Genomic DNA, 57,300 nt, shown 5'->3' on the forward strand with positions numbered 1-57,300 from the left:
GCCTTGGATTTGCGCCGCGTTCGACAAGCCGTCTTATGAAGTCCAACCGTCCGAACATGACCGCAAAGGACAAGGCGGTTTCACCGGCGTTGTTCATTTGGTCGATGGGGCAGGAGGTCGACAACAAGTGGTCTGCGATGTCGAGCTCGCCTTTGTAAAGTGCGCCCATCAGCGCAGTGTTGCCGTTCTTGTCGCCAGCACAGGCATTCGCCCCCCGGTCGAGCAGGTACTGAAGTGCGACAGGCTGGTCGTCATAAGCGGCGAGGATGACGGCGGTGTATCCCGCCGAGGTCTGCGCATCGATGGGATAGCCGGCATCGAGAAGCGCAGCAAGGATATCCGTGCGCCCGGCCCTTGCCGCGTCAAACCACTCAGCGTCGTAGGTGTGGGCGTCGACCATTCGCGAGGTGGTCACGGCAGGCCCATCGCCGCGGATGGCCAGACGCAGCCTCGGGGACATTACCCATGCGCCGATGAGAACGATGACGACCACGAGAGGCGCCCAGCGCGAGGGCGAAAACAGAGAAGAGGGCTTTTTCATGGTGAAAGACACCGGAGATGACTCCGGTGTCTTCGCTTTCCTTGTTTAGTCTTGAAGCGCATCGGACATCGTTTTGACCTTGGCAAGGTCGCCATGAACAGCCTTGGTCAGTCGTTCGCCGTAGTCGTGGTCGGCCCGGTAGAAGTAAGACAGCATGCGATAGAGGTTGTCTTGCGTGCGGACGTGCACCAAATCGCTGCTCAGTGCTCTGACGAGCTCCGACTTGTCTTGCGCCGTCAGCGACCGGTAGTACTCGCCGGCCTGGAAGAAGTTGCGGGGCTTGGACGTCGCCTGCTGCTGGGTGGTGCCGTTCAGAGGCATGCGTACGCTCTTGGCGGCCGGGTCCTCGGCGATTTCGTGGATGCCGGAAGGTTCATAATTCGTCTCTCCCTTGCGACCGCTCGCGTTCATCGCCCCGTCCTGGTCTTCGTTGTGGACGTCGACAACTGGACGGTTGATGGGCAGGGAGTTGTAGTTGGCGCCAATGCGGTACATCTGCGTGTCGGCGTAAGCAAACAGGCGGCCCTGCAGCATGCGGTCTTCGGACGGTTCGATGCCCGGCACGAGACGGGAGGGCGCAAACGCCGATTCTTCGGTCGACTCGAAGTAGTTGTCCGGCACGCGGTTAAGGGTCATGGTACCGACTTTGCGTTCCGGTACCCCGGTCCAGACCTTGGTGTCGTCCAGCGCATCAAAGTCGAACTTCGAAGCCACTTCCTCAGGCGTGAGCACCTGGACGTACAGGTCCCACTTCGGCGCGTCGCCGCGCTTGATGGCGCCGTAGAGGTCGTTCGTCATCAGGTTCCAGTCCTTGCCGATGCTCGGACCGATTTCGTTGGGGTGGAAGCCGTGGATGCCCTGAAGGCTCTTCCAATGGAATTTGACGTAGTGGACCTCCCCTGCGGCGTTGACGAACTTGAAGGCGTGTACGCCGAAACCGTCCATGTGACGGTACGAGTCCGGCATGCCTTCGACCGTGTACAGGTGCGTCAGCATGTTCGTCGCTTCGGGCGTGTGCGCGAAGAAGTCAAAAGCCAGTTCCTGGTCCTGGACACCGGTTTCCGCGCTCGGCTTGTTGGCGTGGACGAAGTCGGGAAACTTGATGGCGTCGCGGATGAAGAAAATGGGCCAGTTGATGCCGACCATGTCCCAGTTGCCGTCTTTCGTGTAGAACTTGATGGCGAATCCGCGCGGGTCACGTGCCTGCTCGGGCGAGCCGCGATAGCCCATGACGGTCGAAAAGCGCACAAAGACCGGGGTTGACGTGCCAGGGTTGAATACCTTGGCGCGCGTGAGATCCGACACGTCTCCCGTCGGCGTAAATGTGCCGAATGCGCCGGTCCCGCGCGCGTGGACGACACGCTCGGGAATCCGCTCGCGGTCGAAACGCTGGAGCTTCTCGACCAGATGCGCGTCCTGGAGCAAGACCGGCCCGGCCGGGCCTGCGGTTTGCGAATTTTGGTTGTCACCGACCGGAGCACCGCCATCGGTGGTCAGGTGAGTTTCCTGGGCGACTGCTGCGCCGACGAATGTCGTGGCCAGCGCAAACGCAAGCCGACCCATCACTTTCTTCTTCAAATGTCTCTTCCTGGCAAACGCACCCTGCTGGTGCCCGCGCGAATGGTGCGGGCGTCCGCAAAAACACGCCAATCGTTCCTCGCTATGGTCTCGATAGCGAAAACGAATGCATCGCTTCGCACGTCTTTTGACATCTGGAGATTCGCCAGGTGACGCGTCTGGTCGGTGTCGGAAGACATGCAGCGGTCAGGGCGGGTTGGGTCCTTCGGTCCACCGTCGCCCTACGCACTCTCTTTCCACGAGGGACGCGAGATCACACAGTGCGACGCCGTAACGACCATCCGGCGTCGACGCAACAGGGCCCAGCAGGTGTACGAGCGTCTTGACCTGGTCTTCAAGGTCGCTCAGGCCAAGGCCGCACTCCTGGATGTCCATCAATAGAAGGTGCGCGCGAAAACGCAGCTCGTCGATGTCGCCCTCAATGGCCGCCTCACTCATTGCAACAGCGTTGAGGAGGAGGTGCGATTGGACGGTGGAAGAGTGCTGGGGTGGGGTCGACACGCCATGTGGGTTCATGATGGGGCTCGCGCGAGGTGGAGAGGGCAGCCGGGAACCGGTGTCTTGAAAAGCGCAGACCGTTCCTCGCTTTTTAAGGGGTCAGAATTCCGCCCACTCAGAAGCAACTCGTCGCCCCAGTTCAACCTGGGCCGGGGCTGGCGTTTTCTTTTCCGGGGGAGATGCAGTGTTGTCGCCCAGCCGGAAGAACTGGACGCGCCGGAGGAGCTCGGAAGCCAGGTCTGAAGCGGTCTTGCTTGCAGCGCTTGCTTCTTCGACCAGGGTCGCGTTTTGTTGGGTCACTTCGTCGAGTGCAACGACGGCATTGTTGACCTGGCCGATGCCGACAGATTGCTCGCTGGAAGCAGCAGCGATGGTGCTGATGACGTCGTTGACGCTCTGGGCGTCACGGGCAATGGCGCCCAGCGCGTCGGCGGTTCTGGCAACGAGCGTGCTGCCGGCACCGACCTTGTCGAGCGTGTCACCGATGAGGGCCTTGATGTCCTTGGCTGCGGCTGCACTTCGTCCGGCGAGCGCGCGAACTTCACTTGCCACGACCGCAAACCCTCGTCCCTGGTCGCCAGCGCGGGCTGCCTCGACGGCCGCATTGAGAGCGAGCAGGTTGGTCTGGAACGCGATTTCGTCGATTAGGACAATGATTTCGCCGATGCGTTCGCTCGCCCCGGAGATTTCCAACATGGCGTTTGATGCTTCAGACGATACCGATTGGCCGTGTGTGGAACTGTCGAGGACGCGCCGGGCCATCTTGCTCGCTTCATTCGCACCGTTTGCGTTTTGTTCGACCGTCGCCGACAGTTCCTCCATGGATGCTGCCGTCTCCTCCAGCGAGCTCGCCTGTTCCTGGGTGCGCTGGGAAAGGTCGTCGATGCCCCGCGCAATCTCGGTCGCTGTGCCGCCGAGCTCGACGGCGATATCGCGAATGGACGCCACAGTGCTGCTCAACTGGTCATCCATCCCGGACAGGGCGCGAAGGGTGTCGGCGAGCTCATCGGTCCCATCCACGGGGACCTTATTGTTGAGTTGCCCGCCGTGGATGGACATGGCGAGGCCACGCGCCTTCTCAAGCGGCCGGATGACTGCACGCGTCAGGAGAAATCCCACAACGGCGAGGAGGAGAAAGCTCACCGCGACAATGGCGGTGCACGCCTCCTCTGTCTTCGAATAATGCCGGGTAGCGTCGTCGAAGGAGGCTTTCGCCTGCTCTTCGTTCATCCGCACCAGCGCATCGATTGAATTGGCCGCCTTGCCGACAGCATCGATTGTCCGGGCGATGTGCATGGATCGGGCTTGTTCGACCTTGCCCTCATCGAGAAGGGTCGCTTCGTCGAGCGCCAGGGCAAAAGCGGTTTTCCTCTGTGCGATATAAAGGTCCGAAAGCATCTGCTCACCCCGGGAACTGACGCGGGCGGGATAGTAGTTCGCCCACGATGCTGCCTCGGTGGCGGCAGCAGCCTTTACCTGGCTGGAAAATCCTCGCCGCGTCGTGTCGATGAGTCCCCGGTCGAGCAACAGGCCCGTGTCCAGCAGGGGCTGTCGCGCGTTGACGATGGCCGTTACGGCCAGCAGGTTGTCGTTGTAAATCGATTGGGCGGACCCGAACGTGCTCCTGACCCCAAGCAGGCCAGAGATGCCCACGGCGACCGTCGCAATCATGGTGATAACCATGGTCGCGACAATCCTCATTCGTACGGTCAAGCGCATGCGGCCCCCTCTGGGCGTCCTGGTTTGGTGGAAAGAAAAACAGTCATGGGACTCTGTCGCATGATGGAAATGCGGTAGCGACTGGCCCCGAATATGGCTTCGTCGCCAATGGAAGGAAGGCGCCCGGCGTCATAACCCGTCCCGTCACCGGCAAGCCGCCGGGACGGGAAGCATCAGCGGGCGATCTTGCCGCGCGGGTTAGCTCCGGACGAATGCCAGCAAGTCGGCATTGAACCGGTCAGGCTGTGTCTGGGCAAGGCCGTGCGGGGCACCCGCGTAGACTTTCAGAGTCCCGTTCTTGACAAGCTTGACCGCCAGCTTTGCCGCATCGCTGATGGGCACAATCTGGTCGTCGTCTCCATGAATGAAAAGAACCGGTACATCGATTTTCTTCAGGTCCTCGGTGAAGTCGACTTCCGAAAATTCCCGGATGCAGTCGTATTGTCCCTTGAGGCCGCCTTGCATGCCCATGAGCCAGAACGACTCACGCAAACCTTCGGAAACTTTGGCGCCTGGGCGGTTGAAACCGTAAAACGGCATCGTCAGGTCCTTGTAAAACTGCGAACGGTCTTCCCAGACACCCTTGCGGATCCCGTCAAACACGGACTTGTCGAGGCCACCCGGATTGGCGGGCGTCTTGAGCATCAGGGGCGGCACCGCACCGACAAGGACGACCTTCTTGACACGGCTCGTGCCATGACGACCAATGTAGTGGGCAACCTCACCGCCACCGGTCGAATGGCCCGCCAGGATGACATCGTGCAAATCCAGCGTCTCGATGAGCGTGGCCAGATCGTCGGCGTACTGGTCCATGGTGTTGCCGTCGAACGTCTGCGTCGAACGGCCATGGCTGCGACGGTCATGAGCAATGGCGCGGTAGCCGTTTTGTGCCATGAACATCAGCTGCTGGTCCCAGGCGTCTGCCGACAACGGCCACCCATGGGAAAAGACCACGGGTTGACCCTTGCCCCAGTCCTTGAAGAAAATCTGCGCGCCGTCGGCCGCAGGGACAGACGTGCGAACCGGGCCCCCCGCTGGCCTGACGGGAAGGTGAGGAGTAGGGTGCGGCGGCGACGCGGCACTGACAACGGAGGCAACCACCATCGCGGCGGTCGCAGTGGCTGCGCCTTTGATGATGCGCCGACGTTGCGGCTGGATCGGGGCCGCAGGCTGCTCTGGTTCTTTCATGATGGGCGCCTTCACTGCTGTTTGGCTGGATGCCTGGATCGGAATGGTCCACCTGGCAGCGGAGATGTCCGGCCGTCTGCAAGCACGGCCGGGCATGTCAGTGGCAGACGGGACTTTTAGTTCGTCGCGTTCGCCGCATCTTCAATGAGGCTGGCCACCTGCTTGGGGTGGGAAACCATGACAACGTGTGAGGCGCCGTTGACCACGACGGTCTTTTTGGACTTGGCGCGCTCAGCGAGCCAGGCGAGCGCGGCAGGCGGAATGTTCCTGTCGGCGCTGCCATAGATGTGCCAAGACGGGATATGCGTCCACGCAGGCGTCGTCTCCGCCTCATTGAGGGCCGCATCGGTGATGGGACGCTGGCCAGCAGCCATCGCCGCAGCGTCTTTCAGCGGGACGTCAGCTGCAAACTGTGCGGGGAACTTGTCTTGCTGGATATAGAGATCGTTTCCGCCCGTAACGAGCGGTACGGGAGGAGCCAGTGTGGGCCCAAGCGTGCTGCCGGGAAACTTGCCCGACAGGCCGGCAGCAGTTTCGCCTTCGGCTGCGGCAAAGGCCGAAACGAAAACGAGCGCTTTGACATTGCTCTCGCCCTCGGCCGCTTCACTGATGACCGAGCCACCGTAAGAGTGACCGACCAGAACGACGGGCTTGTGAATGCTGTGGACGATACCGGCAACGTAAGCGGCGTCGGTCTTTACGCTGCGAAGAGGATTTGCCGCTGCAACAACTGTGTAACCGTCAAGGTGCAGCTGGTTGATGACCCCGTTCCAGCTGGAGGAGTCTGCAAAGGCCCCGTGGACCAAAACGATTGTGGGCTTGTCTGCGGCGAAAGCGGAGCCAGCGAGGCCGAGTGCAGCGACGAGTGCGGACTTGATGAGGGCGTGGCGCATGGGAGTGTCCTTTTGGAATGGAAAGAATGGACGCGGTAAATATGTCGACCGTCATCCTGTAGCGCTAGAGACCGGACCTGGCCACCCGAGCTTTCAAGGTATTTACGCCAGCCGTCGCTTTCACGCTTGCCTCCATTCACGTCCCTGTCTTTTTTCGCACGGGGATTTGCCGCAGGTGGCAGCAGGTCGCGGGCTGTGGGTACATCCGTCACTGGCGCTAGGCAGCGATTCGCCGGATCACCGTGCCCCCCCGCATCCGAAGTACATCAACGACGTGCTGCGCGATATCGGGCACCCCATGTTCGACGGCCGCTTCCAGCACGCGCTTTCGCGGCCGTCCCGTTTGAAAAACGGGGTAGCGGGAGATGGGCTGGAAGAGCAAGGCGTCGCGAGCCCGGATGATGGGGACGGTGGACCCGGATTCGATGTGTGAGAGCATGATGTCATCGGGGTGAGCGAAGACGAGGCTCGCCGTACTGACCACCAGGACATCGTGTTCCGTGCCGCGCTGCTGGAACGTCCGAAGAGACCTGTACATGGACTCCCAGGATGCCCAGAAAAATACTTTGGCGTTCATCGTCCGGTACCAGTCTTCCGGCGCAAGCCCAGTCCCGAACAAGGCGGCCTGGAGACGTTCTGGCGGCATCGTCTTTTGGTCCCGCAAGACAATATCGGTGGGATGGCCGGGGAAAATCGACATGGATTCGCTCCGGTGCATCGACTCAAAGCGCGCACGCGCCGTCCCCAGAATGCCGAAATGATCCAGAGCGGCGCTCGCACTCAGGAGGCCTCGGGAAGCGATGCTCGGCCACGCATCCGCGCGCGCGACGTGGTAGAGCTCTGGATGGTGACGGATGAAGTCCTCAGCGCGCATGCGTCTGATCCCCGCTGGAAGCCCGTGGTAAATCCATGACAAAGCCTGTCTGCCAAAAGTTGGCAGCGTCTCCGATTCGCGGGCAATGTTCGCCATGGCCGGGCCGATAAGAGTTATTCACGGCAAGGGCGTTTGACAGACCACTTCGGCGCGCAAGGCCCGGGGATGGCTTGCGGGCGGCCGGCGAAAGGGCTGGAGGCATTGGTGCGTCGAGGGTCCCGGGACGAAGACCGCTTGCCGCGCTTGCCAGCGAATGGGCGCGTCCATGACGGCGACCCGATTGGGAATTACTGTTTTGCCGCGCCAGAACGGCGTTCGTCCTTGACAATGACATGACGACCGCAATGCCATGGTCACTGCGGGCTCGTCGGGTTGGCAGTTTCCCGCTTGGCTGCGGCGTAATCGCTAACGGGCCCAGACCTGGACGCTTGCCCGAGGGCAACAAGCCTCCGCGCAGATGGTCCGGGAAGAAGTCCTGTGCCGAACGGGGCTCCCTCGCGGTGGCGCGCCTGGACGGCCACGGCTTGCACGCCCGCGTCGCAGCGGGCGCGCAGAGTAGGGTCGTCCCGTGAAAGTCGCGCCTGCGGAAGGACGCCTATAATGGGGCTGCGCGCGCCGCACCCTGGTTGCCGCTTCCTGGACACAGCACGATGGATTCAGACACGCTCGAAAACATGCAGCTGTTCCTTCGGGTTGCCGACACGGGCAGCTTCTCTCGCGGGGCGCGGGGGATGGGGCTGTCCCAGTCGACGGCCAGCCGCAACATATCGAGGATGGAAGCACGCCTCGGGGCGCAGCTTCTTCGCCGTACGACCCGGGGCATGAGCCTCACTGAGGCAGGCCAGGAGTATTACGAGGCCATCTTGCGATTGATGGCGGGAATTGATGCTGCGGAGGCCGGGTTCACTGGTGCACTCGCAGGACCGTCCGGGCTGTTGCGCGTCGCACTTTCGGCCGCCCTAGGCCGCGCTTACATTCTCAGACATCTCGATGAATTCCTCGACCTGTATCCTGACGTCGACATTGAGTTCGAGATAGCCGAGCGGCGGGTCGATCTGGTCGCCGAAGGCATCGATGTCGCAATTCGTGTCGGTGCAGTGGTCGACTCGAAGCTCGTGGCCCGTCAGCTCGGCACCACCGGTTGCGTGACGGTCGCCACCCCCGGTTACATCTTCGAATACGGCACTCCCAGACACCCCATGCAGGTCCGGGACATGCCCTGCGTGGTCTTCACGTCCGACGGGGGCGCGCATCCCTGGCGGTTCGAGGGTGCTGAGGAGGATTTTTCCATCCCGGCAAAGGCGGTGCTGCGAACGAACGATGCCGAGCAGATCCGCAGTGCTGTCCTGGGGGGAATTGGCATGGGGCAGGGTCCGGCTTATCTCTACGCTGACGCGCTGGCATCTGGCGAGCTTGTCGAGGTGCTCGGGGAATTTGCAGCCCAGCCAGCGCCCATTACCGCCGTGTCTCCAGCTGGGCGAAAAGCGCCCAGACGTGTTCAGGTGTTCGTGGACTTCGTCGCCGAGAAGTTCGGTGCCAACGCGTGTGGTGCAGCTGGATAGGCGCCTGCCCCTGGTCGCCCCAATGGTTCCATCCACGTTACATGCTCTACAGACACAACGGCACCTGCCTGATGCAGGACATCAAATGATAACGACACGCATGCCACGGATACGGACGGTCAGGGGATATATTTCGTATCTCGTCCAGCTCCGATGGTCCAGAACCATGCACACGTCGCTTGAGTCTTCCCGGCCTGTCTCCACGCCCGCCCGCGCTTGTTTGCTGGCACTTTGCGTCCTGCTCTCGCTCCCGTCGGCGGCGGCTGCACAGTCATCACCCCAGGCGACCGGTGCGGCATCAATGACCACGGCACTTCCTCTTGAAGTGTGCAGCGCCTGTCACGGTAGTCACGGCGGCGGTTCGGAAGCGGTAGGGGCGCCTCGGCTGGCTGGCATGAACCGGGACTACCTCGCTCATGCCTTGACCATGTTCAAAAACAAGACCCGCGTGAGCGACGTGATGCAGCCCGTAGCGCAAGGGCTCTCGGACGACCAGATAAATGGACTCGCAGACTATTTCTCCGGCCAGCGTCCTGCCGTCGCGCCAGTCACACACACCCCCTCAGCGGTCCTGATTTCAGATGGAAAGCGTCTTGCCGAAAATGGTGGTAAAGGCGATGTTCCTGCCTGTTTCAGTTGCCACGGGTCTTCTGGGGGAGGCAACGGGGCGCGCTTTCCGGCGATTGCAGGTCAACCGGTGTCGTTTTCCATCGCGCGGCTGCGCGAGTTTCAAGCACGGGCAAAATCGTCTCCGCCCAAGGCGGGGTCGATGACTGAGGTGGCGTCGAAAATGGACGACGCGCAGATCGAAGCCGCGGCTGCCTACTTTTCTGTGATCAAACCTTGAGGTCCCACTGACTAGCGGGCGGGCGCTCGCGTGCACTGTGACTTCGCGTTACCACCAAAGACACGAACAATGGCCGCGTCTGGCTCCGAGCGTATGCCTGCCTTTGGTGCCATCAGCCGCACAAGCGGAAGCAACGGGTGCGTGCGGCTTCGCTTGCGAAACGGGAGCAGTGAGGGGCGCTGGACGCAAGCCGTGCGGGGTCGCCCTGCTGTGTTCAGTGTCCTCTCTGCCTTCCGGCGACGAGGCAGGGTCTGCGGGAGCCCGACATCAAGCGGCACTCACCGGGCAGGTATCGACGGCGGGCGCCGCCGGGGAAAATGGTATTCATAGCTTAATGCTATCGAAGGATTCGGAAATATGAATTTCCCTTATCTGGATGCCGCGCCTAGAGTTTGCTGCACGCTGCGACTGCCGCAGTTCCCCAAAACAGCCCAGGTTAAGACCCATGAGCAAGCTGACCACCGTGTTTGGCGCCCCTGTCGCCGACGATGACAACACCATGACCGCAGGCCCGCGCGGCCCCGCATTGCTCCAGGATGTGTGGTTCCTTGAGAAGCTGGCGCACTTTGACCGTGAGGTCATCCCCGAGCGCCGCATGCACGCCAAGGGCGCGGGCGCCTTTGGCACGTTCACCGTCACCCACGATATTACCCAGTACACGAAGGCGATGATTTTCTCGGAAGTGGGCAAGAAAACCGAGATGATGGCGCGCTTTTCGACCGTTGCCGGCGAGCGCGGGGCGGCAGACGCCGAACGCGATATCCGAGGCTTTGCACTGAAGTTTTACACCGAGCAGGGCAACTGGGACCTTGTTGGCAACAACACGCCCGTGTTTTTCATCAAGGACCCGTTGAAATTCCCGGACTTGAACCACGCCGTCAAGCGTGACCCCCGCACCGGTCTGCGTTCTGCCGACAACAATTGGGACTACTGGACGCTGCTTCCGGAAGCCTTCCACCAGGTCACCATCGTCATGAGTGACCGGGGGGTGCCCAAGTCCTTCCGTCACATGCATGGCTTCGGTAGCCATACCTACAGCTTCATCAATGCCCAAAACGAGCGCTTCTGGGTCAAGTTCACCTTCAAAACCCAGCAGGGCATCGAAAACCTGACTGACGCCGACGCCGGCCAGGTCGTGGCCCTTGACCGGGAAAGCAACCATCGTGACCTGTACGAGGCCATCGAACGGGGTGAATTTCCGAAGTGGACGTTGTACGTGCAGGTGATGCCGGAGGCCGAAGCGGCAAACACCGCCTACAACCCGTTCGATTTGACCAAGGTGTGGCCACACGGCGACTACCCGCTCATCGAAGTCGGTTTCTTCGAGCTCAACCGCAATCCGGAAAACTTCTTCCAGGACATCGAGCAGGCTGCGTTTGCACCCGCAGTGATTGTCCCTGGCATCGGTTTTTCCCCCGACAAGATGCTGCAGGGCCGACTTTTCTCGTATGGCGACACGCAGCGTTACCGGCTTGGTGTGAACTATGCGCAGATCCCGGTCAATGCACCGAAATGCCCGGTCCACTCGTACCATCGCGACGGTGCGATGCGGGTTGACGGCAATGGCGGCGGCTCGGCGCACTACGCACCCAACTCCAAGGGAACCCTGCAGGCGCAGCCGGACTTCTCCGAGCCGCCGCTGGACCTGGGCAATGCGGTAGCCAAGCGCTGGAACCACCGCGAAGACACGGACTACTTCTCGCAGCCGCGCAAGCTGTTCGAGATGTTCACAGCAGAACAGCGCCAGCGTCTGTTCGACAACACGGCCCGTTCCATCAAGGGAGCATCCCAGCCGGTCGTGCAGCGTCATATCGACAATTGCACGATGTGTCACCCGGAGTACGGTCAGGGTGTCGCTGAGGCAATCGCAAGGCTCGGCTGACCCGAACCCGTGAAAGGAATCGACGGGGCCGCCCTGGCCCCGTCTGCCCAAGTCAAGGCATGGTACCCATGGTCGATTATCTCAAGCACTTTGAACACAGCATCGACGCCCTGAAAAAAGAGCGTCGTTACCGTGTCTTCGCCGATCTGGAGCGTCAGGTCGGACGCTTTCCAAAGGCGATGCTGCATGGCGCCGAAGGCGCCAGGGAGGTGACGGTATGGTGTTCAAACGACTATCTCGGAATGGGCCAGCATCCGGATGTGATTGAGGCGATGCGGCACGCTGCGCTGTCCATGGGCGCCGGTGCTGGCGGTACGCGAAACATCTCGGGAACCCACCACGCCATCGTGGAGCTGGAAAGTGAGCTTGCCGACTTGCACGAAAAGGAGGCGGCCCTCGTATTTACATCTGGCTACGTGTCAAATCTCGCCGCCATTGCAACCCTTGCCCGGCTATTGCCCGACTGCATCATTCTCTCTGACGCGCTCAACCACAACTCCATGATTGAGGGCGTCCGCGCTTCCGGCGCAGACAAACGCGTCTGGCGCCACAATGACCTTGACCATCTCGAGGAATTGCTCATTCGCGCGGGCGACCGGCCGAAGCTTATCGCCTTCGAGAGCATCTATTCGATGGACGGCGATGTTGCGCCCATTGGCGCCATTTGCGACCTCGCGGAAAAGTACGACGCCATGACTTACATCGATGAGGTGCACGCAGTGGGCATGTACGGCGAGCGCGGAGGCGGCATTGCGCAGCAAGAAGGCCTGGCCGACCGCATCGACGTAATCGAGGGAACTCTGGCAAAGGCTTACGGCACGCTTGGTGGCTACATCGCTGGCAAGCAGGTCGTCATCGATGCCGTCCGCTCGCATGCACCGGGTTTTATTTTCACCACCACACTGCCTCCTCCTGTTGCCGCGGCAGCGACTGCATCTGTGCGGCATCTCAAGACATCGCAAACCGAACGGGCAGGGCAGCAGGCAGCCGTCCGTGCAACACGAAGCGCGCTTTTGGAAGCAGGCTTGCCGCTTATGGAGAGCGTCACGCATATCGTGCCGCTGCACGTCGGCGACGCCGACCTGTGCAAGCGGGCGAGCGACATGCTGCTTGACCGGTTTGGCATCTACATTCAGCCCATCAATTACCCAACAGTGCCCCGGGGAACCGAGCGGCTCCGGATTACGCCAACCCCGTTCCATGCCACGGATCTTGTCTACCTTCTCCGGGATGCTCTGGTGGAAGTTTGGCGTGAACTCGGATTGCCTTTTGGAGCCGCGTTCCCCGAGCAGGAACACCGCTCTGTTGCTGCCCTGGCGGGAGGATGAAATGAACAAGCTCCGCAGCTCTGTCCAGCTGGTTGCCGAGTCACGGCAGCGCGGCAAGGTTGGCATCTTGCTCTCAAATCTCGGAACGCCGGACGGAACCGACTACGGGTCGGTCCGACGCTACCTGTCGGAGTTCCTCTCCGACCGAAGGGTCATTGAGCTGCCGAAACTCCTTTGGCAGCCAATCTTGCAGGGCGTGGTGTTGCTGCGGCGCCCCGCTGCGAAGGGCAAGGACTACGAACGCATCTGGAATCGGGAACTCAATGAGAGCCCGCTCAAAACGGTCACTCGCCAACAGGCCGTCAAGCTCGGCGAGTGGGCAACGGACATGTTTGGAGAAGGGAGTGTTGCCGTCGATTGGGGCATGCGTTACGGGAACCCGTCCATCAGTGACGCCGTGTCACGGCTCACCGATGCCGGCTGTGACCGCATCTTGATGTTCCCGCTCTATCCCCAGTACTCGGCAACCACGACGGCCACGGCAAACGACCGGTTCTTCGAAGTGCTGCGAAGCATGCGCAACCAGCCAGCTGCGCGTGTGGTGCCTTCGTATTTCGACGACCCTGCCTATATCCAGGCGCTTGCGCGGTCCGTGAGAAACAAAATCGCGACACTGACCGAGGAGCCAGAAGTGGTTATCGCATCGTTCCACGGAATTCCCCAGCGGAATGTCCGGCTCGGTGACCCGTACTACGAGCAGTGCCAGCTGACCGGCGAGCTCTTGCGGGAAGCACTTGGCTTGCCCGCCACCCGTTTTCGGACCACTTACCAGTCTCGCTTTGGCTATGCCGACTGGCTGCAGCCCTACACCGACGCGACCGTTCGCCAGCTCGCACGTGACGGCATTCGCCGGGTTGCGGTGTTGTCGCCGGGATTTGTCGCCGATTGCATCGAGACCGTTGACGAAATCGGCCGGGAGAACGCCGATTTCTTCCGCGAGGCCGGTGGAGACACCTTTACGGTCATTCCATGTCTGAACGACAGCGACGACGGGATGGCTGTGCTGCAAGACTGTGTGTTGCGTGAAACGAGGGGCTGGCTGTGAGGCGCGCCCTGGTCGACAGTCCCCAACCCGAGACGCTTTCGGGCATGTCGCTTCGGGACTTCGAGTACGTGGTCGCCATTGCCGATTCGGGCAGCTTCATGCGGGCGGCCGAACGCTGTGGGGTGACCCAGCCATCGCTGTCGGTGCAGATACGACGGCTTGAAGGCCGGCTCGGTACCGTCTTGTTCGAACGAACGACACGAAAGGTCATGGTGACCGAGTCTGGCGCGCGGCTTGTCTCTCAGATGCGCAAGGTGTTGGGCGAAGCCCACACACTGCTGGACATGGCGCTGCGACGCGAGCATTCGTTCGGGGGTACGCTCCGCCTCTCTGCCATTGCGACGCTCGGGCCTTATTATTTTCCACAGGTCTTGTTCGACATCCAGCGGAACCATCCGGATGCGGCGCTTATCCTCGGCGAAGGAAAGACGGACGAGTTGCTCGCAGCCCTCACCAGGGGCGATCTGGATGCGGTGCTGGTTTCAGCGCCCGTGTCCGACTCGTCGTTGACCCGTGCGGCGATTTTCGAAGAGCCGTTCCGCCTGGCTTGCCGTGTCGACCATCCCAGTGCCGGGGCCGACGGCAACCTCTGGGCGCGTCTGCATCCGCACGAACGTCTCTTGCTTGAAGAAGGGCACTGCCTCCGGGAACAGGCGCTTGCGGCCTGTGCGGACGTCGCCCCTGAGCGACGTGCTGCGACCAGCCTCGAGACCTTGCGGTACATGGTGGCGGCGGGAGAAGGCTGCACCCTGATGCCCCAGCTGGCGACCACGCCGGTCGATGGCGTCGTCTATCTCCCGCTGCCCCCACAATTTGCGCGCACAATTTTGCTGGTGTGGCGTAAGAGCGACCCGCGCACGGAAGAGTTCAGGGCTCTGGCCAATACCCTGCGTGCCAGCCGACATCCACGGTTGGTCGAAGCAGTCCACTAAGATCCGTGAAAGCGGTTTGCGCGTTGGTCGCAGCATCAAAGCGCGGATGAGCCACCACGCCAGTGCCCGCTCCCGGCACGGGGAAGTGCCAGCGTTCAGCACCTGAACCCGTGCAACACATCTTTCAGGCCAGACATCACCACTGCGTTCTTCCTCAGAACCGCGGGGTCAATGAAAAAAGGGACCTACAGCGAGTAAGGCTTGCGTTCGGGGCTCGCGGTGCCTTCGGCCTCGATGGCTTCAACGAGCGTAAATGCCACGTCCTGGGCAGTGACGTTGGCGGAATCAGGCAACAACTCGTTTGCGCGCAGAAGCTCAATATCTTCGGCACTGAACACAACGACGCGGCCGAGCTCCTGGAGCGAACGGCCCAGACGGTGTACCACTGCCGGGTGTGGTCGAGCAGCGGGGACTGTCGCCCAATCGACTTCGGGCACGGTCGCCCAAAGTTCCGCGAGACCCGGCTGCGCCGGATCTGCTTCTTCATGCCCGGCCGCTCGCGGGATGCTCTGTCCGTCGATGGCTTGAGCATCAACCTCACGCTCGATTGCCAGGAGAGCCTCCATGGCATCCATGAGACGGCCGTACGGCTCAAACGAGCAGGCAAAGTCTTGCCAGGCGAGGAAGAAAACAGGCGCGCCGTCGGCAAGCCCTGAAGCGCGGTGGTGCTGTGCGTGCGCGCTTATCAACAATACCCCGGAGCGGTGACCACGGGCGAGCGGGCGGATGTTTGTCATGTCGGTCTCCGGATTGCATCGATGTCCCAAGGACAAAGTCTGGTGGAAGACCCCTTTGTGACGTGTAGTCTGCTTTCCTGATGTGCATGTTCCGTTGCGTAGCCGCGAACATTCCATCCTTGCCGGCGGTGCATGACTCACCGCGGAGGTGGTTCCCAATCCTCCACGGCGTCCTGCATTCTCGAGATGACGAGAACAAACCGGCGTTGGTCGGGTGCAGGAATGCCTCTAAGCAAGGTTTGCACCACACGCGCCTGAACCCGTTCCAGGCTTCCGGTCAGGTCGGGCGCCGCGCCGGTTCGAAACAGGAGGCGCAAGCGGCCGTTGGAAAAATGATCGCGTTTTTCTATAAGACCGGCGGAAACAAGGTGACGTGTATGCTGGCTGGCCATGACCTCGCTGAAATCAAGGCGACGTCCATATTCCCCTTGCGGCAATCCGGGCTCATCTTCCACAGCTCGAAGGAGCCGCGCCTGACCGATGGTCAGGCCCAAAGCGGCATACTGGCGCGATACGAAAAGATGCAGCTGCGCCGCGAAGTCCGAGAGCCTGTCCAAAGCGTCGTCCTGCAAGTCCTCGCCGCAGGCAGCCCCGTCAGCGGCGGCGTGTACGGATTCGCGCTCGTTCCAGAGGTAGTTTCGAAACACCACGCGCTCCTCAGGGAAGGGCGGATTTTCCAGGCCGCCACCCGGGCCGTTCGGCCCAGATGACAGGTGATCCCGACCGGGCGCCCATCTCGCTTGCTTGCCTGGATGCATCGACATCGAATTCACCCTGGAGCACAGGCAAGGACAGATGCCCGCAGCTCACCACAACGGGGATGCTTGCGCGCTCCCGTGTCCCTGGAAAAGGCGGGCACAAACGTGCCTGCCGCCATCAAACGCGGTAGCGGGGGGCAACTTCCTTGCGGGAGAGATTGGGGCCCATCGCGGCGCGGGCTGACTCAAGTGCGATGAACTGCCCTTCGTCATGGAGCCCGGGGATGGTGATGACTTCACCGCGGTCGTACCCGAGCATGCCGGCGTCGACGAGGTCGACCACTTCCATCACCATCCCCGGCATGATCTCGTCCGGATTTTTGCCCGTCTGTTCCCAGATATCGGTGCGCGTTGCACCGGGCAGCACGGCCTGGATGCGCACGTTCGTCCCTGCAAGCTTCGGTGCGAGACCGAGGGTAACGTTGACCATGTGCGACTTGGTGCCGCTGTAGATGCCGTCCATCATTTCCGGGGCGTAAGCGAGCACCGAAGCGATGTTGATGATGCCCCCCTTGTCGCGGGCAAGGAAGATCTTGGCGGCAGCAGCCGTCAGCAGGGTCGGGGCCGTTGTGTTGATGGCGAGCAGCTGTTCGATGGCGGCCCCGTCATTTTCCAGAATGCTGCCTTCGAGGGAGATGCCGGCATTGTTGACGAGCAGCGTCACTGACGGGTCGTCAGCGAGGATTTTTTCAACAGTCGCGACGCCGTCCCGCTGGCCAAGATCCGCCTTCACGGTCGAGACGGTGCGGCCCGTCGATTCCCTGACAGAGGCAGCCAGCGCATCGAGGCGGTCCAGGCGACGCGCCACCAAAATCAGGTCGTAGCCACGGGCGGCCAGGCGTTCGGCGTACACCTTGCCGATGCCAGACGACGCGCCAGTGACGATTGCAGTGCCGAGGGACTGGGTATTCATGGGGAAGCTCCGGGTGTGGGTTGTAAAAGAATATCGACTCAGTTGCACTACGATAGTGATGTCGATAGCATTATGCAATGGACACCGAGAAACTTTCCTCCACCCGCTGCGCCGTGTCGCGCGCCCTGGCCCTGGTCGGGGATGCCTGGAGTGTGCTTATCCTTCGGGACGCCAGCCTTGGGATGACACAGTTCGATCAGTTCCGCTCCAGCTTGGGCATTGCGCCGAGCATCCTGTCCCGGCGCCTGAAGGCGATGACCCATGCGGGCGTTTTGGAAAAGCGGCAATACAGCGCGCGTCCGCCCCGGGACGAATACGTGCTGACCGACTGTGGTCGCGACTTCATCCCGATCCTCAATTCGTTGGGCGAGTGGGGCATCCGGTACAACGGTCACGGTCTGTCGTGTGGCACGGGCGACGACGGAAGAGGGGCGACGGAGGATGTCTTGGGTCGTTGAAAAACGGGAGGCATCGAGCCCGAATCGCTGAAAGCGCGACGTGGGTGGTGAACGGGCTTCGATCATGTGCTGTCCGGGCACCGCGCGCCGCCCCATCCCGCCCGTTGCCGCAGTGCCAAACCCCGGTTTGGGCCGCCTGCATCTCGGTGTCTTGACCATGCGAGCGAGAGCGTCCGGACAAACCCATGCCACGGCCGATGCACCCGGTCCGAACTGACGACAGGGAATTGCCGGCCTCGACGTCGAGGCCACCTTTCTGGTTCGGTGCACGCGGTCTTCCCTCCGCGGGTCCCCGACCCGGAGTCGGGCCTCGCCTTGGCCTGCATTCGCCAGCAGCCACCTGCACGCACCCGCGACGGCAACAGGGACCTTCCCGCGCATAAACCCCTCCCCAGATGAAATTGAAAAATTGAGCAAGGTGTCGCGTCTGCAACAGTGGCTTGACGTCTCTTGCCGTGCTTGCCGGTTCCTCGTTGCCTTGTCAAAAACGGATTTCGTGGGCGCTCATCCCCCGACCACGCCGTTATGATCGGCCGCGGTCGCCGGAGACGGCGCGCCGTTGCCAGCAAGACCTGCGGAAGACCGGCAGCCTGCGTTGCAAGGACCGCGAGCATTTGCGCAGTGGATGCGGGCGTTGCCACGGCGCTCGCGCCCGTCGTTCGCAAATCCGTTCGTCAGCGCACGCGCACGTACACCTTGGAGCGCAGGGGTGCCCCGCTTCTTGCGCGCAAGACCAGCCGTGTGTCTGCACCTATGCGTTTGTTGCGCTCCAGCCCGGCGTCAGCGCGCGGGTAATAAGAAAACCCTATGAGTGCGATTTGATCAATCAAATTCCTGTCTCGCCTATCCCGCCCTATAGTCAACGTGCGTCCTGGGCCACCGGCTCGCGCGCCGCGAGTCCGCGACTTTCCAGGTCGGGTCCCGTGTCGTCTCCCGCCTGAGCCGTGTCAGCAGCCCGGCAGGGCGGGAGGCGTTTTTTCAGCGTCGAATCTCGCCGTCCTCTCCAACCACGGCGAACCCGGCTCTCACGCGCGGATAACTCATATGCTTGCTTGGGCCGTGTTCTTCGTGCGTCGGCAGCTAGAGTGACCGGCTGCGCAGCGCTTCCGGGTCCGGATTCGCCCCGTGTTCGCCACGCAGCATTCCACGGTGCCTGGAGCCGGTAACGGCCAGGCCGTAACCGCGACAAAGGACATGCATGGCCTCCGGGCGTCCAGCAGAGTGGCGTACAAAAGACGTCACCATCAGAGAATTTTTCAATCTCGACATTGGTGGCGCCGCAGCCAGCGAGGCCCGGGCTCCTAGCGCCGGAGAGGCTGGTGGATCGTTTGGCGAGGCCGCCAAACGGCCCGGCCACATTGCCGTCCTTCTGTCGCACGCCTCGTTTCGCCGGATGTTCGAATCGGTCAGCGCCGACACGTACGTCAGCGTCGTCGTCGTCGCCTGCTATTTCGGCGTGCCCAAAGCAATCCTGGAGCGTCAACTGGCGCTCCGTTTTGGCAATGGCCGTCCGTGGCGTCCTGCACTGGCCGAGCGTCGCACGTCAGGTTCCGGCGCGCCGGCGTCGACGGTGTCGAAGTTGCTTTGGTCATTTGTGCTCAACGAGCTTGAGCCTGTACTCGACGGTGCCGTTGCCGACGCGGCTTTGAAGCGCAGCGAGAAGATGCGTGCGGTCAGGCGGAAAATTCGCGGGCGCCCTGTGCCCTTGCTCCGGCTTGGTGATGTCATCGACAGCACCCTGTTCGTCGTCGACGGCCGGTCGCGAATAGTGGGCGGGCTCGGCCAAGGTCACATTTCCGCAGAAGCGTTTATTGACCTGATGGATGCGGGCGGAAAAATCGAGTCGATGAGTGCAGTCACCGCACTGGGTCGACCGTGGACTTCAAGCGGGGCGAGGCTGCCTTGGGAAGAGGCCGTGCGCGCGTCTCTCGCCCAGGCGACCGGGTTGATTGATGGCATGCTTCGTCGGGGGGCGGTGGCGACAGGCTGATCGGGCTTACGCTGTGTGCCACCATTCACCAGCATTGCCGCACCTCGTGCACAACAATATGCGCCCTGCGGTCGCACGAACCGACCCTTGCGCAGTAGGCCATTCTCCGTCCGTGTCGATACCATCGGCCTGCGGTCAGCGCGCGGTGAGAGACGGCGACCGGCCATGGCGGGAAGGGGCGCCAGACGCGTTGCCTGTGGTGTTCCCGGGCGAGCCGGGGCGGGAGCGAAGCACCCTGGAGCGCGTGGGACCGCTGCAAGGCGGGCGTTAGGGCAGGGCGGAGCCACGGGATGATTTTTGGCGTTCCCTTGGAGCGCGTCACTGCATCGATGGCGACCGTTTGCCGGGCAACAGTGCCAGCCCGACACTGGTTGAAGCATTTCGCTCGAACTGCCGGCCCGACCGGCTGCCGCCATCTCGCGCCTAAGCCAGCCGGCGCACCTGTACAGCGCCCGCGGTGGCCGTAGGGCTGTCCGTATCCACCGGGGGCTTGCCCTGAAACCGCTCGACCAGATAGTCAATAAATGCCTGCGCTTTTCCGGGATTGCGTCTGCCTGCGGGCGTGACGATGCTAAGCGCCTGCGGCGGGGCCGCATGGCTGTCGAGGACCTCCACCAATGCGCCTGACCGGATATCGTCTGCGAAGAGCCACTCTGGACCATGGCCCATGCCAAGGCCCATGAGCACACAAGCCCTGACATACTCGGCATCATTGCTGCGAACCCTTCCTCGCGGCTCGACGGTCAGGGCCGACTCTCCGTCGCGGTAACGCCAGGGAAGGGCTGCCCCCTCGGATATGCAGGCCACACAGGGCATCTTTTCGGTGTCTTTGGGATGACGCGGTGAGCCGTGTTTTGCAAAATACGCGGGGGTACCCACCGTAACGTCCCTGACGGTACCGATGCGCCTGGCGACCATCGACGAGTCGGCAAGGGCTCCTGTGCGAATGGCAAGATCGACGCCTTCGGCGACGAGATTGACCATGCGTTCGGACATCTCGATGTCCACGAGCACCGCCGGGTAGCGCTCAAGGAAGCCGCGTACATGCGGTAGCACGTACATCCGGCCGAGCGACGGCGCCATGGTGACGCGCAAGATGCCTGACGGCGATGTCTGGCCTTTTTCGATACGGGCTTCAGCTCTCTCGAGCCCGTCGAAAATCTGGCGCACTTGCGTGTAATAGATGCGACCTGAGGCAGTCAGGGTAAGATCCCGGCTGGCGCGGCTGATGAGTTCAACCCCGAGAGCCGCCTCCATCGCCGACAGCTGCTTGCTGGCGGTCGCACGCGAGACACCGCTCGCACTCGCAGCCTGCGACAGGCTGCGCAAGTCCGCAAGACGGATGAAAAGCTGCATTGCCTCGAGCTTGTCCAAGAATGTTTTCTCTGCGCGAACGGGCTTGCACCCGCCCGGATGGCTTTGTCATCGAGCTAACACACTTATTTTGCAGCCTCTTTGCGTGGCTGTGCACCCCCCATTTGGGGGCCGTGGCACCGCAGGAGGCTGCGGCGTACCATCCGCCTTGGGCTCTGCGCCTCAAACCAGCGGGTGGTTCGCCCTCGCCCGTCCCCGATTCTCATCCTTGGCGCCCGGAGCAATGCCCAGCAAGTTCGGAATTCTTCGTGTTCTCGTGGTTGAGGATGACCCGGTTGTCGTCAACGCCATTCACGCCAGCGTAGCGATGGCGGCACACATGGCAGTCGTCGGCGAGGCAAGGACAGGCGCCGAGGGCATCGCGAAGCTTCGCGCCACGAGGCCCGACATCTTGCTCGTCGACATTCACGTGCCGCGCGACGGCGGACTGGAAGTCATCGGGCGTGCCCGAGCGTTCTCGGCACAGATGCACATCATTGCCTTCGGCGCCTACCGGACCGGGGCGATGGCGGCGCGCGTCATAGACGCTGGCGCATCCGAATTCATGCTGACGGCCGCGCTGGCGACGGATATGCAAAAGGTGGTCGACATCCTGGCCGGAAAAGCCGCACCGTCCCGCGCGACCAGCCAGGGCCCGGCGCGCAAAGCCAGGGGGAGCGGGTTGTCCGAGCGTGAGGTCGAGGTGCTTCGGAGCGTTGCTGCAGGGCATACCAATCGCGAAATCGCCCGACTGATGACCATCTCGGACGAGACGGTGAAAGGGCATCTGAAGAATATCTCCCAGAAGCTCGGCGCCCGGCATCGCACGGAGGCGGTCGCGATGGCCTATCGACAGGGCCTCATCGGCCTTTGACCCCGGAAGCCTGTCACCGACGGCGGGCTCTTTGCTGAGATTTCGGGCGCCTCAGGATCGTCGTTCTTTTTACCGGCCGTGGGACGCGTCGGCGGCCCCGCTGAAATCAGTCCCCGCGATGACAGCAAGTGTCTGGCGAAGGGTCGCGGCCCTCTGGGGCCCAAGCCGCTGCTCGACTGCGTCCTGCGCCCGTTTCCAGTGTCGTTCAGCGCGCTTGACGACCCGGCGACCTGCAACCGTGCCTCGCCACATTGTGCCCTTTCCGGTTCCGTCGTCCACCGGTTCGATGAGTCCCGCCTTTCGTAGTGGCCGCAGGGCTGCCGTCAGGGAGCGTGCACTTTGAACCATGATGCGTGCGAGCGCGGCATGCTCAATCGGGCCGATGTCACAAATGATCAAAAGCAGGCTGTACTGGGGCGCAACCAGTCCCACGGGCGCGAGGGCCTCGTTGAACAGTATCTCCGTGCGCCTTGCGGCAAGAATCATTGACAGGTTGTTGCATGGGGAATGCATGGGAGGTGGCCGATGGGTCTGACCGAACAATAGGCCGCGTCAGGCTGGAAGGCAAACACCGGTAACCGTCTATCGATAACTGTTATTCGCGGAGGGCTCACCGGGTCTTCTGCGGATTGGCCTCCCTTGCACGTCTGGCCTGACCACAATCTGCCGAAGCCCTCACTGCCAGAGCGCTGTCCAAACGGGAATCCGGCCGATGGAACCACTTTCAACCAGTCTGAATATCAACGGGCGCCACCATCAGGTGGAGATTCCGCCTAACGTGACCCTGCTCGACCTCTTGCGGGATCGGCTGGGCCTGACGGGAACCAAAAAAGGGTGTGACCATGGCCAGTGCGGCGCATGCACCGTCTTGCTCGACGGCGTCAGGGTCAACAGCTGTCTGGTTCTCGCTGTCACCCGGGACGGTTCGTCCGTCACGACCATCGAAGGATTGGGCACACCCACCGCACTTCATCCGCTCCAGGACGCCTTCATCCGGCACGACGCGCTCCAGTGCGGGTATTGCACGCCCGGCCAGATCTGCTCAGCGGTTGGGATGCTTGAGGAAGGTCACGCCAGGACGCGGACTGAAATCCGTGAGGCAATGAGCGGCAACCTGTGCCGGTGCGGCGCTTACGTCGGCATTGTTGACGCGATTGCCGAAGTCATGGGCAAGGCGGGCGAGCAATGAAGGATTTTCAATACATCCGCGCAACCGACATTCCCCATGCGATCAGCGCGCTTGAGTCTGATCCGGACTCAAAGTTGCTTGCCGGCGGCACCAACCTCGTCGATCTGATGAAGTACGACGTTGCAACGCCCTCCACCGTGGTCGACATCAACCGCCTGCCGATGCGCAGCATCGAAGAAGCAACGGAGGGAGGCATTTTTATCGGTGCGCTCGCGACCAACACGGCCGTGGCGTTCCACCCTGCCGTCGTCAGTCGTTACCCGCTTCTTTCAAGCGCCATCCTTGCTGGAGCGTCAGGCCAGCTTCGCAACGTGGCCACAGTAGGGGGAAACCTCCTCCAGCGGACGCGATGCCCTTATTTTTACGATGTCCAGACCGCATGCAACAAGCGCGAGCCGGGGCAAGGATGTGCCGCACGGGCTGGTCTCAATCGCAACCACGCCATCCTGGGCGCAAGCGATCACTGTATTGCCACCCACCCTTCGGACATGTGCGTGGCGATGGAAGCGCTCGACGCGGTCGTCACAGCGCAAGGTCCGAACGGAAGCCGGTCAATCCCTTTCGCGCAATTTCACAGACTGCCAGGTGACAGCCCGGACATCGACTCGACCCTCGGCCAAAACGAGCTCATCACCGGAATCGGGTTGCCGACGCTGCAGGAAAACGCCCGTCAAAGCTACCTGAAAATACGCGACCGGCTCTCTTATGCATTCGCGCTGGTGTCTGTCGCCGTCATTGTCGCCATGGATGGGGAACGCATCGGGTCGGCGGCGGTTGCGCTTGGCGGGGTTGCCCACAAGCCATGGCGCAACCGGGAAGCAGAATCTTTTCTCGAGGGACAGGCGCCGTCGGCCGCCGTATTCTCGCAGTTCGCCAGCATGCTTCTCGAAGGCGCGGTCGCCCAGGCGCAGAACGCATTCAAGATTGACCTTGCCCACCGGGCGATTGTCCGCTGCCTGACACAGGCCGTTTTCAACACGCCGCAGTCTCAAGATGACAAGCGCGTTTCTTAGGACCACAGCAATGGCGGAACAGGAAAAACTGACCGGCACAGGTGTTCGCCGCGTCGACGGTGCGTTGAAGGTTCTTGGGCAGGCCCGCTATGCGGCCGAATATGACGCGCCGGACCTCCTGCATGGCGCAGTCGTCGCGTCGTCAATCGCAAAAGGGCGGATTGTCGGCTTCGACCTGGAAGCCGCCCGCGCGTATCCGGGCGTCGTCCATATCCTCACTCACCTCAACCGACCTGGTGGCGCTCACTTCAGCGTTTTCTTCAAAGACCCCATGGGCCCGCCCGGGAAGCCGTTTCGCCCGTTGCACAGTGACAAGGTGCTCTTTAGCGGACAACCGGTTGCGCTGGTCATTGCGGAAACGTTCGAAGCCGCGCGCGATGCGGCGGCACTGGTGCGGGTCAGCTACGAGACAGAGCCCCATGCAACGGACCTGCGACAACAGGTGCCCTTGGCCTACAAGCCCCCGAAAAAGCGGACAGGTGTTCCCGGGACACCCAAGCCGACGGGGAATGCAGATGCGGCGTTGGCTTTGTCGGACGTGCGGGTCGACGGGACTTACACCACGTCCCGCGAGCACCATCATCCGATGGAGCTCTTTGCGTCGACGGTGGTTTGGGGCCCGGGCAGGGAAGTGACCGTCTATGACAAGACGCAGAGCCCCAAAAGTGTCCAGCTTTATCTCAAGGCCGCATTTTTGCTTTTTGGCAAAAAGGTGCGGGTCGTCAGCTCGTACGTGGGCGGCGCGTTCGGCCTCGGTCTGCGGCCGCAGCAATCGGTCTTTCTGGCCATGCTCGCTGCAAAGGCACTCAGGCGGTCGGTCCGGGTGGTCCTGCCGCGGGACGCCATGTTCACCCTTGGCGCGCGGGCAGAGTCCATTCAGCGGGTCATCCTCGGAGCCGACCGCGCGGGGAAGCTTGGGGCATTGATGCAAAACGCCATCGTCGCCACCTCCCGCAACGAAGACGCGCAAGATCCGATGCTCGTGTTTTCCGGTTACTTGTACCGTTGCAAGAACGTCCACCTGAGCTACCGGCTGGCACAGCTCGATACCGTCTCGCCTTGCGACATGCGGGCGCCTGGCGCGTCAAGCAGCCTGTTCGCCCTAGAGTCGGCCATGGACGAGCTGGCATTTGAGGCGGGCATCGACCCGCTCGAGTTGCGTCTGGTCAATTACTCCGAGTACGACCAGAGCGAAGACAAGCCATTCAGCAGCAAGGCCCTGCGAGCATGTTACGAACAGGGGGCGCGCCGGTTTGGCTGGGTCCGGCGCACACCTTCGCCCAGGTCAATGCGCGAAGGCAGGGAGCTCATCGGCTGGGGGATGGCCACCGGTGTGTGGGACGCAAACATCTCCCCGCTTCCGGCACGCGCAACAGTGGCAATCGACGCGGACGGCTCGATTGAAGTGAGCACCTCGGTGACCGACATCGGCACCGGCACCTACACAATTCTCAGTCAGGTCGCGGCGGATGCGATGGGTGTGCCCATCGCGCAGGTGGCCGTGCGACTTGGAGATTCATCCTTGCCATACAATCCGACCCAGGGCGGCTCCTGGACAGCAGCAACTGCCGGGTCCGCCGTCCAGAAAGCATGTGAAAAGCTCAAACGAAAGCTCGCGCGGCATGGCGGCCGGCAACCATTGCGTCCCGCCGGGACGGTTGCGTGGCCGATTCCGAGAGGCAAAAAGTCGGTGTCCGCCACTGCGACAATCACCAATCCACCCTTTGGAAAGAAATTCACCAGCGCAACCCATTCGGCCGTCTTTGTCGAGGTCAGGGTCGACGAGGATCTCGGGGTCATCCGTGTGACGCGCGTGGTCAGCGCCGTTGCAGCCGGGCGCATTCTCAACCCTTCCACCGCCCGCAGCCAGATTCGGGGCGCCGCTGTCATGGCCATCGGCAAGGCGCTGCACGAAGACGGGGCAACGGACCATGTCCTTGGGCGATGCATGGCGCACGGGTTCGCCGACTACCACATCCCTACAAACGCCGATATTTTTGACCTAGACGTGCTCTTCGTCGATGAGGTCGACCATGAGGTCGGTCAGATAGGGGTCAAGGGCCTCGGGGAGATTGGCGGCGTCGGAGTGGCTCCTGCCATTGCCAACGCGGTCTTCCACGCTACCGGGGTCCGCGTGCGGGACCTGCCCATCACCATCGACCGCTTGTTGCCGGGCCTCCACGCTGACGCCAACGCCCTGGGGTTAGGGCACCGGGTAACCCTTGCCGACTAAAGCTTGGAGCCGCCGTCCACGGGGACGATGGCGCCGCTCATCCAGCGCGCGTCATTGGACGACAGGAAGGCGATGACATCGGCAATGTCCTCGGGCGTGGCAAAGCGCTGGAGGGCCTGCAGGGCAAGGACGCCCTTGTTGCCCAGGGCGCCCTTGATGACGCAGGCGTTCGTCTCGATGGCGCCGGGCGCTACCGCGTTGACCCGGATGTCACGGGGGCCGAGTGCCGCAGCAAGATGATGAACGGCCGTCTCGATGGCGCCTTTGCTGATGGCGTAGGCCACGTGCAGGCCGGTGGCATGACGGCGCATGAGCGAGGAGACGAACACCACTGATGCGCCGGTGGTCAGCGCCGGAAGAAGGCACTGGAGAAGGAAAATCGGTGCGCGAACATTCATGGCGAACATCGCCTCGAAATCTTCCGGTGTCGCGCTGTCGAATGTGTCTTCGCGCAGGAAGTCGGCACTGTTGACGAGAATGTCGAGCCGGTCGCCGGTTGCGTTCCGGACCTGTCGCGCAAGCGCCGGAGGTCCGTCAGGAGACGCCAGGTCGCCGGCCAGGGCGATGGCACGTCCGCCCTCGGCCCTGATTGAGGATGCTATGGCATTGGCGGTGCTGGCGTCGTTGTCGTAGTGCATCAAAACTTTGGCGCCGAGTCCGGCCAGCGCGTGCGCTGTCGCCTTGCCGATGCCGTCCGTGGCGCCGGTTACCAGCGCAGTCTTGCCTGTCAAATCAATCATGCAAATCGCCAAATCGTTGAGAGAGAGCCGGGACCAGGAGTTTTCCGGGGGTTGTCAGCCGCGCGTGGTTTGAAAATGTCATTGGCCGGCACAGCCATCGGCCAAGCCGGACCGTCGCGCGCGCTCGTACTGGAGGGCTGGCTTGGCGTCTGGTTCGCGAATCCGGAGGGTGTCCGGACGAGGGGGCGCTCTCAGGCAACCATCACCCCAGCGGCCCTGGGCGCTATCCAGCGGAGGACATCCGAAGTCTGCGCCTGCGATTGATGTGTAAAAAGACATCCATCGGACCGGATACGTCCAGCGTTTTCGGACAAGGCAAGGCAACGGCAATGACGTGACGCTGGGCGGGTGAAGTCATGGTTACATCCGGTGAAGGTGCGGGCGCGAAGGGCCCGGTGGGCCATCGGTGTTGGCTTCAAGTCCATCGTGCGTTGTGCGATGCACGGTGTCCATACCCCATGTGGAGAAACAAGATGGTCAGCATCGTTCATGACGTTCGCATGCCCGACAGTGCCATGGCCCGTGAAATCACGGAGCTTGTGCGGGACGCAAGCCCGACACTTCTCTTCAATCATTCGTCACGCGTGTATTGCTTTGCCGCGCTGTCGGGGCACCGACGGGGCTTGAAGTTTGACGCCGAACTTTTGTACGCCGGCGCAATGTTCCATGACATGGGTTTGCTTTCCTCGCATGCCAGCCAGGACGAGCGCTTTGAGGTTGACGGCGCAAACGTGGCGCGAGCTTTCCTCAAAAGCCACGGCATTGCGGAGTCGGACGTCGACCTCGTGTGGACTGCCATCGCGTTGCACACGACACCGGGCATCCCTGTGCACATGCACCCAATCGTTTCCCTGGTAACAGCGGGCGTGGAGATGGACGTGCTCGGCATTGCCTATGAAGACTTTTCCGACGAAGAGCGGGAAGCAGTTGTGCGGGCCTTCCCGCGCACGCCGCACTTCAAGGAAGACATCATCCAGGCCTTTTATGACGGCATCGCAAGCAAGCCGGACACGACCTTCGGGAACGTCAAGGCTGATGTCATTGCCGACAAGGATCCCGCTTTCAGGCGGGGAAACTTCTGCTCTGTCATACGCGGTTCGGCGTGGCCTGCATGAGGCGGACGGCATCAAGGGAGATCAAAGATGCAACTGACGGAAAACACGGTGTTTATCACCGGCGGCTCTTCCGGAATCGGAGCGGCCCTCGCCGGCGCGCTGCAGGCCTTGGGAAACAAGGTCATTGTCTCCGGCCGAAAAAGAAACAGACTAGACGAGTTTGTGCGGGAGAACCCGGAGATTGAGGCCATCGAGCTCGACGTCGGCAGCGCAACGAGCGTTTCAAACGCAGCAAGGTTTTTGTCGGACCAGCATCCCGACTTGAACGTTCTCATCAACAACGCGGGGATCATGATAGGCGACGACGCCTCGGTACGGCTCGACGAGGATGCCGCCATCTCGCAGATATCCACGAACATGCTCGGTCCCATGCGTGTCACCTCGTCCCTCATTGCTTTGCTCAGGCGTCAGGAGCGCGCGCACATTGTCTACAACTCTTCCGCGCTCGCTTTCACCCCGCTGGCATCCTTTGCTGTGTACTCGGCGACCAAGGCAGCGCTGCACTCATATGCGCTTTCGCAACGGTTTTTGCTCAAGGACACACGCGTGACTGTCCAGGAACTGGTTGCACCATGGGTGGGCACCGGCCTTTTGGGGCCGCCTGACCATCCGCTCGCGATGCCGATGGACCAGTTCATAGAGGGGACGATGGTGGCTCTGGGGACTGACGCGCCAGAAGTGTTTGTCGAGGAGGCCCGCCCGTTTCGGGAAAACCCGGGGCTCCACGAACACGCCTTCGTGGATCACATCAACAATTTCTTCCTTGCGCAGTCCTTTTGAGATTATGAATGGAAACCACCATCGGCCGTCGACTGCCATGCCCAACATATGATGACCATCATATTCATGGTAAGCTCTTCCGCATGAACGCTGTTGGGACAAAAAGAGACAGGACACACCGGCGAATTGTCGAGGCCGCCTCCCGCGGCGTGAGGCGTGCGGGGTTTCGCGGGATTGGCGTCGCTGAGGTCATGAAGGAAGTGGGTCTGACCCATGGCGGCTTTTACGCCCACTTCGATTCCCGGAACGCTCTTTTGTCCGAAGCGCTCGTGCACGCGAGCGAAGACATCGGTTCGGTCATACGAGAGAACGTTGACGCCCTCGTTGGGCTGGGTCACACGAGGTTTTCCGCCTTTGTGTCCACGTATTTGTCAGACGCGCAGATTTGCGGACAGGAAAATGGCTGTCCGGTCGCCGCGCTGTGTTCCGAGATGCCGCAGCAAAGTGGGGAAGTCGCGCTCGCCTCGCGGACGGTCATTGGGAATCTTCACAGGCTGGTCTCCGACGCCCTCCCCGAACACAGCCGCCAATCGGCGTGGACGGTTGCCGGGGCACTCATTGGCGCCATGCAGCTTGCCCGCTCGTTGGGCAGTGCCGACGAGGGCAGGGCTGTACTCGCAGCAGCCCGGGCGGACCTCGTCGCACATTACGACACCCAGTAGCCAAATTCGCCAGGAACGCGCCGGGCCGTCCGCCCGGCCGCGTTTGCACCATTTCATATATGACGAATGTCATATCAACAGTTGTCCACCACAGCAAGGAAACACACCATGAAACTGTCTGATTCCGTTGTTCTCGTCACCGGCGCCAACCGCGGCCTTGGCCTTGAATATGCAAAGCAGGCCCTCGCGCGCGGCGCAAAAAAGGTCTATGCGGCCGCCCGCGATGTTTCGTCAGTCAAACTCGACGGCGTCGAGGCAGTCGAGCTGGACGTGACCGATGGCGAGGCCGCTGCAGCCCTGGCCTCCAGGCTCTCCGACGTCACGGTGGTCATCAACAACGCGGGCATTGCGCGCCTTGGCGGATTTGTCGACGGGAATGCCCAGAAGGTCTTGCGCGAGCAACTGGAGACCAACGTATTCGGCATCCTCAATGTCAGCCAGGCATTTGCACCCGTTCTTGCGCGTAATGGCGGCGGCGCCATCTTGAACATGCTCTCGATTCTCAGCTGGATCAACACGCCCTCGATTGCAGCCTATGGCGCATCGAAGTCGGCTGCGTGGGGCCTGACCAATGGGCTTCGCCACGAACTTCGTGCGCAAGGCACGCAGGTGGTCGGCGTCCATGCCGGCTTCATCGATACGGACCTCACCAAGGGCTTTGATGTTCCGAAGGCAAAACCCGAAGACGTTGTTCGCCAGGCTCTCGATGCCATCGAGGCGGGTGCAGAGGAGGTCTTTGTTGACGAGCCGACCCGCCAGGTGCACGGCGGCCTTACCTCTTCGGTGTATCTGAAAGACGTTATTTCCGGCTGATTTGAACGCCATCGAGCTTCCAGGGACATCCATCTCATGAAAAATCTTGTCACAGTGCTCGGCCTGATGGCTTCGGCGTTTACTGCAGAGGCCGCCACGACTTCGGTCGCTTCCACGTTGGAAAATGCACCGACGCAGCACGTCCAGGCAGGTGGGACCCGGTTTGCCTACCGGAAAATCGGTCACGGCAAGGGTGTTCCGCTCGTGCTGCTCCAGCACTTCACCGGCACCATGGACTACTGGGATCCGGCCGTCGTCGACGGTCTTGCCAAGGATCGCGAGGTCATCGTTTTTGACAACACCGGTGTTGGCGGGTCGAGCGGCACAGTGCCGGACAACGTCGAACAGATGTCGGCAGATGCGCTTGCCTTCGTTCAGGCCATTGGCCTGAAGAAAGTCGACCTTCTTGGCTATTCGCTGGGTGGCATGATTGCCCAGGAGCTTGCCGCGCAGCATCCCGAGCTGGTCCGGAAAGTTGTTCTTGCCAACACCGCCCACCAGGGCGGCGGCAACCACCTCATGGAGGTGCTTGGCGAAGCAATGAGTCAGAAGAAGTATCCGGACCCGCGCATGGTCCTGTTCTTTACGGACTCAAAAGCCAGCATCGCAGCCGGAGAGGCCTTCCTCAAACGCGCCAGCGCGCGCAAGGCTGATCGTGACCCGGAACCATCTCCGGACGTGGGCAAGGCACAGGGCTCGGCCATCATCGCGTTCTCGACGACGAACGATCCGGCCAACAAGCTGCTGACCGCCATCGCCCAGCCGGTACTCGTGGTCAGTGGCAGTGACGACAAGATGCTGCCAACGGACAGTTCGATTGCCATGTTCAAGATTCTGAAAAATGCAAAGCTGGTGTTGTATCCCGACTCCAACCATGGCGCCATCTTCCAGTATCACGACGACTTCGTCGCTGAGGTAGACAGGTTCCTCGAGCAATAAGGGCAAGCGGGATACGGACGATATCCGTCCGTATCCCGTCTCTCGAAGAGAGACTCAGTCTTTCCTGTGGCGCGCCCGGGACGCGCGAAGGTTGATGGCGTTTCCGCACACGCGCACGTCGTGCCACACCGCGCTCGCGTTCTTGGAGCGATTTTGGAAGGCGCGACGCGCTTTGGTAACGCTCGACGAATTTTTTGTCCTGTCACCCTGCATGTTATCGGGACCTCCGCTTCGCTCAAATCGGGCGGCTGTAGGCACGCGGGGCAGGAATTGTCACAGTCGCGAGCGTGCCGGGGTTCAGCGGCCCGATGCGCAGGCACCCACCGCAGCGGAGGGTGCGCTCCTTCATCCCGCGCAAACCATAATGCCCGCGCTTCGAGGTTGCCTCATCGACGTCCACGCCGCAGCCGTCGTCCTGGACAGTGAGGGCAAAGCGGCGCTTGCCGTAGTCGGCATGCAGTTGGATACGGGTGGCCTTCGCATGCATGAATGCGTTGTAAAGCATTTCCCGCCCAATGGATCGGATTTGCGCCCCGACGAGGGGATTGAAGCTGCGCGGCTTGCCTTCCGTGGTCCATGTCACCGTTGGTCCGCCCTGGCTTGCGAGTTCGTTGGCGAGGCGCACGAGTGCCGAAACAGGCCTGACGTCGTCTTCGTGATCCGCGCGGAGAACTTCGAGTTTCCTGCGCCCTTCCTCGATGGTTTTGCGCGCATAGTCGGCAAGCGACGCAAGCTCCTCCCGCGTCGGCGGCTTGCGTTGACAGTTGGCCATGACATCGAGGCGGAAAGCCATCGCCTGGGCTGCCTGGAGAATCGTGTCGTGCATGTCGCGCGCTACGATCCCGCGTTCGTCCAGGCGGATGCGGAGGGCGGAGGTCACGTGGCGCAGGCGGAGACGCCAGGCGGCGTAGAGCACACCGACGACGGCGAGAACGGCAAGGACCCGGAACCAAAGGGTTTCAAAGAACCGGGCTGCGACCTCGATGTTGAAGGACGCCCGTGGGCTCCAATCTCCTGCCTGGTTGCCCGATTCAACTTCGAACCGGTAATTGCCATCCGGCAAGCCTGTGTAAGACGCCTCGCGGCGATCCCCTGCGTCTTGCCATCCGGTTTCAAAGCCTGCCAGCCGGTAGCGAAACCGGACGGCGCTTGAATCTTCAAATGCAGGTACCGCGTAGCGGACGTTGAGATCGCGTCCGTTGGCCAGACCATGCCTGTCGGCTCCCCCGGCACCAATCGTCTCCGAGAGAATCGTCGGCGTCGGTGGGACAGGCGAGGGCGCGGGCGCGAACCGGTTCACGGTGGCAATGCCCGGTCCGTTCAGAAGAGGAAATCCGCCTTCGGAGCACAGGAGTGATGTTGAGGTTCCGCCCGTCAGTGACAGCGGGACTGTGTCGCCGCTTGTCAGAAAACTTTTGCCGGCCCAATCGCTGTCAGCGCTGGATGTCGGCGCTTGGCCGCCGGGTGCCGGTATCGCCTCGGCGGTCACTGCGACCCCATCGCCCCTTGACGCCATCCCGGCATCTGACACGAGGGCACCTTGGGCGGGATTGGGCTGGGTCGTCCGGACTGCGTCCAATTCCGACGCGAATACAAAGGACTCTGTCCCGGAAGCGAACGCGAGCGCAGCGATGCCGAGGAGGTGGAGGGGCCAGCGCATTGGATGATGGGCATCTGGGACAGGTCGGGTGAGGTTGCCTGTGTTGCCATCGATTGAGGAGACCGCATTCGCCGTTCTTGCCGAATAACAGTTATCCGCCTTCCAGGTTGTACAAACGACGAGCGGTGTGAAAGCAGAGATCCTCACACTTGGCGCGGGACTGTCAGCCAGCGGATGGCGTCATCGGTCCGCGTCGGTGTGCAGTTGATGTGGTCCAGCCGGGCCGGGCGCGTTCGCCTGCGCGTCGGGCGCCCAATCAATCCCGAAACTCGTAAAATTGCCATCAGGCCCGTCGCATTGACCCACCCATGGTGCAGGAGGCGAGGGCGGCTGGACCAGCAGCTCACCTCTCCCGCCGCATGCCGCGAGCGGGGCTGTGAATGCTTTTCGTCACGAAACCGCGGAATTGCAAGCGAGCGTGTGCCGCGGGGCGCATTCACGGCGCCGCGCCGGAGAGGGCAATTTTCGGCGCTGAACGAACCCGGGCAAAACAGCATGACCCCCGCGGACAATCCGGCTGCACTTGGCGGTGCAGCCGGATTGTGTCCCTTAACCGAGTCGCGCAATGGCGTCCGCAACACCCTTGCCGTATTCGGGGTGCACAAGGACGCAGTTCCCGACGTGACGCAGCTTGACCGCTTCACTGGCACCCTGAATGGCGCGCGCGGTGTTCTCAAACAGACGCTGGCGTTCTTCCGCGGAGAACTTCTCAAAGAGCTTGCGCGGCTGAGAGAAGTAGTCGGTGTCTTCGCGATGGTTCCAGCGCTTGGCTACTGCATTGCCCAGGTCCAGTGGCGGCTCGGAGAAGTCTGGTTGTGGCTGGAGGGCGCCTTTCGAGTTGGGTGCATAGTGGGTCGACCCACCCCCGTTTCCGTCAACCCGCATTGCGCCGTCACGATGGTACGAATGCACTGGGCAGCGCGGCGCGTTGACGGGAATTTGGGGATAGTTAACGCCAAGGCGGTAGCGCTGTGCATCACCGTATGAAAACAGGCGGCCTTGCAGCATCTTGTCAGGGGAAAAACCGATGCCAGGCACAATGACAGCCGGTGCAAACGCCACTTGCTCGATGTCCTGGAAGAAGTTTTCCGGATTGCGGTTGAGCTCGAAGAAACCGACTTCGAGGAGCGGGTAGTCGCCGTGTGGCCACACCTTGGTCAAGTCAAACGGGTTGTAGGCGGTGTTTGCCGCTTCGGCCTCCGGCATCACCTGCACGTACAGCGTCCACTTCGGGAACTCCCCCCGTTCAATGGCTTCGTACAGGTCACGATGGTTGCTTTCCCGGTCAAGGGCCACGACCTGGCCGGCTTCGGCATCGGTCAGGTTCTTGATGCCTTGCTGGGTTTTGAAGGTGAACTTGACCCAGAAGCGCTCGTTTTGGGCATTGATGAAACTGTAGGTGTGGCTGCCAAAGCCATGCATGTGGCGGAACGATGCGGGGACGCCACGGTCACTCATGACGATGGTGACTTGGTGGATGGACTCCGGGGAAAGGCTCCACCAGTCCCAGTTGTTTTCCGCCGAACGCAATCCGGTGCGGGGGTCTCGCTTGACGACGTGATTCAAGTCCGGGAACTTCAACGGGTCCTTGATGAAGAACACGGGCGTGTTGTTGCCAACAAGGTCCCAGTTGCCCTGCTCGGTGTAGAACTTCAGTGCAAAGCCTCGGATGTCGCGTTCGGCGTCTGCCGCACCGCGCTCGCCAGCAACGGTCGAAAAGCGCGCGACCATTTCAGTGGTCTTGCCCACTTCCGAAAAAATCGTCGCCTTCGTGAATTGGGTGATGTCGTGGGTGACGGTGAACGTGCCAAAAGCGCCTGCGCCCTTGGCGTGCATGCGGCGCTCCGGGATGACCTCACGGTCAAAGTGCGCCAGCTTCTCGAGGAACCACACATCCTGGAGCAACGCGGGGCCACGGGGGCCTGCGGTCATGGTGTTGTCATCGTCGGGCACGGGCGCGCCGAATGCCGTGGTGAGCTTGCTCATGTTGAAACCTCGCGCTGGCTGGTCTGTGGAGTGACGGTCGAGTACGTCAAGCCTGCCATTGCGGCCGCATTGTGCCTTGACTGATTCTTCACGATTGTTCCTTTTCGTGCGGATTCGTTGGCGGGCCACAACTACGACTCGAGGATTCCCCGCCTCATGGCAATGGCGACGGCGTGAGTCCTGTCGTGGGTGCCGAGCTTTGTGGCGATGTGTTTCATGTGTTGCTTGACGGTCTCAAGACTGATTTGCAGCTTCCTGGCGACTTCGCGGTTTGAGTTGCCATCGGCAACCACGCGCAAGACCGCAACTTCTCTCTCGGTCAGGGCGTCAAAATCCATGTGCGCTGCGATCTCGGCGGCAATCGCGTCGGCGACATACCGACGGCCACTGTGAACGGCGCGAATGGTGTCAAGCAGTAGCGACGCAGGGGCGTTCTTTAAGAGATAACCACGCGCACCCGCTCGCAATGCTCTCAGCGCCTGGACATCGGTTTTGAATGTTGTCAGCACAATGATGCAGGCACGCGGATATTCCTGCCGAATCAGCTCGATGGCGCCGACGCCTGACATGACAGGCATTTGCAGATCCATCAGGGTGATGTCAGGGAGAGCGGCTCTGAATTGCTCGACGGCGTGTGCACCGTCCTGGGCTTCGCCGACCACCTCCATGTCGGGCTCGTCACCTATCACGCGCGAAAGTCCTTCGCGCATCAGGGGGTGATCTTCAGCAATGAGGACGCGTATGCGCGCCTGAGCGGGTTTCATCAGACGTGGGCATCCTTGGCGTCCGGCTGGGGAGCGCAGACTGAGTGCTGCCGGCGCCATACCGAAGGGGAAGTTCCGACGCGCTTCAGGAAAATATGGTTGAAATGGCTTTGCTCCGTGAAACCGCATTCAAGCGCGATGTCGGTCAAAGACAGCGCCGTCTCGAGCATCATCACCTTGGCTCGCTCAACGCGGGCGGACAGGCGCCAGCTCAGTGGCGGAACACCGAAGTGGTTTTTGAATGCACGCGAAAACTGGGCGGTCGAAATGCCGCAAGCCGAAGCAACCGTGCCGATGGTGGCGGGGGCCGACGCGGGGGAAAGCAACAGCCGGACGGCCAGCTCCTCTTGCCAGGGCTGCAACGCCTGGTCGTTCCTGACGGGGCGCTGGTCGAACCATCCGGCCTCAAGCGCCCGAAGCCGAATGGCGTCAATGACGTGGGCAGTGGCCGCGCCGTTGACGTTGTCGAGGCGAAGGAGGTCGAGGAGGATGCGCCCGAGCTCGTCGAGAACGGGATCAGCATCCCCGTCCAATCGCGAGGGTGTATGCGGTTCGACCGCACGTTCATCGACGACTGGCCTGCTCATGACCAGGTCACGCCGGGCGCATGGGCGTCATAAAGGGAACGGCTACTGCCTGCAGCAGGCGCGAGCGCCCTGTTTGCGCTCTGGAACAAGCGCCGCCACTCGCTCGGGCTTGTGCCCGTAGCGCGCGTAAACACCCGACTGAAATGACTCTGCACCACGAAGCCCGCCTGGCGGGCGATATCAACCATGGGTTCGTCCGTTTCGACCAGCTTCGTCCGGCACAGCTGCAAGCGCTTTTCCTGGCGCCATTTGCTCGGTGACAGTCCCGTGCAGGTTTTGAAGGCCCGCCGCAAATGACCTTCCGAGATGCCGCATGCCGTCGCCACCTCGGGTGTATGGAGGGTCCGGTCGAGGTTTGAGCCAAGCAGGAGCATCGCAATGCGCAGTTGTTTGGCGGACAGAACGGAGTCGTCAGCAGAACGGCGTCGGCGAAGATGCTGCTCAAGAACGCGTGCGGCACGGGCAACGTACCCTCCGACGACCGACCCGTTGGGCCCTTCGGCGCCAAGGCGGCTCGCCAGTGCGGCGAGGCGGGCTTGCAACGAAGATTCATCGGTGCGATTACAGCCGCTCGGAGCGAGGTGGCTGCCTATCAGGCGTTTGTCGCTTACGCGAAGCACAAGGCTCAACAGCCAGCCGGAGTCGGTTTGTGTGAGGTGCGCAAGACTTGCCATCGGTGGCATGCCGTGGAACTCGGTCTGTGCGATGTTCGCGATAAGTCGCATGGCCATGCCCCTGGAGCAGCGTTTGTGAACACACGATAGATTCGATGCGACGTCGACGCCACCCCCATCGGCGTTATGGTTCATATGCCCCATTTGGGGGGTGTGTCCGGGACATTCGATACCTGTTGGGACAGGTATGACGCAGAGGATATACGATGTCTGTGGAAATCTGGCGGTTGCCGTGAGGAGCTGTTTTTACAACGTGCGCGACCGGATCTGAGGCGTCGCTCATGCGCAACGGTCGCAGACTTGACCGCCCAGCCGGTGTTGGGGTTTCTGCACCCGCAAGAGCGGGAACTGACGTCGCAAAAGCGCGGCTTGCGCCTCTGGCTGCGATGTAGGCCGCTCGACGGGGACGGTTCTTTATCGGAACGTGGGACCCGTGACGAGGTCAACAAGTGTCGCTCGTTCGCGCCATCGCCGGTGGGATGTGTCCCTCCGGAGGCGATATGGGCCTCGCGTCGGCACAATTTTGCTGCGCGCACACACCGGAAAATACAAAAGTCACAGGTCCGGCCTTTTTCACATCGTCCGGATATGCGCATTTCGCTGCGGAATGCACAAGCAAAGGTAACGCCGACAGCGTAATCCTCGCGTCACAAGGCATTTTTGGAGGGCGAGCCATGGCTAAGGCCGCTTTGCTGGCGACTGTTGGACTCTTGCAGCACGACGGGATGGTGCCGTGCATGTTCACCGGTGCGCCCCCTCGCGAGTGGGCGCTCATCATGAAGCTCGCGACCCGGCTTGAGGTCGAGCACGCCCGATGCATCCGGTGGTATGTCGAAGACCCGATTGAGGCCCTGGGCGGCCGAACCGCTGCCGAACTCGTTGCAAGCGGGAAGGGCAAGCAGGTAATCGGCTTTCTCTATCACGCCTCCTGGTGTGAGCGGCGGGACATGGGCTGAACAAATGAGGAGTGGTGTCGCATGGCCAAGTTGACTTTTTCGGACCTTGCTGCAGAGATGGCCAGGCTGCAGGCCGAGAGGGAGGCGTTTCTCGTGCTCGCCTTTGAACAGCTTTGCCTTCAGCGCCCAGCGCTATCGGACATGCTGCTCGAGCGATTTGGGACTGCCTCCCGTGCGGCAAGGTGGATGGCCAGGCGACAGCGCGTGTTCGGCGACCGCTCCGGCTGGGACCTGCTTGGGGAGGGTGACGAAGACGGCGTGTGGGACCTGGTTGATCAAGCGCTGTATCCGGACCCTGCGGAGGAGACCGGGGCCAAACATCGTTTTCGCCAGCACTGACTCGGACCCCCAACAGCAAAAGACCCGGTGGATGCCTTGGGCATCCACCGGGTCTGCATGACGATGTAACTGTATCGGTATGGGCGGAGAGAAAGGGCGCGTCCCCAGGGAATCGCGCCCTTGTTGCCGTGTCTCAGTGATGACCACCGAGTTCGTGCGGGACGAGCTTGGGTGCAGCGTGATCGTCCTTGTCGTTGCCTGCCGGCTTGATTTTAAACCAGATGGCATAGAGCGCAGGCAAGAAGACCAGCGTCAGGATGGTGCCGCCGATGGTGCCGCCGATAAGCGTGTATGCCATCGAACCCCAGAACACCGAACTCGTCAGCGGGATGAACGCCAGCACCGCCGCCAGCGCCGTGAGAATCACGGGGCGGGCTCGCTGCACGGTCGCTTCCACGACCGCGTGGTAGTCGGTCAGTCCGTCTTGCTGGTTGGCGTGGATCTGCCCTATCAAGATGAGCGTGTTTCTCATGATGATGCCGGCAAGGCCGATGAGACCGAGGATGGCATTGAAGCCAAAGGGCTGCCCGGAGAGCAACAGCGTCGGTACCGTACCGACCAGGGCCAGGGGCGCGGTGAGAATCACCATTGCCATGGCAGACAGGGACCGGACCTGGAAGATGATGACCGTCAACATCAGTGCCAGCATGATCGGGAAGATCGGAGCCAGCGCATCGTTGGCCTTGGTTGCTTCCTCAATGGAGCCCGCCATCTCGATGCGGTAGTTCGGCGGAAGCTTGGCGATGATGGGCGCGATGGCCTTTTCGATCTCCATCGACACGCCCGGCGGCTGCAGGCCTTCGGCAATGTCACCCCGGACGGTGATGGTCGGCGTCCGGTCGCGACGGCGCAAGATGGGATCTTCAAACTGCACATCCACCTTGCCCACCTGCGAGAACGGCACGCGCTGGCCGCCGCTGCCCGTCAGGGTGAACGCGTTGATCTTCGCCGGATCCAGACGGTCGGTGCCGGCACTCCGCGCCACGATGTCGACAGTGCGGATGTCTTCACGAACCTGGGTCACCGGTACGCCCGTCAGCAGGAACTGCAACTGGAGCGCTGCATCCGATGACGTCAGGCCGATGGCGGCCAAACGGTTCTGGTCGAGGGTCAGGTGCACAGCCGGTGCACGCTCAGCCCAGTCGACGTTGACCTGGCGCATGTTGGGCGACTTGAGCATGACCGCCTTGACCTGATCTGCGATGCCGCGAACGGTCGTCGCATCCGGCCCCATGACGCGGAAAGCGACAGGGAAGGGCGAATAGGGGCCGAAGACCAGCTGCGTGGCGCGGATGCGTGCTTCGGGGGCGAGACCTTTGTTGACCTGTTCGCGGATGGCAATTTTCAGGGCATCGCGTGCCTTCTCTGACGGCGTCAGGATGACCATCTTGGCAAAGGACGGATCGGGCAGTTCTGGGGCCATTGCAAGGAAAAAGCGCGGTGCACCCTGGCCGATGTAGCTGGTAACGACCTTTGCGTCCGGCTGTTTGAGGAGCCAGGCCTCGACCTTGCTCACGGCCGCCGTCGTCTGCTCGATGGTCGAGCCTTCGGGAAGCTGGACTTCGACCAGGACTTCCGGACGGTCGGAGTCGGGGAAGAACTGCTGCTTGACGGAGCCCATCCCGAGGAAGGCAAGGATGAAGATGGCGACCACTGCCCCTGCGACCTTGAACTTGTGCCGCACCGCCCAGCCGATGAGGTTGCGCAAGCGGACGTAGTTCTTCGTACCGTAGATGGCAGCGTGGCCGCCTTCGATGGGCTTGATGTTCGGCAGCATCTTCACGCCGAGATACGGGGTAAACGCACCGGCGACAATCCATGAGCAAATGAGCGCAAAGCCCACGATCCAGAAAATGTTGCCAGCGTATTCACCCGCGGTCGAACGTGCATAGCCGACGGGCATCAGGCCGATGGCAGTGACGAGTGCGCCCGCAAGTCTGGGTGCAGCGGTGTAAGTCCAGGCTTGTCCCGACGCGGTAATTCGGTCGAAGCCTTCCTCCATTTTCACGACCATCGTCTCAATCACGATGATGGCGTCATCGACCAGGAGACCCAACGCGAGGATGAGTGCGCCGAGGGTGATTCGGTCGAAGTCTCGTCCCGTCATGATCATGATGACAAAGACGGCAGCGAGGGTCAGCGGAACAGCGGCAGCGACCACGATGCCCACACGCCAGCCAAGGCTCAGCAGGCTGACCACCATCACGACCGTGAGTGCGACGAAGAACTTCAGCATGAACTCGCCGATGGCTTCCGAGATGTTGACGGCCTGATCGGTGATTTTGGTCAGCGTCATGCCGACGGGCAGGCTCTTGGAAATTGAGCCCGCTTCAGCCTCGAGAGACTTGCCAAGGTCCAGGCCATTCCAGCCGTCCCGCATCACGACACCGAGAACGAGCGCCGGCTCGCCCTGGTGGTGGATGAGGAAGGTGGAGGGATCTTCGTAGCCGCGCTTGACGTCCGCCACGTCTGACAGATGAAACGTCTTGCCGTTGGCAACAATCGGCGTGTCCTTGATGCGCTGCAAGTCGTCGAACGCACCGTCAACGCGGACGAAGACCTGGGGGCCCTTCGTTTCGATGGAGCCAGCAGGGGTGATGAGGTTCTGCTGGGACAGGGCGTTGAAGATGGCGCGTGCCGGGACGCCCAGGTTGGCAAGGCGTGCGTAGGAGAATTCGACGTACACCTTCTCCGGCTGCTCACCGATGATGTCGACCTTCTTGACGCCCGGGACATGCAGGAACTGCTGCCGGAGTTGTTCGGCCTCGCGGACCAGCAGTCTCTGCGGCTCCCCCTTGGCCTTGAGCGAATACAGGGCAAAGGTGACGTCGGAGTATTCGTCGTTGATGAACGGCCCCATGGCGCCTGCGGGCAGTTTCGCGGCCTCATCACCCAGCTTCTTGCGCGCCTGATAGAACTCTTCAGGCACTTCCTTCGGCGGGGTTTGGTCCTTGAGGGTCAGCACCGTAAACGCGAGGCCCGGACGGGTGAACGTCTCGGTGCGGTCGTAGTACTTGAGTTCCTGCATCCGCTTTTCGAGAGGCTCGGCGACGAGATCCTGCATTTCCTTGGCCGTGGCACCAGGCCACGCGGTCACAACCGTCATCACCTTGATGGTGAAGCTCGGGTCTTCAGCACGGCCCAGTCGCAAGAATGCGAAAACACCGGCCAGGATTATCATGACGATGAGAAAGAGCGTAACGGCACGCTCCTTGACGGCGATGGCGGAGAGGTTGAAGCCACTCATGGCGTGACCTTCCCCGCAATGCGCACGGTCTGGCCCTCGTGCAGTTCCGGTCCCCCCATGGCGACGACGACGTCGCCAGCGGAGAGGCCGCTGGAGACCAATGCGTCTTCCTCACCAATTTGCTGGACTTTCACGGGGCGGTAGGTGAGCGTGTTCTTCGCCTTGTCGACGACCCACACGCCCGGCCCCTGGCCTCGGTCGTAGAGAGCACCGATGGGCACTTCTGCCGGGGTACCGTTTGTTGCCGAGGCCAGCTCAACCGTGACCGTCGAGCCGAGTGGCGCGCGCGCCGCGTCACCGTCGAGGACGTAACGCGCCTCGAAGGTGCGGGTCGCCGGGTCGGCGTAATCGGACAGCAGTCGAAGGTGCGCCGAGCCCGAGCCGTCTGGTGCGCCGAACACGGAAGCCTTCGCAGAAGAGCCAATGGCCGGGCGGACGGTTTCAGGAAGGCTGACGAGCGCTTCGCGAGGGCCTGCGTGAGCGAGACGAACAACAAGCTGGCCTGCTGCGACGACCTGACCCGGCTCGGCGAGGGTTTCCATCACCACGCCATCGCTGTCAGCGAGGAGGGTGGAGTAGCCCGACTCGTTGGTCGAAACCGATGCCTGTGCCTGGGCCGCTTTCAACCGCGCTGCAGCGGCGTCAGACGCAGCCTTGGCCTGGTCGTAGGCGGAGGCGGAAACGGCGCCGGCGTCGACCAGGCCGCGAAGACGCTTTTCATCCGCAGCTGTCTGGATGGCTTGAGCCTTGGCGGCCGCCACCTGACCTGCGGAGGCGGTGTCTGCCAACGCGAGATCCGTGCGGTCGATGCGCATCAGGGGCTGTCCTTTCTGCACGGTCTGGCCGGCGTCAACGAGGCGCTCTGTCACTTTTCCGGGGACGCGAAAGCCGAGGTTGCTCTCGACCCGGGCCGAGACTATCCCGGTGAAACTGTGGACGCCGGTCTTCGACGTCTCCACGGTCGCCGTGCGCACGAGGGGCGACTCGGTCCGGGGGTCGGCTTCGGTGTGGGCGGCGCAGCCGCTGAGCACGGTAGCAAGCGCCAGGGTCAGCGCCAGGGGAGGGAGGGAATTGCGGAGCGGATACGGCGCAGACATGGCGGGCTTCCGTTGTGGGAAAGCCACACTTTTGTGTCTCGTGACCCGATTGTCAACGGGTCACAGTGAAAAATTTATCTTTTCCGGTTATGGAGACAGGCTGCGGAGCACCACACCGAGCACGGCAGGTAGTCCGTCGTCGATGTCGTCCAGGCTGTGCTGGAGCAACACGGGGTCTGTGAAGGGCAGCAGGCTCAGCCAGATTCCCCGGCACACTTCGTCGAGGGGCGTTTTGCGCTCGAATTCACCCGAGAGGCGCCCCTCGTGGATGATGTCGCGCAGCAACTCGTTGAGCTGGGAGATATGGCTGACCGAACTCGACCAGTCCTCGGAGCGGGAGTGGGACACGATCTCGTACAACTGTCGGTCGGCAAAGAACTGGGTGCGGTTTTGCTCGGCCACCATGCGGAAAAGGGCCCTCAGCTTCTCGTTGGCCCCGTCGGCCGCCTCTATAGCCGTGAGCACGGCTCCGAGCTGCCCGAAGAGGTAACGGGAGCAGATGGCTTCCCCGATTGCCTGCTTTGAGTCGAAGAACTTGTAGAGGTAGGCCTTGGAAAAGCCAATCGCCTTCGCCAGGTCCATCATCGTGGTCTTGGCGTAGCCATATCGGCTGAAGTGGGCATCGGCAGCTTCGATAATCTGGTGCCGGATGCCGGTGCCACCCTCGAGCGGGGGAGTCTGGTCGGTCATGGCATAGGTATATCCGAACACTGACCCCTTGACAACCCATGACCAAATCGTATTCTGGTCACCTTTCAGCCAACCGGGCTTGCTCCGATGAAACCGCTCGCTCTTGCCGTTGTCGCTACGCTCATTCTTTCCGGGTGCGCGGTGGGTCCCGATTACCATCGCCCCACCCTTGATGCACCCGCCACGTTTCACGCCGCTTCCCTGACGGCTCCCGGATCCCGCCCTGCTGCTGATTTGACCCAGTGGTGGAGCTCATTTGGCGATCCGGAACTTTCTCGCCTCGTCCTGGCCGCGGTCAGCTCGAACCTTACGCTCGAACAGGCCCGCGCACGTGTGCAGCAGTCGCGCGCCATGCTGACATCCTCCACGGCCGCCCTGCTGCCTTCGGCGGGTGTTGAGGCCTATGGGGCCCGCGTCAGACAGTCCGTGGAGACGCCGCTTGGCCAGGTGCTCAATGCACAGCCCGGATTCGACCGGTACGCCAACATGTACGAAGGCAATCTTGTCGCGGGCTGGGAGCTCGACCTGTTCGGCGGTCTGCGCAGGGGACGCGAGGCGTCCGTTGCCGACTTCGAGGCAAGTCAGGCTGGGCTGGTTGCGGCAACGCTCGCAGTCCAGGCACAAACCGCAGACACGTATCTCGTCATCCGCGGTCTTCAGCAGCGCCTTGCGGTAGCAAAAGAGCAGGTCGACACCCAGACTAAGCTCGCCCATACCATCCAGCTTCAGTTTGACGCAGGCTGGGCTGCAGCACTGCAGCTCAACCAGGCCAAGGGCGCACTCGCGCAGGTCCAGTCAACGGTTCCGGCGCTCGAGAGTGCGCTCGAAAATGCGATGAACTCGCTCGATGTGATCCTCGCGCGCCAGCCGGGCACGTCACAGCAGGAACTGGCGAAGGCCACGCCCATTCCGGATGCACCAGTGATTGGTGACGCGGGCGGCCCCGCGGATCTTCTGCGCCGGCGTCCCGATCTGATTGCCGCCGAGAGGCGGCTCGCATCCGCCAACGCGCACATCGGTCAGGCCATCTCCGAGTACTACCCGAAGTTCTCCCTCTCGGCACTCATCGGCACCGCAACAACCACGGCAGGCGACCAGTTCAACGGCCCGGCCAACCAGTCTCAGGGCGTGCTCGGTCTTCGCTGGCGCCTGTTTGACTTCGGCAGGATCAATGCGGAGATCCGTTCGGCAAAAGCGCGCGATGCCGAAGCGCTGGCGGACTACAGGCTCTCGGTCCTCCGGGCGTCTGAAGATGTGGAAGATGCCCTGACGGCGGTCGTCAAAAGTCAGCAACAGGCGACCATCCTGACTGGCGGCGAAGACTCGCTGCAAAAAGCGGAAACCGCGTCCCAGGCTGCTTACAAGGGCGGAACGGTCAGCCTCATCGAGGTCCTTGATGCAGACCGTCGCCTGCTCGACACCCGTGACGCGAAGATACAGGCGCAGACGGGGTCGGCCCGCGCAGCGGTCGCTGCATTCCGGGCGCTGGGTGGTGGTTGGGAGCCGGTTGGTCCTGCGCCCGGTGCAAATGGCGTCGCCTCGGCTGAAACGGCACACTGATGGCTTCGTTGACCCTTTATGGTGCCCGGACCGGCAACAGCCTCCGGGCGGCTGCTGCATTGGCTGAAGCGGGCATCGATTTCCAGCCGCGGCTTGTGAGCCTCCATACCGGCGAGCACTTCAAGGCGCCTTTTTTGCGAATGAATCCCTTGGGACAGGTCCCGGTACTGGCAGTCAGCGATGACACAGTCGCCTGGCAGCTGACCCAATCGAACGCCATCATGATGTATGCGGCAAATTCGAGTCCTGGATTGCTGCTGCCGACTGAGCCGGTTGCAGCGGCACGTGCTCTTGAGCGGTTTTTCTTCATGGTCACGGACATCATCGTGCCAAGTCAGGCGGCTTTTCTTGTGGGCCACCACGGCGACCACACCGGAAGCGTGTATCTCCACGGCATGGTCATCGAACGCCTTCGCTTCATCGAAACGTTCCTCAAAACGTCCACCTATATTGCCGGGGAGTCGTTTAGTCTGGCCGACATTTGCGCTTACACGTTCATGCGCTCCATCGATGCCCATCTGGACATGGACTCGGTTCCCCACGTCAAGGCGTGGATGGAACGCATGTCGCAGCGCGAAGGCCTGCAGCGCGGCATGCACTCGTTCAACTGACGCCTGCCGGCGTTCCCATATCCCACCAGAGGTCCTATTCATGAAAGACGTCCTCCCTGTCACTGTTGAAGACGGCACCTTTGATGCATACGTGTTTCCCGCTGCCACTAGTGCGCCAGTGGTCGTGTTGTTGCAGGAAGTCTTCGGGGTCAACGACGGCATTCGGCACATCGCCTCCGAGCTTGTTGCCGAGGGCTTTACGGTCGTCGCGCCGGATCTCTTCTGGCGCGCCGAGCGCGGACTGCAGTTGTCCTCACACGATGAGGCCGATGTAAAGCGTGCGTTTGCCATCTACGGCGACCTCGACTTCGACCGCACCGCCGCTGACGTGATTGCAACGGTCGACGCATCGCGTGCGCTGTCGAAAAACGGCAAGGTTGCGGTGATGGGTTTCTGTCTTGGAGGCCTGATGACATTCCTCACGGCGGCGAGAGGCAAGGTCGATGCTGCCGTCGAATACTACGGGGGCGGCACGCAGAATTACCTCAGTGAAGCCGGTAATGTTCGTTCACCATTGCTCATCCATCTGGCAGGTGGCGACGAGTACGTCCCGGCCGACGCGCAAAAGGCAATCCGCGACGCTGCGGACGTGAACCCGTCGATCACAGTCCATGTTTATGCGGGCCGCGATCACGCGTTCGTTCGCCCCGGTGGCGACCACTACCACGAGGCGGACGCGCTGGCCGCCAATGCCCGAACGATTGCCTTTCTGAAAACCCACCTCGCCTAAAGGCCGCCGACGGCTGAACGGGTGGTTTTCTGAGGCGCGGCCTGTGAAGGTCAAGGCATGCTGCATGTGGGGACAGGTACCCGCCCGGACGTTGGACAAGCACGTCCGGGCGGCGCCGAAATGGTGTTGGTGTTGCACGCGGTGCCTCATCGTGGGCGGCCGTCTATTCGGGAAAGGTACGCAGGCGTTTTGTCCTGAAATGCAGCCGGGCATGTTTTGAGGTCCGTTTTTGAACACGCGCTGCGCCTTGTTCAAGTTTGGGGCCGCGGGACATCGTAAAGTCAGAATGCCGTCCGGTCAGCCGCGCAAGCGCCTCGGCGTGAGCCGTTGCAGCGCCTCCCGTAATACGTTGTCTGTGTGACTGAACCTGGCACCGGACGGCACCTGTCCCTTCCTGCGCGTCGGCCCGCCGGGGTGCCCGGTCAGGCAAGGCGGCGCTGAAAGCACCGATGACGGCGACAGACCGCGTTGGTGCCGAAGGCGGGGAAATGGCTCCACCATTCCGGAAGTCTTCGTCGTCATGGGTCATCCCGGCACGAGAGTTGGAAGGCGGAACATTGGTAATCGAGTAACGGGAAGGGGGCGAACGGCGGAGCATGCCTGGATGTTGCGCGACGTGACAATGCGCGACGTCTCTTCAGCACCAGCCTGCTCGCTTTGGCCGCGTGGGCCAGAAAAGAAGCGCGCCCGGGGCAACGCGCCCCTGCTGCAATCAAAACCGCAACCAGCCCTTCTGCATCACGCGACAGGCGCAAGAGCCGTGTGGCAGGCAGCACTGGCAGGCTCCTGGTCGAACGCACCGTGGAAGTTGCGCTCCACCATTTTCTCCATCGAGGCTCCGGGTGCGCGTTGCGGGCCCCGGCGCCGCCGGACCTGCTTGCCGGCGGCGGCGGGCCAACGAGCATCACGCCCTGGAGTTGGCAACCTTTTGGACAAACGCGTCGAGCTTCGCATCAAGTGCCTGCGCCGCTTGCAGCTGGGCTTCATTTGGCGAGTCCAGCAAGGTTGACGGCTGGAGATAGGTTATCGAGGTGCAGTCTTTCTCCTCGAGGACCAGAAGCTCAACGGGAACAAACAAACCCGCGGCCATGCCGTGGCGAAGCAAGGTGATGGCAATCATCGGATTGCCAAGCACGACCCGAAGCGAGCCTTGTTTGATGCCGGCCTTTTCGACCCACGCGCCGTGATCAAATTTTCCGAAGATCATGAAGCCCGACGGACCGAGCTTGCTGGTCATGGTCGCTTCGAATTCGTCCCATGAGCCTGACTTTGCGGTCAGTTCTGCCAGGGGCACCGGCTCGCGACCAATGTCGGCGTAAATGGCTTCGACAACCTCTTCATAGGTGGCGGCAGTTTGCACGCGGATGCGTGTGACGGGTGTGTTTGTGATCTTGGTCGTGGGCATTGGACAGATCCTGTGACAGGTTTGGCGGGGAACGCTCCATGAAAGGTCGGGCGTCATGTAACAGGAGAATAAGGGCGAATTTGACTTCGACAAGTGAAGGCACGTGCGATTGTGATTTCATCCGTCCAACCGGTGTGCGCGCGGCCACAGGCTGCGTCGGTAACCTGCGGCCGCCGCGGCCTCAATGCGTCGAAGTAATCACGCCATTTGCATCCACGACCGACGCTGCCCCGTCATCCTGGACCCGGACGAACGCGCCGGCATGCCCGGATGTGCCCGATTCCCAGCGCACGGTTCCTCCGGCACTTTTGACTTGCAGGTCGCCGTTTGCCTGCATGACCGCTTGCGTTGCATCCGTGCCTCCCGTGTTGGTTGCCCACACCGGGGTGTGACGGACATACAACACGAGATTCCCGTCGCCTTGCATGACGAGCTCGGTGCGTCCGTCACAGGAAGCCACTTCACCGTTTGCCTCGATGGTCTGCCCGCTGGTGAGGACGCCGCAGTTGCGGGCCGTCCCGATCCAGGGCGCGGCCGGCATGGTTGCCGGCATGGGGGTCGTCCCCAGATAGGCCTGTTTGATTTCATACGCAAGGCGCAAGTACCAGTCGGAAGGAAGCTGGTAGCCATCCGCATCAAGGGTCAGCCAGTAGCCCTGGTCCGGTGCTTCCTTGCGGGTGGAGGCGACTTTGAAAATGGACGTGCTCTCGTTGACCTCGTCGAACATCGCAATCTTGATGGCAGGTGCGCCGACGGTTTTCGCGTTGTAGGCCTGGTGCCACAAAAATGTTCCGCCTAGCCGCGGAGTCGGATTCTCGGGTGAACCGGGATTGCCGTTGTGGTCGCCTGAGCCTGGAAAAATCACCGGCATGTAGAGCTGGTGGTTTTTCTGTGTGACGGCCATGTCGGGCAGCAGCTCGCCTTGCATCCACGAATCGGCGCCGGCGTTGTCGTTGTACTTGGCGATAGGCCATGGCTGGATAACGTCGTATTGCGCGTAGACCGCTGGCCACCCGTCGCCATCGGCGCTGCCGTGCTGGCCAGGTGTGGTCCAGCCGGAGGAGACGCCGGCCATCACCGAGACATGGGCGACATCGTGGAACCAGCTGATGATGCGCTGGCCGAGATCGGCATTGTCGACGTAACTGTGGTTGTTCATGCCAATGCCCCAGACGCTCACCAGAGGCCGGCCACCTTGCTGGAGATATGCGCGGGAACGGGTCACGCCCACATCGTTGACCAGATGCAGCCAGTCGGCTTCCAGTGCGGCCATGAATTCGTCGTCTGTGCGGTTGTTGCGCGACGATGTCAGGTCGTATTCGACGGCAAAAACCCGGCCGTTGTCCTCGGCGGCCGTCATGATGTTCCGAAGCACCTTCTCGTTTTCCGCTACGGCGCCGCCGACATCACTGAGGAAGCGCTGCGCGAGAACGCCGTCAATTCCGTACTCACGCATCCAGGCGAAATGCGTTTCTTCCGTCTGGAGCGCAAACGACGTAAACAGCGACGCAGGCTTGCCGCCGATGGTGAACGGGGAGGCGTCGCACAGCGACGACGGGTCCATGCCGGTGAGATCGGGATAGGCATCGACGGAGATGTTGGTCAGCGTGGGAGCGACGTTGTTCGCCGTCCAGTGGCTCCAGTGGTACGGACTCCCGTCGCCCTCGCAGCGAAACCAGCCCTGGTAACCGGCAAGGACCTTGCCTTCGATGGTGGAAGGATCGGAAACGGACTGGGCGAAAACGGAGGTGGCGGGCAGGGCGGCGAGCAGGGTCGCGGCCATCAGCTTGCGGGTGAAGCGGGACATGGGTCTTCCTGTTGGTTGCCGGTTGCACCCCACGGCACTGTGGCCGGCGGTGCTGTTTGGGCGGGTGAGGGGCACCGTCTCAGACGCCCCGGTAAAGTGGTGCAAAGAGCCTGTCCAGGTAGCTCGCGACTCAGCGCGTGGACACGATGACGCCGTTTGCGTCGACCACGGATGCAACACCGTCGTCTTGCACCCTGACGAACGCGCCGGCATGCCCGCTCGAGTTCGATTGCCATACGACCGCCCCGCCAGCGCTCTTGAGCTGAAGGTTGCCGTCGGCTTGCATGACGGCCTGCCGTGCGAGGCTTCCGGAGGTGTTGCTGGCCCAGACCGGAACATGCCGGGCGTAGAGGACAAGGTTGCCGTCGCCTTGCATGACGAGTTCGGTGTTTCCGTCACAGGAAGCAACTTCACCGTTTGCATCAATCACCCCGTCGCTCGCGAGGACGCCACAGTTTTTCGCCGTGTTCATCCAGGGGGTCGAGGGCAGAGTCTCGGGCATGGTGGCGCCGGACGAATAGCCTCGCTTGATTTCGTAAGCGAGACGCAGATACCAGTCGGACGGCAGCTGATAGCCATCGGCGTCGAGCGTGAGCCACCAGCCCTGATCGGGCGCTTCGGCGCGCGTGGGTGCAACCTTGAAGATGGCGGTTCCCTCGTTGACTTCGTCAAACATGGCAATCTGCACCATCGGTGCGCCCAGACTGCGGGCGTTGTACGCCTGGCGCCACATGAATTGTCCACCGAGCCGCGGTACGCCGTTTTTCTTCGACGTGTGGTCGCCGTTGGCGTCTGAGGACCCCGGAATAATCACCGGCATGTACAGCTGGTGGTTGGCCGTGGTGAGCGCCATGTCGGGAGCAATGTTGCCATCGCGCCATCCATCAACGTCCGTCAGGGTGCTGTAGTGGCCGACAGTCCAGGGCGAGATGATGTCGAGCTGTTTGTACAGCGCAGGCCACTCGCTGCCCGGCGCACTGCCGTACTGCCCCGGTGTGCGCCAGCCCGGCGAGACGCCTGCTTTGATGACCACATGCGCTTCGTTGTGCAGGTAGTCGATGATTTGCTGGGCAAGGGCAGGGTGGTTGATGAAGGCATCGCCGTCCATGCCAAACCCCCAGATGCCGACCACCGGCTTGCCACCCTCTTTGAGGTAGGAAGGGCTCCGGGTCACACCGATGTCGTTGACCAAAAACTGCCAGTCGGCCTTGAGCAGGGCGAGAACCTCGTCGTCGGTATGACCGGTGCGATCAAACACGTAATCGATGGCAAAAACGCGGCCGTGGTGTTCGGCGGCGCTCATGATGTTTTTGACGATGCGTTCGTGATCCGGTGCATCACCCGCCACTGCGGTCAGGAAACGGCCGTACATCACGCCGTCGACGCCATACTCTTGCATCCATGCAAAGTGGCTTTCCTCCGTCTGTGGCGCAAACGACGTAAACAGGTAAGCCTGCTTGCCCTGCACGGTCATGCCCGGGACCGGGCACAAAGAGGCGGGGTCGAGGCCAGACACATCAGGGTAGTTGTCAACGGAGACGGTGTCGGCTGCCGGCACTGCGTTGTTGGCGGACCAGTGGCTCCAGTAATTCCAGTTGCTGCCGTCCCCGGGGCACCGGAACCATCCCTGATAGCCGACCAGGACTTTCCCCTTGATGGTTGACGGGTCGGATACGGACTGGGCATAGGCGGGGAGGGCGGAGAGGGTCGAAAGAAGGCATGCAGCGAGGATGGTGCAGCGCAGACGGGTCACGTTGGCGTCTCCTTTGAAAGCGCCAAGATAGCCATCACGCGCAGCAGCAACTGTGACGCGCGTCGGTAGTCGCAAGGCTCAATAAAAGTCGTCCGTCATGTATAAGCCATGTGGTTTTGCACAAGCACCCTGCCGCAGTTTTTCCATCCGCGAATCACTGCTTGGCTCATCGCGCGTGCTGGACATGGCGGGCCATGTACACCTGCAGGTGGATAAAGGTGATTTCCAGAAGCGGCACCGGAATACCGAGACGCTGTGCCTGCTTTACCATGTCTCCCACGATGGCATCTGCTTCGATGCGTGGGCGATTCTTTGCAATGTCGCGCATCATGGATGCCGTCCAGTCGGAATCGGGATCCATGAGAAAGGCAATGGATGACCCGAGTGTGTCCGGTCCAGGCACGAAGCCGCTTGCCTCGGCAACGCGGCAACATTCTTCGAAGGCCTGGTGCAAAAGGGCACGCCCGTTGTCTGTTCGGTGAATGTCTTGCAAGGTGCCGCGCATCAGGCAGCATGCAGCAGCGCCCGCTGCGAGCAACGTCCACTTGTCCCACAGCGCCTGGTCAATCACCGCGCTCAAGTGTCGTTCGCCTGGCGTTCTGGCGAACAGGGCGTGGGCATCTTTGGCAATATCAGCAGATTCGGTGGCGCGTGCCCCGATGGTGAGGGCATCCCGGCTGCCGAGGTGGCGGATGACACCGTCACTGAACAGACCGGTCTCAATATGCGCCACACCACCCAGGACACGCCGTCGCCCGAACGCGCCGTCGAGCCAGTCATAAACGCCGATCCCGTTGATAAAGGGAAGAACCGATGCGCCCGATGCCAGAGCTGGGGCAACGGCGTCGATGGCGCTTTGCAGGTCGTAGGCCTTGCACGCGAGGATGACGAGGTCGAAGTCATCGCGTTTATGGACGGCAGGCACTGCGTGGACAGCCTCGGCGAAACTGCCAAGCGGGCTTTGCACACGCAAGCCATCCCTGGCAAGCTGCCGCCGCCTTGCTTCACGCACGAGGAACGTAACGTCGGCGCCGGCTTCGATGAGCCGGGCGCCGTAGTAGCCGCCGATACCGCCTGCGCCCAGCACGAGTATTTTCATGAATCGGCCTGTGCCGCGTCTCGGTTGCCCCGGCGGCTGCGCTGACCGCCGGGGCTGGGTCAGGCGATTCAGTAGCGGGCGAGCACCGTCGCGATGCCCTGACCGCCGCCGATGCACTGGGTAGCAAGCGCATACCGCCCGCCGGTGCGATGCAGGATTTGCGCAGCCTTTCCCGTGATGCGCGCACCCGTTGCTCCCAGCGGATGACCCAGTGCAATGGCGCCGCCGTCGATGTTGACGCGCTCGATGTCGAGGCCGAGTTCCCGGATACAGGCGAGCGACTGGGAAGCAAACGCCTCGTTGAGCTCGATGACGTCGAGCTGGCGGGCAGTCAGGCCTGCGCGTTCAAGGGCTTTGCGCGTCGCCTGCACAGGACCGATGCCCATGTATTCCGGCTCGACGCCGACGACAGCCGTCGAAACGATACGCGCGAGAATGGGGAGGCCATGGCGCAGGGCAAATTCTTCAGAGGTAACCAGTGTCGCCGCCGCCCCGTCGGTCAGGGGGGATGCGGTCCCCGCAGTCACGGTCCCGCCGAACACAGGTTTCAGCGCGGCAAGCCCCTCAAGGGTGGTCTGCGGACGCAGGCAGGCATCGGCGTCGAGGACACTGCCGTCTTGCAGGGTCACCGGCGTCAACTCGGCAGCCAGCCTGCCGTCGGCTTGGGCTGCTGCTGCTTTTTGCTGGGAGTGGAGGGCGAAGACTTCCTGATCTTCGCGACTGATATTGTAACGGCTCGCGACATTCTCGGCCGTTTCGCCCATGGTGACGTAGGCGCGGATATCGATTTCGTGCCCGTCGCCATGCGTCTCGGCAAACCGGGGATTGGGTGAGTAGTGAAGGCCCCCCTGGGGCACCTGCGTCATGCTCTCGACGCCCGCTGCAACAAACGCGTCTCCCGCCCCCATCGCAATCTGGCCTGCGGCCGTGTGGATGGTGTACATGGACGATCCGCAAAAGCGGTTGACGGTTGCGCCCGGCACGGTGATGGGAAAGCCGGCGAGCAGCAGCGCGACCCGGGCCACGTTGTCGCCTTGGGTTCCCTCGGGATACGCACATCCCATGATGACATCCTCGACCAGGGCGGGGTCGAGGCCTGCGCGGTCGACCAGCGCGCGCAGGGTTGCTGCTGCAAGGTCATCGGGCCGCGATGCCGCCAGTGGACCCTTCCTTGCAAACGCAAACGGGGTACGGACATAACCTGCAATGACGGGTGTACGCATGGCGGCTTCCTGTAGAATGATTGTCATCATGCTAACTCCGCAACGCGGCGCCGGGGAAGGGGTTGCCTGTCGCAGCCGCAACCAGGCAGCGCGTGAGGCCGCTCGTCGCCACCCCTTGTGACGCACTTCGTGCGAAGGGCCGGCCAGCATCGGCTGGATACCGGGCCCCGCTCTGTTTGTCAGGATTCCATGGGCAAAAAATGTGATATTTCCGTTTTGGAGGCCACAGGCGTTGCAGTCTGCACGGGTGTCCCGCAAGGTTGCACTCCGCTCACGCGCGGGGCTGCCAGTTCGCCTGCGATTGACGGTCGGGGACACCCATGTTGACCTTGCGGGGTGCAGTCATCAGCGACTTGCCGCTGCTCTTCCGGGGGGAACACGCTTACATGGTCGACCATGAGCCAGACGCGCTCGAGAGCTGGTTCGCCAGCATGGAAAAGCGCCTGGGGAAATGGATAGACAATCTCCCGCACTTGCACGTGGCAGAGGTCGACGGCGCCGCAGCTGGCTACTGCCTGTGGTACGCGGACGGGGAGAGTGCTGTCCTTGCAGCTCTTCACACCGAGCTGAGTGCCCGGCGCCAGGGCGTCGGGCATGCGCTGCTTCACAGGTTCGAAACACATGCGGTCTCTCAGGGTTTCTCAGTCCTCTCGCTCGGCGTCTTGCCGGGGAATCCGGCACGCCGCCTCTACGAACGCGCCGGGTACCGTTTCGTGTGTGCCGCTGGACGCTACCACCACCTGGTCAAAAACATCCATGTGAAAGCCTGAGCGGCTGCAACCATTTGATGATGACCTGCATCCAAAGGTTGGACTGGCGTTCCCGGAAGTCGTCGCTTTTGCGACAAGACCGGGAGTTGGTCCGTGAAACCATGTTGCCGCAGATCCGATGGCCTTCCTGCGCGACTGATACCAACCCTCTTGGACGAACAGAAAAATCATGAAATTGCTGACATTGGCGGCACTCGCCGCAATGGGACTGTCAACAGCTGCGCACGCAACAGACGCCCACGAGTACCAGGGGCCTGACATGGCGGCCCAGGCGACGACCGATTACACAAGGAGCTTTGACTTCGTCTCAAAATTCAACGACGAGTCGTACCGGGTCAAGGTCTACATTCCGCAGGGCAAGGCGCCTGCGGGAGGATACCCGGCGGTCTATCTCCTGGACGGCTCGACGATGTTTGGCACGTTTGCCAGTGCGGTGTGGAACGAGGCCCAGGCACAGGAGCGCGAGCAGGCTGTCGTGGTGGGCATTGAAGCGGGTCCCGGGAAAAACGACGCCGACCGAACGTTCGACTTCACGCCATCCGACATGTCCGAGACCGAGAAAAAGATCGTCGTCGACCTTGGGCCGAAACCGCGGTTTGGCGGCTATGAAAACTTCATGCGCACCATCCAGGAGGAAGTCAAGCCGCGGGTGCAAAAACTCGTCGCGCTCGACCGTAAGCACGAGACCCTTTTCGGTTGGTCGCTGGGCGGTCAGGTGGTCGTCCACACCATGCTCGTCCACCCGGAGTTTTTTTCCTGCTACGTGGCGCTCAGCCCGTCAATCTGGAGAAACGACAGGGCCGTGCTCAAGGAAATTCCCGCTTTTGAGCAAAAGGTGGCCAACGGCACACGCGTGAGCCTCTTTGTCGGCGTTGGCAGCCTTGAGGAGGAACTCTCGGCGGGCATGGCCAAGTGGCCCGTTGACCAGGGCAGACTGCGCGAGGAGGCCCGTTACGCCCACATGGTTGGCAACGTGGTGGACTTCACTGCGCTGATGCGGCCACTGTTCCAGGACCACGGCATGGCGTTTGAGTCGCGCATCTTCGAAGGTGAAACGCACAACACGGTGTCATGGACTGCCGTCAACCCGGTCCTCCAGTTTGTCTTGCCGCCGGGCCACCCCAAGTAAGCACCCTGTCGGCCCGCCATGCGTGGGCCGACCGTTTTACATCTTCCGGGGCTTGGCAAGGTCAGGTCCCGGGACTTGAAGGGGTTGCACGCACTTTTCCGCGCGCGCTGCCTGCAGCTCAGCTGGCAACGTATACCTGGTTTTTCCCGGCCTGCTTTGCATCGTAAAGGGCATCGTCCGCCTTTCGGACCAGCGTGTGCGCATCGGTCCCATGGTGAGGTGCCTGGGCGACGCCCACACTGAGCGTCACCGATAACCTTTGACCCTGCCATGCAAACGGGCGCGCCGCCGCGCCGACAAAGCTTTCGGCCCGAACCACAGCCTCCCGCAAGGACACCGGCGGTACCAGCAGGGCGACGAACTCATCCCCGCCCAACCTGCAGATGGTATCGGCCGGACCAGCCAGGGCTGCAAGGCGGCTCGCAAACTCCCGCAACAGTTCGTCACCTGCGCCATGCCCATGCTCATCGTTGACGGATTTGAAACCGTCAAGGTCCATGTACAAGACCGCGAGACTTTCCTCAGGCGCGAGGGCCGCTAGGAGTGCCCTGAGACGCTGTTCAAACACGAGCCGGTTGGGCAGCCCTGTCAATGCGTCCGATTCGGCGAGCTGTCGCATTCGGTCGGCCACAGCGCGTGCGATGGAGACATCGCGCAAGACAAGGACGCCACCCACCACTTCGCCGTCGCGGTCGCGTATCGGCGCCGCCACGACCTCCACGTCAACCTTTTCGCCACTGTCGAGCACGAGGTGTCGCGGCTGGAGCGTGTCGACCACCCGCTCTTCATAAATGGCGCGAATCAGTGAGGTCTGGCTTCGCTGGCCGTCAGGGTCGTGCAGAGCCACGACGGTGTCGATGGGCAAACCTCGCGCCCGTATCGCCGTCCGGTCCAGCAGCGCTTCCGCGCGGCGGTTGAGAAACGTCACCGCTCCGGAACGGTCAGTGGTCAGGACGGCATCGGTGATGGATTCGAGGGTAACCTGAGCCAGCTCCTTGGCAGCAAACAAACCTTTTTCTAGTTCCTTGCGTTCGCTGATGTCGTTGACCAGCACGTACATTCCACAGACGCGTCCCGCGTCGTCCCGGTCGGGGGTATACGAAACGTCCCCGACAAAATGACGCCCGTGCAGGCTCAGATGGCGCATCTCGAACCGGACGGCTTCGCCCTTGCGAACCCGGGCCAGGACAGGGGAGAAGAGGGCGTAGGTTTCCTCCCCCAGAAACTGCCGGAGTGTCGTGCCAATGCGGGGTGCGCCATTGCCAAACCAGGCCCGGTAGGTTCCGTTTACAAACCGGTACGTCTCGGTTTCATCGAGTCTGGCCATCAGTGCGGGGACGCCATCGGCCATGCGGCGCATGCGCATTCTCGACTGCGCGAGCTCGTCCTGGAGGCGCCTTGATGTCGTCACGTCCTGGGCCACCGCGACAAAACCGGTGATTCGGCCGGCCACGACAACAGCCGATGCCGAGGCGCGAATCCAGGCTGTTTCGCCGTCCGGCTTGAGGAAGCGGAAATCGTGTTCGAAGCGCTCGCCGCTGGCAACGAGGCGCGCCCAGGCGTTGAAAACGCGTTCCCGGTCGTCGGCAGCGACGCCATCGCGAATGAAAAGAACGGCGTCATCGCCCAAGCGTCCGTCGACCCACGCCGACGCCTTGGCATTGAGCCATCGGAAGACACCGTGAGCGTCGGCATGGAAAACCGCCATCGGTGCAGCGTCCGTAAACGCCTGCAGTTCGGCCCGCCTGTGGTCAATTTC

At 62.0% G+C, this 57,300-nt stretch carries 51 protein-coding genes (2 of these 51 cut by a window edge); 24 read left to right on the forward strand and 27 right to left on the reverse strand.

The features are described from left to right. The 7 genes from ACVWWJ_RS09080 to ACVWWJ_RS09110 all read right to left on the reverse strand — a co-directional run. On the reverse strand, positions 1-400 hold the 5' portion of the coding sequence (locus ACVWWJ_RS09080; RefSeq protein WP_456967496.1) for an ankyrin repeat domain-containing protein. 122 nt of this gene lie to the left of the window's left edge; only the first 400 of its 522 coding nucleotides appear in the window; the start codon lies at positions 398-400; its stop codon lies beyond the left edge, outside the window. Between the two features lie 186 nt (positions 401-586). Further along, positions 587-2,104, reverse strand: a complete 1,518-nt coding sequence (locus tag ACVWWJ_RS09085; protein WP_456969687.1) for a catalase — start codon at positions 2,102-2,104, stop codon at positions 587-589. Positions 2,105-2,305: 201 nt separating this feature from the next. Continuing rightward, a complete protein-coding gene (locus ACVWWJ_RS09090; protein WP_456967497.1) occupies positions 2,306-2,557 on the reverse strand; it encodes a hypothetical protein in 252 nt (83 codons plus the stop codon). 159 nt (positions 2,558-2,716) lie between these two features. Then, a complete protein-coding gene (locus tag ACVWWJ_RS09095; RefSeq protein ID WP_456967499.1) occupies positions 2,717-4,336 on the reverse strand; it encodes a methyl-accepting chemotaxis protein in 1,620 nt (539 codons plus the stop codon). Positions 4,337-4,534: 198 nt separating this feature from the next. Further along, complete coding sequence (locus ACVWWJ_RS09100) at positions 4,535-5,524, reverse strand: alpha/beta fold hydrolase (RefSeq protein ID WP_456969688.1); 990 nt, start codon at positions 5,522-5,524, stop codon at positions 4,535-4,537. A 116-nt stretch (positions 5,525-5,640) separates the two neighbouring features. Next, positions 5,641-6,417: an alpha/beta fold hydrolase gene (locus ACVWWJ_RS09105; RefSeq protein WP_456967500.1), complete on the reverse strand. Its 777-nt coding sequence runs from the start codon at positions 6,415-6,417 to the stop codon at positions 5,641-5,643. A gap of 217 nt (positions 6,418-6,634) precedes the next feature. Further along, positions 6,635-7,291: a DUF7002 family protein gene (locus ACVWWJ_RS09110; RefSeq protein ID WP_456967501.1), complete on the reverse strand. Its 657-nt coding sequence runs from the start codon at positions 7,289-7,291 to the stop codon at positions 6,635-6,637. Positions 7,292-7,941: 650 nt separating this feature from the next. Here ACVWWJ_RS09110 and ACVWWJ_RS09115 point away from each other — a divergent pair. From ACVWWJ_RS09115 to ACVWWJ_RS09140, 6 genes are all read left to right on the forward strand, one after another. Continuing rightward, the gene (locus tag ACVWWJ_RS09115; protein ID WP_456967502.1) at positions 7,942-8,853 is read left to right on the forward strand and encodes a LysR substrate-binding domain-containing protein; all 912 of its coding nucleotides are present in this window, start codon (positions 7,942-7,944) and stop codon (positions 8,851-8,853) included. A 301-nt stretch (positions 8,854-9,154) separates the two neighbouring features. Further along, positions 9,155-9,700, forward strand: coding sequence for a c-type cytochrome (locus tag ACVWWJ_RS09120; protein WP_456967503.1), 546 nt, complete (start codon positions 9,155-9,157; stop codon positions 9,698-9,700). Positions 9,701-10,145: 445 nt separating this feature from the next. Beyond that, positions 10,146-11,582, forward strand: a complete 1,437-nt coding sequence (locus ACVWWJ_RS09125) for a catalase (protein ID WP_456967504.1) — start codon at positions 10,146-10,148, stop codon at positions 11,580-11,582. 68 nt (positions 11,583-11,650) lie between these two features. After that, positions 11,651-12,910 (forward strand): 5-aminolevulinate synthase, encoded by a 1,260-nt coding sequence (gene hemA, locus ACVWWJ_RS09130; protein ID WP_456967505.1) that lies wholly within the window; start codon positions 11,651-11,653, stop codon positions 12,908-12,910. Between the two features lies 1 nt (position 12,911). Continuing rightward, the gene (hemH, locus tag ACVWWJ_RS09135; protein ID WP_456967506.1) at positions 12,912-13,955 is read left to right on the forward strand and encodes a ferrochelatase; all 1,044 of its coding nucleotides are present in this window, start codon (positions 12,912-12,914) and stop codon (positions 13,953-13,955) included. Beyond that, entirely contained in the window at positions 13,952-14,887 is a 936-nt protein-coding gene (locus ACVWWJ_RS09140; protein ID WP_456967507.1) for a LysR substrate-binding domain-containing protein, read from the forward strand. Before hemH ends, ACVWWJ_RS09140 begins: the two co-directional genes overlap by 4 nt. Before the next feature lie 185 nt (positions 14,888-15,072). Here the strand turns inward: ACVWWJ_RS09140 and ACVWWJ_RS09145 are convergent, their stop codons facing one another. From ACVWWJ_RS09145 to ACVWWJ_RS09155, 3 genes are all read right to left on the reverse strand, one after another. Next, positions 15,073-15,624 carry a hypothetical protein gene (locus ACVWWJ_RS09145; protein WP_456967508.1) on the reverse strand — a complete coding sequence of 184 codons (552 nt, stop codon included), beginning with the start codon at positions 15,622-15,624 and terminating at the stop codon, positions 15,073-15,075. Between the two features lie 137 nt (positions 15,625-15,761). Continuing rightward, complete coding sequence (locus tag ACVWWJ_RS09150; protein WP_456967509.1) at positions 15,762-16,388, reverse strand: MarR family winged helix-turn-helix transcriptional regulator; 627 nt, start codon at positions 16,386-16,388, stop codon at positions 15,762-15,764. 112 nt (positions 16,389-16,500) lie between these two features. Further along, the gene (locus tag ACVWWJ_RS09155) at positions 16,501-17,295 is read right to left on the reverse strand and encodes an SDR family NAD(P)-dependent oxidoreductase (protein WP_456967510.1); all 795 of its coding nucleotides are present in this window, start codon (positions 17,293-17,295) and stop codon (positions 16,501-16,503) included. Between the two features lie 77 nt (positions 17,296-17,372). On the opposite strand from ACVWWJ_RS09155, the gene ACVWWJ_RS09160 reads away from it, so the two are divergent. Next, positions 17,373-17,753, forward strand: a complete 381-nt coding sequence (locus ACVWWJ_RS09160) for a winged helix-turn-helix transcriptional regulator (protein WP_456967511.1) — start codon at positions 17,373-17,375, stop codon at positions 17,751-17,753. A 1,198-nt stretch (positions 17,754-18,951) separates the two neighbouring features. Continuing rightward, positions 18,952-19,743, forward strand: a complete 792-nt coding sequence (locus tag ACVWWJ_RS09165) for a hypothetical protein (RefSeq protein ID WP_456967512.1) — start codon at positions 18,952-18,954, stop codon at positions 19,741-19,743. A 423-nt stretch (positions 19,744-20,166) separates the two neighbouring features. Here the strand turns inward: ACVWWJ_RS09165 and ACVWWJ_RS09170 are convergent, their stop codons facing one another. Beyond that, entirely contained in the window at positions 20,167-21,117 is a 951-nt protein-coding gene (locus tag ACVWWJ_RS09170; RefSeq protein WP_456967513.1) for a LysR substrate-binding domain-containing protein, read from the reverse strand. Positions 21,118-21,340: 223 nt separating this feature from the next. Here ACVWWJ_RS09170 and ACVWWJ_RS09175 point away from each other — a divergent pair, with 223 nt between their 5' ends. The 4 genes from ACVWWJ_RS09175 (at position 21,341) to ACVWWJ_RS09190 (ending at position 26,405) form a co-directional block, all read left to right on the forward strand. Beyond that, complete coding sequence (locus ACVWWJ_RS09175; protein WP_456967514.1) at positions 21,341-21,970, forward strand: response regulator transcription factor; 630 nt, start codon at positions 21,341-21,343, stop codon at positions 21,968-21,970. A gap of 712 nt (positions 21,971-22,682) precedes the next feature. Then, the gene (locus tag ACVWWJ_RS09180) at positions 22,683-23,159 is read left to right on the forward strand and encodes a (2Fe-2S)-binding protein (RefSeq protein ID WP_456967515.1); all 477 of its coding nucleotides are present in this window, start codon (positions 22,683-22,685) and stop codon (positions 23,157-23,159) included. Continuing rightward, positions 23,156-24,172 (forward strand): FAD binding domain-containing protein, encoded by a 1,017-nt coding sequence (locus tag ACVWWJ_RS09185; protein WP_456967516.1) that lies wholly within the window; start codon positions 23,156-23,158, stop codon positions 24,170-24,172. The genes ACVWWJ_RS09180 and ACVWWJ_RS09185 overlap by 4 nt, the downstream gene beginning before the upstream one ends. Positions 24,173-24,182: 10 nt before the next feature. After that, a complete protein-coding gene (locus tag ACVWWJ_RS09190; protein WP_456967517.1) occupies positions 24,183-26,405 on the forward strand; it encodes a xanthine dehydrogenase family protein molybdopterin-binding subunit in 2,223 nt (740 codons plus the stop codon). On the opposite strand, the gene ACVWWJ_RS09195 is transcribed toward ACVWWJ_RS09190, so the two are convergent. After that, a complete protein-coding gene (locus ACVWWJ_RS09195; protein ID WP_456967518.1) occupies positions 26,402-27,145 on the reverse strand; it encodes an SDR family NAD(P)-dependent oxidoreductase in 744 nt (247 codons plus the stop codon). The genes ACVWWJ_RS09190 and ACVWWJ_RS09195 overlap by 4 nt on opposite strands. A 473-nt stretch (positions 27,146-27,618) precedes the next feature. Here ACVWWJ_RS09195 and ACVWWJ_RS09200 point away from each other — a divergent pair, with 473 nt between their 5' ends. The 5 genes from ACVWWJ_RS09200 to ACVWWJ_RS09220 all read left to right on the forward strand — a co-directional run bounded on the left by ACVWWJ_RS09200 (position 27,619) and on the right by ACVWWJ_RS09220 (position 31,454). Beyond that, entirely contained in the window at positions 27,619-28,260 is a 642-nt protein-coding gene (locus tag ACVWWJ_RS09200; protein WP_456967519.1) for an HD domain-containing protein, read from the forward strand. Between the two features lie 27 nt (positions 28,261-28,287). Then, the gene (locus ACVWWJ_RS09205; RefSeq protein ID WP_456967520.1) at positions 28,288-29,040 is read left to right on the forward strand and encodes an SDR family oxidoreductase; all 753 of its coding nucleotides are present in this window, start codon (positions 28,288-28,290) and stop codon (positions 29,038-29,040) included. An 8-nt stretch (positions 29,041-29,048) separates the two neighbouring features. Then, the gene (locus ACVWWJ_RS09210) at positions 29,049-29,702 is read left to right on the forward strand and encodes a TetR/AcrR family transcriptional regulator (RefSeq protein WP_456967521.1); all 654 of its coding nucleotides are present in this window, start codon (positions 29,049-29,051) and stop codon (positions 29,700-29,702) included. Between the two features lie 108 nt (positions 29,703-29,810). Further along, entirely contained in the window at positions 29,811-30,515 is a 705-nt protein-coding gene (locus ACVWWJ_RS09215) for an SDR family oxidoreductase (protein WP_456967522.1), read from the forward strand. A gap of 36 nt (positions 30,516-30,551) precedes the next feature. Continuing rightward, positions 30,552-31,454, forward strand: a complete 903-nt coding sequence (locus ACVWWJ_RS09220; RefSeq protein ID WP_456967523.1) for an alpha/beta fold hydrolase — start codon at positions 30,552-30,554, stop codon at positions 31,452-31,454. A 54-nt stretch (positions 31,455-31,508) separates the two neighbouring features. On the opposite strand, the gene ACVWWJ_RS09225 is transcribed toward ACVWWJ_RS09220, so the two are convergent. The 6 genes from ACVWWJ_RS09225 to ACVWWJ_RS09250 form a co-directional block, all read right to left on the reverse strand. Next, entirely contained in the window at positions 31,509-31,667 is a 159-nt protein-coding gene (locus ACVWWJ_RS09225; protein ID WP_456967524.1) for a CGNR zinc finger domain-containing protein, read from the reverse strand. A 22-nt stretch (positions 31,668-31,689) separates the two neighbouring features. Next, complete coding sequence (locus ACVWWJ_RS09230; RefSeq protein ID WP_456967525.1) at positions 31,690-32,943, reverse strand: ATP-binding protein; 1,254 nt, start codon at positions 32,941-32,943, stop codon at positions 31,690-31,692. A 720-nt stretch (positions 32,944-33,663) separates the two neighbouring features. Then, entirely contained in the window at positions 33,664-35,100 is a 1,437-nt protein-coding gene (locus ACVWWJ_RS09235; RefSeq protein WP_456967526.1) for a catalase, read from the reverse strand. A gap of 131 nt (positions 35,101-35,231) precedes the next feature. Then, complete coding sequence (locus ACVWWJ_RS09240) at positions 35,232-35,864, reverse strand: response regulator transcription factor (RefSeq protein WP_456967527.1); 633 nt, start codon at positions 35,862-35,864, stop codon at positions 35,232-35,234. Further along, the gene (locus tag ACVWWJ_RS09245; RefSeq protein WP_456967528.1) at positions 35,864-36,451 is read right to left on the reverse strand and encodes a helix-turn-helix domain-containing protein; all 588 of its coding nucleotides are present in this window, start codon (positions 36,449-36,451) and stop codon (positions 35,864-35,866) included. Before ACVWWJ_RS09245 ends, ACVWWJ_RS09240 begins: the two co-directional genes overlap by 1 nt. Beyond that, positions 36,448-37,176, reverse strand: a complete 729-nt coding sequence (locus ACVWWJ_RS09250) for a helix-turn-helix domain-containing protein (RefSeq protein ID WP_456967529.1) — start codon at positions 37,174-37,176, stop codon at positions 36,448-36,450. Before ACVWWJ_RS09250 ends, ACVWWJ_RS09245 begins: the two co-directional genes overlap by 4 nt. Before the next feature lie 449 nt (positions 37,177-37,625). Between ACVWWJ_RS09250 and ACVWWJ_RS09255 the strand changes: the two genes are divergently transcribed. Both ACVWWJ_RS09255 and ACVWWJ_RS09260 read left to right on the forward strand, forming a co-directional pair. Continuing rightward, entirely contained in the window at positions 37,626-38,081 is a 456-nt protein-coding gene (locus ACVWWJ_RS09255; RefSeq protein ID WP_456967530.1) for a hypothetical protein, read from the forward strand. 21 nt (positions 38,082-38,102) lie between these two features. Further along, positions 38,103-38,420, forward strand: a complete 318-nt coding sequence (locus tag ACVWWJ_RS09260; protein WP_456967531.1) for a hypothetical protein — start codon at positions 38,103-38,105, stop codon at positions 38,418-38,420. Between the two features lie 133 nt (positions 38,421-38,553). Here ACVWWJ_RS09260 and ACVWWJ_RS09265 read toward each other — a convergent pair whose 3' ends face one another. From ACVWWJ_RS09265 to ACVWWJ_RS09275, 3 genes are all read right to left on the reverse strand, one after another. Beyond that, positions 38,554-41,667, reverse strand: a complete 3,114-nt coding sequence (locus ACVWWJ_RS09265; protein WP_456967532.1) for an efflux RND transporter permease subunit — start codon at positions 41,665-41,667, stop codon at positions 38,554-38,556. Continuing rightward, positions 41,664-42,764, reverse strand: a complete 1,101-nt coding sequence (locus ACVWWJ_RS09270) for an efflux RND transporter periplasmic adaptor subunit (RefSeq protein ID WP_456967533.1) — start codon at positions 42,762-42,764, stop codon at positions 41,664-41,666. The genes ACVWWJ_RS09265 and ACVWWJ_RS09270 overlap by 4 nt, the downstream gene beginning before the upstream one ends. An 87-nt stretch (positions 42,765-42,851) precedes the next feature. After that, positions 42,852-43,454 (reverse strand): TetR/AcrR family transcriptional regulator, encoded by a 603-nt coding sequence (locus tag ACVWWJ_RS09275; protein WP_456967534.1) that lies wholly within the window; start codon positions 43,452-43,454, stop codon positions 42,852-42,854. Positions 43,455-43,541: 87 nt separating this feature from the next. Between ACVWWJ_RS09275 and ACVWWJ_RS09280 the strand changes: the two genes are divergently transcribed. Genes ACVWWJ_RS09280 through ACVWWJ_RS09290 form a run of 3 tightly spaced genes read left to right on the forward strand, consistent with a single transcriptional unit; the run spans position 43,542 to position 46,355 of the window. After that, entirely contained in the window at positions 43,542-45,014 is a 1,473-nt protein-coding gene (locus ACVWWJ_RS09280; RefSeq protein WP_456967535.1) for an efflux transporter outer membrane subunit, read from the forward strand. Further along, on the forward strand, positions 45,014-45,625 hold the full coding sequence (locus tag ACVWWJ_RS09285) for a glutathione S-transferase family protein (RefSeq protein WP_456967536.1): 612 nt from the start codon (positions 45,014-45,016) through the stop codon (positions 45,623-45,625). The genes ACVWWJ_RS09280 and ACVWWJ_RS09285 overlap by 1 nt, the downstream gene beginning before the upstream one ends. 40 nt (positions 45,626-45,665) lie before the next feature. After that, positions 45,666-46,355, forward strand: coding sequence for a dienelactone hydrolase family protein (locus tag ACVWWJ_RS09290; RefSeq protein WP_456967537.1), 690 nt, complete (start codon positions 45,666-45,668; stop codon positions 46,353-46,355). A gap of 904 nt (positions 46,356-47,259) precedes the next feature. Here the strand turns inward: ACVWWJ_RS09290 and ACVWWJ_RS09295 are convergent. From ACVWWJ_RS09295 to ACVWWJ_RS09315, 5 genes are all read right to left on the reverse strand, one after another. Next, a complete protein-coding gene (locus ACVWWJ_RS09295; protein WP_456967538.1) occupies positions 47,260-47,760 on the reverse strand; it encodes a DUF302 domain-containing protein in 501 nt (166 codons plus the stop codon). A 181-nt stretch (positions 47,761-47,941) separates the two neighbouring features. Beyond that, positions 47,942-49,567: a hypothetical protein gene (locus ACVWWJ_RS09300; RefSeq protein ID WP_456967539.1), complete on the reverse strand. Its 1,626-nt coding sequence runs from the start codon at positions 49,565-49,567 to the stop codon at positions 47,942-47,944. Between the two features lie 130 nt (positions 49,568-49,697). Beyond that, the gene (locus ACVWWJ_RS09305; RefSeq protein WP_456967540.1) at positions 49,698-51,320 is read right to left on the reverse strand and encodes a hypothetical protein; all 1,623 of its coding nucleotides are present in this window, start codon (positions 51,318-51,320) and stop codon (positions 49,698-49,700) included. 166 nt (positions 51,321-51,486) lie between these two features. Next, a complete protein-coding gene (locus ACVWWJ_RS09310; RefSeq protein WP_456967541.1) occupies positions 51,487-52,419 on the reverse strand; it encodes a ketopantoate reductase family protein in 933 nt (310 codons plus the stop codon). Positions 52,420-52,487: 68 nt separating this feature from the next. Next, positions 52,488-53,642 carry a thiolase family protein gene (locus ACVWWJ_RS09315; protein ID WP_456967542.1) on the reverse strand — a complete coding sequence of 385 codons (1,155 nt, stop codon included), beginning with the start codon at positions 53,640-53,642 and terminating at the stop codon, positions 52,488-52,490. A gap of 386 nt (positions 53,643-54,028) precedes the next feature. On the opposite strand from ACVWWJ_RS09315, the gene ACVWWJ_RS09320 reads away from it, so the two are divergent. Next, positions 54,029-54,412 carry an N-acetyltransferase family protein gene (locus ACVWWJ_RS09320; protein WP_456967543.1) on the forward strand — a complete coding sequence of 128 codons (384 nt, stop codon included), beginning with the start codon at positions 54,029-54,031 and terminating at the stop codon, positions 54,410-54,412. Between the two features lie 169 nt (positions 54,413-54,581). Then, on the forward strand, positions 54,582-55,541 hold the full coding sequence (locus ACVWWJ_RS09325) for an alpha/beta hydrolase (protein WP_456967544.1): 960 nt from the start codon (positions 54,582-54,584) through the stop codon (positions 55,539-55,541). 118 nt (positions 55,542-55,659) lie between these two features. Here ACVWWJ_RS09325 and ACVWWJ_RS09330 read toward each other — a convergent pair whose 3' ends face one another. Beyond that, on the reverse strand, positions 55,660-57,300 hold the 3' portion of the coding sequence (locus ACVWWJ_RS09330) for a diguanylate cyclase domain-containing protein (RefSeq protein ID WP_456967545.1). 651 nt of this gene lie beyond the right edge of the window; only the last 1,641 of its 2,292 coding nucleotides appear in the window; the start codon falls outside the window, past its right edge; the stop codon is at positions 55,660-55,662.

The organism is Luteibacter sp. HA06 (genome assembly GCF_054061215.1).

Coding starts and splice junctions, on each gene's coding strand:
- ACVWWJ_RS09200 (WP_456967519.1), top strand. CDS start 27,619: ATGGTCAGCATCGTTCATGACGTTCGCATGCCCGACAGTGCCATGGCC.
- ACVWWJ_RS09105 (WP_456967500.1), bottom strand. CDS start 6,417: ATGCGCCACGCCCTCATCAAGTCCGCACTCGTCGCTGCACTCGGCCTC.
- ACVWWJ_RS09195 (WP_456967518.1), bottom strand. CDS start 27,145: ATGATTGATTTGACAGGCAAGACTGCGCTGGTAACCGGCGCCACGGAC.
- ACVWWJ_RS09190 (WP_456967517.1), top strand. CDS start 24,183: ATGGCGGAACAGGAAAAACTGACCGGCACAGGTGTTCGCCGCGTCGAC.
- ACVWWJ_RS09110 (WP_456967501.1), bottom strand. CDS start 7,291: ATGCGCGCTGAGGACTTCATCCGTCACCATCCAGAGCTCTACCACGTC.
- ACVWWJ_RS09180 (WP_456967515.1), top strand. CDS start 22,683: ATGGAACCACTTTCAACCAGTCTGAATATCAACGGGCGCCACCATCAG.
- ACVWWJ_RS09270 (WP_456967533.1), bottom strand. CDS start 42,764: ATGTCTGCGCCGTATCCGCTCCGCAATTCCCTCCCTCCCCTGGCGCTG.
- ACVWWJ_RS09210 (WP_456967521.1), top strand. CDS start 29,049: ATGGAAACCACCATCGGCCGTCGACTGCCATGCCCAACATATGATGAC.
- ACVWWJ_RS09215 (WP_456967522.1), top strand. CDS start 29,811: ATGAAACTGTCTGATTCCGTTGTTCTCGTCACCGGCGCCAACCGCGGC.
- ACVWWJ_RS09295 (WP_456967538.1), bottom strand. CDS start 47,760: ATGCCCACGACCAAGATCACAAACACACCCGTCACACGCATCCGCGTG.
- ACVWWJ_RS09155 (WP_456967510.1), bottom strand. CDS start 17,295: ATGAATACCCAGTCCCTCGGCACTGCAATCGTCACTGGCGCGTCGTCT.
- hemA (WP_456967505.1), top strand. CDS start 11,651: ATGGTCGATTATCTCAAGCACTTTGAACACAGCATCGACGCCCTGAAA.
- ACVWWJ_RS09225 (WP_456967524.1), bottom strand. CDS start 31,667: ATGCAGGGTGACAGGACAAAAAATTCGTCGAGCGTTACCAAAGCGCGT.
- ACVWWJ_RS09280 (WP_456967535.1), top strand. CDS start 43,542: ATGAAACCGCTCGCTCTTGCCGTTGTCGCTACGCTCATTCTTTCCGGG.
- ACVWWJ_RS09145 (WP_456967508.1), bottom strand. CDS start 15,624: ATGACAAACATCCGCCCGCTCGCCCGTGGTCACCGCTCCGGGGTATTG.
- ACVWWJ_RS09220 (WP_456967523.1), top strand. CDS start 30,552: ATGAAAAATCTTGTCACAGTGCTCGGCCTGATGGCTTCGGCGTTTACT.
- ACVWWJ_RS09285 (WP_456967536.1), top strand. CDS start 45,014: ATGGCTTCGTTGACCCTTTATGGTGCCCGGACCGGCAACAGCCTCCGG.
- ACVWWJ_RS09235 (WP_456967526.1), bottom strand. CDS start 35,100: ATGAGCAAGCTCACCACGGCATTCGGCGCGCCCGTGCCCGACGATGAC.
- ACVWWJ_RS09275 (WP_456967534.1), bottom strand. CDS start 43,454: ATGACCGACCAGACTCCCCCGCTCGAGGGTGGCACCGGCATCCGGCAC.
- ACVWWJ_RS09100 (WP_456969688.1), bottom strand. CDS start 5,524: ATGAAAGAACCAGAGCAGCCTGCGGCCCCGATCCAGCCGCAACGTCGG.
- ACVWWJ_RS09240 (WP_456967527.1), bottom strand. CDS start 35,864: ATGAAACCCGCTCAGGCGCGCATACGCGTCCTCATTGCTGAAGATCAC.
- ACVWWJ_RS09205 (WP_456967520.1), top strand. CDS start 28,288: ATGCAACTGACGGAAAACACGGTGTTTATCACCGGCGGCTCTTCCGGA.
- ACVWWJ_RS09150 (WP_456967509.1), bottom strand. CDS start 16,388: ATGTCGATGCATCCAGGCAAGCAAGCGAGATGGGCGCCCGGTCGGGAT.
- ACVWWJ_RS09325 (WP_456967544.1), top strand. CDS start 54,582: ATGAAATTGCTGACATTGGCGGCACTCGCCGCAATGGGACTGTCAACA.
- ACVWWJ_RS09250 (WP_456967529.1), bottom strand. CDS start 37,176: ATGCGACTTATCGCGAACATCGCACAGACCGAGTTCCACGGCATGCCA.
- ACVWWJ_RS09175 (WP_456967514.1), top strand. CDS start 21,341: ATGCCCAGCAAGTTCGGAATTCTTCGTGTTCTCGTGGTTGAGGATGAC.
- ACVWWJ_RS09125 (WP_456967504.1), top strand. CDS start 10,146: ATGAGCAAGCTGACCACCGTGTTTGGCGCCCCTGTCGCCGACGATGAC.
- ACVWWJ_RS09260 (WP_456967531.1), top strand. CDS start 38,103: ATGGCCAAGTTGACTTTTTCGGACCTTGCTGCAGAGATGGCCAGGCTG.
- ACVWWJ_RS09095 (WP_456967499.1), bottom strand. CDS start 4,336: ATGCGCTTGACCGTACGAATGAGGATTGTCGCGACCATGGTTATCACC.
- ACVWWJ_RS09320 (WP_456967543.1), top strand. CDS start 54,029: ATGGTCGACCATGAGCCAGACGCGCTCGAGAGCTGGTTCGCCAGCATG.
- ACVWWJ_RS09115 (WP_456967502.1), top strand. CDS start 7,942: ATGGATTCAGACACGCTCGAAAACATGCAGCTGTTCCTTCGGGTTGCC.
- ACVWWJ_RS09310 (WP_456967541.1), bottom strand. CDS start 52,419: ATGAAAATACTCGTGCTGGGCGCAGGCGGTATCGGCGGCTACTACGGC.
- ACVWWJ_RS09185 (WP_456967516.1), top strand. CDS start 23,156: ATGAAGGATTTTCAATACATCCGCGCAACCGACATTCCCCATGCGATC.
- ACVWWJ_RS09245 (WP_456967528.1), bottom strand. CDS start 36,451: ATGAGCAGGCCAGTCGTCGATGAACGTGCGGTCGAACCGCATACACCC.
- ACVWWJ_RS09090 (WP_456967497.1), bottom strand. CDS start 2,557: ATGAGTGAGGCGGCCATTGAGGGCGACATCGACGAGCTGCGTTTTCGC.
- ACVWWJ_RS09255 (WP_456967530.1), top strand. CDS start 37,626: ATGGGCCTCGCGTCGGCACAATTTTGCTGCGCGCACACACCGGAAAAT.
- ACVWWJ_RS09300 (WP_456967539.1), bottom strand. CDS start 49,567: ATGTCCCGCTTCACCCGCAAGCTGATGGCCGCGACCCTGCTCGCCGCC.
- ACVWWJ_RS09265 (WP_456967532.1), bottom strand. CDS start 41,667: ATGAGTGGCTTCAACCTCTCCGCCATCGCCGTCAAGGAGCGTGCCGTT.
- ACVWWJ_RS09085 (WP_456969687.1), bottom strand. CDS start 2,104: ATGGGTCGGCTTGCGTTTGCGCTGGCCACGACATTCGTCGGCGCAGCA.
- ACVWWJ_RS09160 (WP_456967511.1), top strand. CDS start 17,373: ATGGACACCGAGAAACTTTCCTCCACCCGCTGCGCCGTGTCGCGCGCC.
- ACVWWJ_RS09315 (WP_456967542.1), bottom strand. CDS start 53,642: ATGCGTACACCCGTCATTGCAGGTTATGTCCGTACCCCGTTTGCGTTT.
- ACVWWJ_RS09165 (WP_456967512.1), top strand. CDS start 18,952: ATGGCCTCCGGGCGTCCAGCAGAGTGGCGTACAAAAGACGTCACCATC.
- hemH (WP_456967506.1), top strand. CDS start 12,912: ATGAACAAGCTCCGCAGCTCTGTCCAGCTGGTTGCCGAGTCACGGCAG.
- ACVWWJ_RS09120 (WP_456967503.1), top strand. CDS start 9,155: ATGACCACGGCACTTCCTCTTGAAGTGTGCAGCGCCTGTCACGGTAGT.
- ACVWWJ_RS09290 (WP_456967537.1), top strand. CDS start 45,666: ATGAAAGACGTCCTCCCTGTCACTGTTGAAGACGGCACCTTTGATGCA.